The sequence below is a fragment of the Streptomyces sp. UG1 genome, assembly GCF_049974585.1.
Classification (GTDB): domain Bacteria; phylum Actinomycetota; class Actinomycetes; order Streptomycetales; family Streptomycetaceae; genus Streptomyces.
Genome location: NZ_JBNGGG010000024.1, coordinates 108,937 through 164,210, shown reverse-complemented (window position 1 = coordinate 164,210; position 55,274 = coordinate 108,937). Strand labels below are relative to the sequence as shown.

The following is a 55,274-nucleotide window of genomic DNA, read 5'->3' as shown; positions in this document are numbered from 1 at the left end:
AAGTGCGGGAGGCGATCGACGCGCGTCGACCCGTGGTGGCCCTGGAGTCCACGATCATCGCGCACGGGCTGCCGCGCCCGCGCAATCTCCAGGTGGCGCTGGAGCTGGAGGAGGTCGTACGGCGGGAGGGTGCCGTTCCGGCGACGATCGCCGTGCTGGACGGGCGGCCCCGGGTCGGCCTGGACAAGGAGCAGCTGGAGCGGATCGCCAACGAGGACGGGATCCGCAAGCTGGGGCACCGGGATCTGCCGCTCGCGGTGGCCTCGGGGGCGAGCGGGGCGACGACGGTGTCGGCGACGGCTCTGCTGGCGGCGCTCGCGGGCGTACGGGTGTTCGCGACGGGTGGGCTCGGCGGTGTGCACCGGGAGTGGACGGTGACCCAGGACGAGTCGGCCGACCTGGGGCTGCTGGCGCGTACCCGGATCACGGTGGTGTGCGCCGGAGTGAAGTCGATCCTGGACGTCCCGGCGACCCTGCAGCGGCTGGAGACGCTGGGCGTCGCGGTGGCCGGCTACCGCACGGAGCGCTTCCCCGGCTTCTACCTCTCCGACTCGGGGCATCCGGTGGACTGGACACTCCGGTCGCCGGAGGAGGTCGCCGAGGTGATGCGGGCTCAGGAGGCGCTCGACGGGCCCGAGTCGGCGTTGATCGTCGCCAATCCGGTACCGGAGGCGGAGCAGTTGGATCCAGAGCTGCACGCGCGCGTGCTCGCCGAAGCGCTGCGCGCGTGCGAGGAGCAGGGCGTCACCGGGCAGGCGGTCACGCCGTTCCTGCTGGACTACCTCGTGCGGCACACGGACGGCGCCTCACTGAGCGCCAACCTGGCGGCGGTGCGCGGCAATGTACGGCTGGCGGGGCGCATCGCGGCGGCCTGGGCCGGGGCGTGAGCGGGACGGTGTCCGACGGCCCGGGAAGCGGAGGGGACCTCTTGGGCGTCCGCGACGGTGCGCTGCTGGTCGTCGGGGACGTGGTGACGGACGTCATCGCGCGGCATCAGGGGCCGCTCGCCTCCGGGACGGACACGGTCGCGGCCGTCCGGACGGTGCCGGGCGGCGCGGGTGCCAATGTGGCCTGCTGGGCCGCGCATCGGGGCTGTGCCGAGGTGCGGCTGCTGGGGCGGGTGGGCGAGGAGGCCGCCGCGTGGCACGAGCGGGAGCTGACCGCGAGCGGGGTGCGGCCCTGCCTGGTGGTCGATCCGCAGGCGCCGACCGGGACGGTGATCTGCCTGGTCGACACGGGTGCCGCGGCCGAGCGGACGTTCCTCACCGACAGCGGGGCGTCGTTGCTGCTCGATCCGGGCGACTGGTCGGACGCGCTCCTCGACGGTGTCGCGTGGCTGCACCTGTCGGGCTACTTGCTGTTCTCCGAGCCGAGTCGCGCCCTGGTGAGGGTGGCTCTCGAGTCCGCCCGCGCGCGTGGGGTGCCGGTGAGCCTGGATCCGGCGTCGGCGGGGTTCCTGGTGGAGTTGGGCGTCGACCGTTTCCTGGCGTCGGTGGAGGGCGTGGACGTCCTGCTGCCGAGCCGTGACGAGGCGTGCCTGCTCACGGGGTTGCCGGATGCGGAGGACGCGGCGGCCAAGCTGAGCCGCCATGTCCCGCTGGTGGTCGCCAAGCAGGGTTCGGACGGCGCGCTGCTGGCCCGGTCCGGCGCGGTCAGCGCACGTGTCCCAGCCGTGCCGGCCACGCCGAGGGACACGACCGGGGCGGGCGACGCCTTCACGGGCGCCTTCCTCGCGGCTCTGCTCACCGGCGCCGGACCGGAGGAGGCGGCTCGGGAGGGGTGCCGGGCGGGGGCGTCGGCAGTGGAACGGGTAGGGGGAAGGCCTCCGACGCCGGGGTGACGGTCGCGGGCGGGGTGGCGGGGCGCCGTTGCATCGCGTGCGGGCGGGGCGGAAGGGCACCGTTGTATGGCGTGGGGGCGGAGCGGCGGAACGCCGTTACATCACACGCGAGCAAAACGACGGGACGCCCTGCATCGCATGCGGGCCAAGCCGCGAAACGCCGATGCATCACACGCGAGCAAAACGACGGGACGCCCTGCATCGCATGCGGGCGAAGCCGCGGGGTCCGACTGGCCGTCGCGGGCTCAGGGCGGGCAACTCCCCTTTCCCGTCCAGGCCTTGCGCCCCGCCGACTACGCCCTGCGCCCCCACGCCGAGATCAGCGGGGCCGTGGCCAGGTCCATCGTGCCGGAGGCGACGTTCGCGAGGTGGCGGTCGATGTCCTGGTCCGTGGCGATGCCCTGCGCGACGAGTTGGTCGCGGATCTGTCGGATGGTGGCGGACTCCAGGGCAGCGCAGGCGGGCGAGGTGACCGGGAAGTACGCGTCGGCCGTCACCTGGCGCAGACCGGCCTCGCGGAGCAGGCGCGGGAGCCTGCGGCCGTAGGAGAGGTCGGCGCCGCGGTCGGCGAGGAGTTCGCGGAAGCCGTGGCGCAGCCGGTTGGCCAACTGCTGCTCGGGGCCGTGCTCGTCGGGGCAGATCAGGGGCTGGAGGGCGGGGTCGGCGTCCTCGATCAGGAGCCGCCCGCCGGGGCGCAGGGACTCGATCATCGAGCGCAACGCCCTTTCGCGGTCCGGCACATGGACGAGGACGAGCCGGGCGTGCACCAGGTCGAACCCCTCTCCCGGCGGTTCGTCGGCGCTCACGTCGTGGACGCGGACCTCCACCGGCGGCCGGGCGGCGGAGGTGAGTTGCGAGGTGTCGATGTCGGTCGCGACCACCTGCCCGGTCGGGCCGACCTTCTTGGCCATCCAGGCCACCACGGACGGGCCGCCGGCGCCGACCTCCCAGCAGCGCCAGCCGGATCCGATGCCGAATCCTTCGATGTGTCGGAAGGTCGTGGGGTCGAAGAGGGTGGCGAACGCTTCGAAACGCTCGCCCGCCTCGGTCTGCCGGTTGTCGAGGAGATACCCGTCGTTTCGCGTCATGGCGCGATCATTCCAGTTGCCCCGCTCGTCCGAAGCGGGCGACGCGGCGCCTACGACGAGATGGCGGACGTCCGGCGCGGATTGCGTCCGGCCGGGGATGCGTCTTACCTGGGCGGGTCGGTTGTCCACAGGCGGGAACAAGGCGGAATTCCCTGTTCCCACAGGCTTACCCGCCGCTCACCCGGGGCTGGCAAACTGGCTGGCCAGGCGCAGAGATGCGGCGCGAGGGAGCCACGCGAGGAGATCCAGATGTCCATGGCAGGGAATCTGCGAAAGGTCACCGGCCTCAGCAAGGTCGGTGGCCTGCGCAAGGTGGCGCGGCTGGCTCGACGGCGCCCCCGCGTCGACCTCAGCCACCCCGCCAGGTCCCCGCTGGGCTCCTCGGTGGTGAACTGCGTGACCTACCGGGAGGGTGTGCGGGTCCCGGAGACCGGTGAGCTGGTCGATGTCGTGCAGAGAGTACGCAAGCGCGGTGGCGGCGGTTTCGTCTGGCTCGGTCTCCATGAGCCGACGGACCATGAGTTCGCGGGCATCGCCGAGCTGTTCGACCTGCATCCGCTGGCGGTGGAGGACGCGATCGAGGCGCATCAGCGGCCGAAGCTGGAGCGGTACGACGAGACGTTGTTCGCCGTGTTCAAGACCGTCTGCTACGTCGAGCACGAGAAGCTCACGGCGACTAGCGAGGTGGTGAACACCGGCGAGATCATGGTGTTCGTCGGCCAGGACTTCGTGATCACGGTGCGCCATGGGAGGCACGGCTCACTGGGCCCGCTGCGCGAGGGGCTGGAGGCGGACCCCGAGCAACTCGCCAAGGGGCCGGCGGCGGTGCTGCACGCCATCGCGGACCACGTGGTGGACGACTATCTGAGCGTCACCGACTCGGTGCAGGAGGACATCGACGAGGTCGAGACGGATGTGTTCGCGGAGAACGGGGCGCGGGTCGACCCGGGGCGGATCTACCAGCTCAAGCGGGAGCTGCTGGAGCTGAAGCGGGCCGTGGTGCCGCTGAGCCGCCCGCTGGAGGAGCTGGCCACCCGTCCCATCCGGGTGGTCGAGCCGGAGATACAGGCCTACTTCCGCGATGTCTCCGACCATCTGCTGCGGTCCAAGGAACAGATATCCGCCTTCGACGAGTTGCTCAACTCGATCCTCCAGGCGCATCTGGCACAGGTCACCGTCGCGCAGAACGAGGACATGCGGAAGATCACGGCCTGGGCCGCGATCATCGCCATACCGACGATGGTGTGCGGGGTCTACGGCATGAACTTCAAGTACATGCCGGAGCTGCGCTGGACGTTCGGTTATCCGCTGGTCATAGGCGTGATATCCGTCGCGTGTGTGCTGCTGCACCGCGGCTTCCGGCGCAACGGATGGCTCTGACGCTCCGGCGGACGCCGACGCGTCTTCGTCCGGCACGGCCGGCCGGACGAAGACGGTGGTGAGCGGTGTCGAGTGCCCCGAAGGTTCAGCGGGTCTTGGGTGCCCCGCTGATGGCGTAGACGCTCTCGGCCCAGTGGCCGACCTCGGTCTCCGAGAGGCTCCGGGCCAGATCGGCCTCGCTGATCATGCCGACCAGGCGCTTGTTCTCGATGACGGGAAGCCGGCGGATCTGGTGCTCCTTCATCTCCCGGAGCACTTCGCTGATGTCGGCACGCGCATCGATCCAGCGCGGGGTGCCCTGAGCCATCTCGCCGGCGGTGACCTTGCTCGGGTCGTGGCCCATGGCCACGCAGCCGACGACGATGTCACGGTCGGTGAGGATGCCGCAGAGCCGTTCGTTCGGGTCGCTGATGGGCAGGGCTCCGACTCCCAGCTCGCGCATGAGCTGGGCGGCGCGGTCCAGGGTCTCGTGGGACGGGATCCACTGGGCGCCTCGGTGCATGATGTCTCCGGCAGTGGTCATGGACTACCTCCCGATGCCGGACGGCCGGCGCGGCGCAGTACGCACCGCTAGTCCCGGCGCCCTTCATTCTCGCCGTGGCATCCGGCCCCTGCACCCGGAAGCGAGCGGTGGCGGCCACGGGCGGCGAGCGGCGGCTGTCAGGCCGAGAAGCGCACGACCTTCCGCGGGACGACGCGGATGATCACTCGGGTCTCGTCGTCCTTCTCGGCGGGCGGGTCGATGCCGAGGTACTTGTGCGAGAGCTCGAACGGGAGCCGCTTTGCCTCGTCCGGGACGAGCTCGGCGGTGCCACGGATCTCGACGGAGGAGTAGGGGTTGGCGAGGTCGTAGACCGAGACGCTGATGCGGGGGTCGCGGCGGAGGTTGCGCACCTTCTGGCGGTTGTCGACGGAGGAGAAGAGCACGGTGTCGCCCTCGCGCTTGATCCAGACCACCGAGTTCTGGGGAGCGCCGTCGGGGCCGAGGGTGGCCACGCTGGCGAAGTTCCTGCCGTCCAGCAGGGAGCGGACGGAGTCGTCGAAGGAGATCGGATCACTCGTGGAGGTCGTCATGGGCACCAGCATTTTTAAATGCGTGTGCATGTAGAGGGGTTTGGTGGATCACGTCTCAGCCGCTCCACGCCGGGTGCCGCGGATCGTCGGCGCGCACCAGGACGTCGACGGCGCCGGCGGGGTCGGTCTCCTGGTCGTAGCGCTCGAAAGCGGGGAGGGTCCAGTGCTCGGCCTCGGGGGTGCGGCGGCGCAGGGCGCCGGGTGACAGGAGGACATGGACGGTCAGGTCGAAGGGGAACCAGTGACGCAACAGGAGAGGGCCGTGCAGCAACAGCAGGCCACCGGGCGGGAGTTGGACGTAGGGGCTGCGGGTGGCGCGGTCGGTGACCGGGTCCCAGAGGTCGGGCAGGACACGGCCGTCGCCGCCGGGTTCGAGCGGGCCGAAGACCTCGCGCCACAGGGCACGGGTGTCGAACCAGCCGTCGTAGTAGGCGTCGACGTCCCGGTGGCCGTACTCCAGACGGACGGAGGCGGGGCGCATGAAGCCCTCCACGCCCACGGTGAGCGAGGGTCGCCCGCGTATGCGCAGCGCCTCCCCGACCCGTTCGGCGAGGTCTCCCGGCCGGGCGGCCGGGGCGCCGTCGAAGGCGATGCGCGGCCAAGGGCTGCCGTCGGCCGGCTTCAGGTCGAGCAGCCGCTCGGCCAGCAGATCGCCGAGCCGGTCCCAGGTGATCGCCTCCAGTCGCATACGGCCCATGATGCGACAAGGGGCGGGTGGGTTGCGGATGCGGCTACGGCTGCGGTTCGGGGTGAGGGTCATGTGGTGGGGCCGGGGGCGGGTTGCGTAGGTGTCGGGGTCGGGGATGCGTGCCGTGGGTGGAGCGGGGGGGTCGGGCCGAGGCGGGATGTGATCAGCCCCCGGGAGCCGATCGGACGGTTGTCGCGCCCGGCGACCGTGGGCGGGCCGGGACGTACCGCGCGAGCCAGGGCGATGGCCCGACCACGGTCGCCCGGCCCGTCCGGCGAGTTCTCCAGTCCCGCCCCGAGGGAAATGAACCCTGTATGGCGCACCTCGCAACTCCCCCGTCCCGTACCGGCCTTCTCGTCATCCAGCCTCTCAAGCGGCGGCACTGTGCGGAGTGCCATGCGGGGCCGTTGCGGATGCTCGTGCTGGAGGACGGTGCGCCTCGGTGTCTCGACTGTGCCGATCTCGGGCATCTGGTGTTCCTGCCGCGCGGCGACACGGCATTGACGCGTCGGTCGCGGGAGGAGAGCGCGCTGTCGGCGGTGGTCGTACGGTTCAACCGGCGCAAGAGCCGATACGAACGGCAGGGCGTTCTCGTCGAGGAGGCAGGGCTCGCCCGGGCCGAGGAGCGGTGCCTGGCGGACGCGGAGGCCCGACGACGGCGCCGGATGCGGGACGCGCAGCGCCGGGCGCGGGAGGACGTGCGGTTCGCGGAGGCGTTCGCGGCGGAGATACGGCGGCTGTTCCCGGGGTGTCCGGCGGACCGGGCGCGGGACATCGCCGCGCACGCGTCGGTGCGGGGCAGCGGACGGGTGGGGCGCAGTGCCGCCGGGCGGGCGTTGTCCGAGGTGGCGGTGGTGTCGGCGGTCGTGGCGTCCGTGCGGCACATGGACACGCCGTACGACCGGTTGCTGATGGGCGGGGTGCCGCGGCACGAGGCTCGGCGGCGGATCGCGGCGGTGGTGGAGACGACGTTGCGGGCGTGGCGGGCGGAGGTGTCCGAGGTCGGCTGACGGAGGGCCCGGGAGGCGAAACATGGACGCAGCGCGACATCTTTGACGTGCCACCCTCGGAGCACACGACCCTCAGAGCACACGGCCTTCGGAGCACACGGCCCTCGAGCACACCGCACTCAGAGCGCCCCACGCTCCCGACGCGGCGCCAACGCCGGCCCGCCGCCCGCCGCCCGCCGCCCGCCGCCCGCCGCCCGCTGGAGGCTCACGTATGCCCTCGCGGCGCTCAGCCATGGTCACTGTTCTCGTACAGGATTTCACTTGAGGTGACGGACGGGGCCGGGAGGATCCCGGCGGGATGCGGGAGTTGACGTTGACATGATCGATGGGCCGTACTTCGTACTGATCGTGATCGGTGTGGTCGGGACCGGCCTCGTGGCCGGGGTCTTCTGCGCGTTCTCGACCTTCGTGATGCGTGGGCTCGCCTCGCTGCCGCCCGCGCAGGGCGTCGCCGCGATGAAGGCGATCAATGTGACCGCGCTGATGCCGGCGTTCATGCTGGTGTTCATCGGGTCGGCGGTGATGTGCGCGGTGATCGCCGTGGTGACGTTCGTGCTGTGGCCGGACGAGGGGACGGCGGCGCTGCTGCTGGGCAGCGCGCTGTATCTGTTCGGCTCGTTCGGGGTGACCATGGTGGCGAACGTGCCCCGCAACGACGCGCTGCTCAAGCTGGAGCCGGGCACCCAGGAGGCGGCCGCCTACTGGCCGACGTATGTGCGCGAGTGGACGGCGTGGAACCACGTCCGGACGGTCGCCTCGGCCGCCGCGACGGTGTCGTACGTACTGGCCCTCAGCTAAGGGGCGAGACCGATGAGAAAGCGCTGTCCCTCCTCTCTGCGCAAGTGGCCGGTGAGTCGTATGGTGGCGGGAAGAGTGCCGCCCGACGACGCACGGCTCCGACACGTCACCCGTGCATGTGCACACAAGGAAGACGGCCATGGCCGATCCCAAGGGTTTTATGACCACCCCCCGCCAGGAGTGGCCGCGCCGGCCCGTCGAGGAGCGGGTCGGGGACTGGGACGAGGTGTACGTCCCGGGGGCGTTGCTGCCCATCATCAGCAAGCAGGCCGACCGCTGCATGGACTGCGGCATCCCGTTCTGCCACGAGGCCTGTCCGCTGGGCAATCTGATCCCCGAGTGGAACGACCTGGTGTCCAGGGAGGACTGGCGGGCGGCGGCGGACCGGCTGCACGCGACGAACAACTTCCCGGAGTTCACGGGACGGTTGTGCCCGGCGCCGTGCGAGGCGGGGTGCGTGCTGGCGATCAATCAGCCGGCCGTCACCATCAAGAACGTCGAGTGTGCCATCGCCGACCGGGCCTGGGAGGAGGGGTTCGCCCCGCCACGGCCGCCGGACCGGCTGTCGGGGCGGACCGTCGCGGTGATCGGCTCGGGGCCCACGGGGCTCGCGGCGGCGCAGCAACTGACGCGGGCGGGGCACACGGTCGCGGTGTACGAGAAGGACGACCGGATCGGCGGGCTGATGCGGTACGGCATCCCCGAGTTCAAGATGGAGAAGCGCCATCTGGAGCGGCGGATCGAGCAGATGCGGGCCGAGGGGACGAAGTTCCGTACGTCGACGGCGGTCGGGCGGGACGTCGGGGCGGCGGAGCTGCGGTCGCGCTACGACGCCGTGGTCGTCGCCACCGGGGCCACCGCCTGGCGTGAACTTCCGGTTCCCGGGCGGGAGTTGAGCGGCATCGAGCAGGCGATGGCATATCTGCCGCTGGCCAACCGGGTGTGCGAGGGGGATCTGGAGACGTCCCCCCTGTCCGCCGCCGGGAAGCATGTCGTCATCGTCGGCGGCGGGGACACGGGGGCCGACTGCCTGGGCACCGCCGTACGGGAGGGCGCCGCGTCCGTGACCCAGTTGGACATCTACGCCCAGCCGGGCACCGAGCGGGACGAGGACGCCGAGCCCTGGCCGACGTACCCGAAGATCTACCGGCTGTCGGCCGCGCACGAGGAGGCGCGCGATCTTCGGACGGCGCCCGCGGCGGACGCGGACGCCCGGCTGTTCGCAGCGTCCACGCTCCGCTTCACGGGCGACGCCGACGGGCACGTACGGTCGCTGCACCTGGTGGAGGTGGACGCCGAGCGCCGCCCGCTGCCGGACACCGGGCGGACGCTGCCGGCCGACCTCGTACTGCTCGCCCTCGGATTCTCCGGGCCCGACCGGACCGACGGGCTGATCGAGCAGTTGGGGCTGGAGCTGGCGCCGCGCGGCACGATCACGCGGGACGCGGGGTTCGCGACGAATGTGCCGGGCGTGTTCGCGGCGGGGGACGCCGCCCGGGGGCAGTCGCTCATCGTGTGGGCGATCGCGGAGGGGCGGGCGGTGGCAGCGGCCGTCGACGGCTATCTGACGGGGAGTTCGCGGCTGCCGGCGCCCATATCGCCGTACGACCGGCCGATGACGGTGTAGCAAGCCGGACAGCGGCGGACAGCGGCACGGAACTAGCGCCGCTCGTCCGTCCCCGCCACCTTCCCCGTGGCCAGCGCCACCCTGTTCCAGGTGTTGATCGTCATGATCAGGGCGAGGAGGTGGGCGAGTTCCTCGTCGTCGAAGTGGGCCGCCGCCTGTGCGTAGACCTCGTCGGGGACTCCTCCGTCGGCCACCAGGGTGACCGCCTCCGTCAGGGCCAGGGCGGCCTGTTCCTTCTCGGTGAAGAAGTGACGGGCCTCGCGCCAGACGGCGACCATGTGCAGCCGGTCCTCGCTCTCGCCGGCCTTGCGGGCGTCGTTGGTGTGCATGTGGAGGCAGTAGGCGCAGTGGTTGAGGTGCGAGGCGCGGATCTGGATCAGTTCGACGAGGGCGGGGTCGAGCCCGGCGCGGGCGGCCGCGTCGAAGCCGACGATGGCGCGGAAGACCTTCGGGGCGGACTTCGCGAAGTCCAGACGAGTGCGGGCCACTTCGGCCTCGGTGATGGTCTCGGCCAAGTTGATGTCGATGGTGTTCGTCGTCATGCAGACCAACCTATGGGCCGGAAAGACCGGCTGTAGGGTGCATTTCCATGGCGGAATCATGGGTCAATTCGGCGGAGCGGATCGGTGCCGACCTGCACCTGGACCTCTCGGAGTCGTCCGGGCCCGGCGGCCGGCGGGCCGCGCTGATCCGTGCCCTGCGCGAAGCCGTGCGCGGTGGGCGGCTCGCGCCCGGCACCCGGCTGCCGCCGTACCGCTCGCTCGCCGCCGACCTCGGCGTCGCCCGCAACACGGTGGCCGACGCCTACGCGGAACTGGTCGCGGAGGGCTGGCTCACCGCCCGGCAGGGTTCGGGCACGAGGGTCGCCGAGCGAGCCGAGCCCCTGCGGCGCGCCCGGCCGGTGACCCGCAAGACGCCGTCACGCGCGCGTGGGCCTCGCCACGACCTGCGGCAGGGCACCCCGGACGCGTCGGCGTTCCCGCGCACGGACTGGCTGGCCTCCTACCGGCGGGCACTGCAGCAGGCGCCGAACGAGGTCTTCGGGCCCGGCGACCCCGCCGGACGCCTAGAACTGCGCGAGGCGCTCACCGAGTACCTGGCACGCGCGCGTGGAGTGCGCACCGAGCCGGGCCGGATCGTGATCTGCTCCGGCTTCGCACACGCCCTGCGGCTGCTCTTCGGAGAGGGAGTGCTGCGCGGCCCGCTGGCCGTGGAGGCGTACGGGCTGGGCTTCCACCGGGAACTCCTCGCCGCCGAGGGCGTACGGACCGTACCGCTCCCCCTCGACGACGACGGCGCACGCGTCGACCGGCTGGCGCGCGAGCGTGCCGTACTGCTCACGCCCGCGCACCAGTTCCCGACCGGCGGCCCGCTGCACCGCGAGCGCCGCGCCGCCGTCGTCGACTGGGCACGCGCGCGTGGCGGCGTGATCCTGGAGGACGACTACGACGGGGAGTTCCGCTACGACCGCAAGCCCGTCGGCGCCGTCCAGGGCCTCGACCCCGAACGCGTGATCTTCATCGGCTCGGTCAGCAAGAGCCTGTCGCCGGCGGTGCGGCTGGGGTGGATGGTGCTGCCCGAGCGGTACGTCGACGACGTCCTCGCGGCCAAGGGCGAGCGCGAGGCATGGGCGAGCGTGCTCGATCAGCTCAGCCTCGCCGACTTCATCGCCTCCGGGGCGTACGACCGTCATGTGCGACGCATGCGGCAGCGGTACCGGAGCCGCCGCGACCGCCTCGTGGCCGCGCTCGCCGAGCACGCGCCCCACATCGAGGTCACCGGTGTCTCCGCCGGACTCCACGCGGTGCTGCGGCTGCCGCCCGGCACCGAGCGGTCCACGGTCAAGGCGGCCACCTGGCAGGGCATCGCCCTGGACGGCCTCGCCGCGTTCCGGCACCCGGAGGCCACGGAGCCGGACATGCCGGTGCGCGACGGCATCGTCGTCGGCTGTGCCACGCCCTCGGAGCACGCGTACGAGGCGGCGCTGGAGGCGCTGTGCCGGGCGCTGCCGCCGGGCGAGGAGGCTCCTGCCCGCGGATGAGCCGCCGCGCCACCACGTCCTGCCCACGAAGGAGGGGACGACGGCGAGTTCTGCTGTCGAAGGACGAGTTCCGCCGGTCCGGCATACTGCCGCATTCTGATTTGTTCTCCTATCTGTCCGAAATATGACTTCTGGGCTACATGTATCCGAACAGGAGTGGGATCATCGGGGCAGGAGGCGTGTCGTAGTCGCACCCCGCCGGGGCGGTGGCGGCTCGCCCCCATCCTTCGTTCCGCCGTCAGGCGCAGGGCCACCCCCGCGCGTCCCCCCTGTTGGCGGTCGGTCCTGGAGGGTGTGCGATGACGACGCTCGATGAACGTCATGGAGAAGGTGCCCGCGACGGGGAAGAGCACCGGGGCGACGTCGCCCTCGGCCAGGTCGACCAGCACGGCCCGGCCATAGTCCCGCTCGACCAGCCCGGCACCGCACTCCCCCGTCTCATGGGGTCCAAGGCCGCGAACCTCGCCCGCGCGGCCCGCGCCGGACTGCCCGTACTCCCCGGATTCGTGATCCCGCACCGCGGAAACGGCGACATTGTCGCCCTGCGGCGCGCCTGGGACGAGCTCTCCGACGGCGGCACCCGCCCGCTCGTCGTACGGTCCTCCTCTCCGCAGGAGGACAACGAGGAGTCGTCCCTGGCGGGCCAGTTCGACTCGGTGCTCGATGTGCGCGGCTGGCGGGACTTCCTCACGGCCGTGCGGACCGTGCTCGACTCGGCGCACCGGTCCGACGGGTCCACGGCGCCGATGGCGGTGCTGGTGCAGCCCATGCTCGTCGCGCGGGTCGGCGGGGTGATGTTCGGCGCCGACCCGGTGGCGGGGCGGGCCGACCGGTTGCTGGTCAGCGCGGTGCGCGGCGGGCCGGACAGCCTGGTCGACGGCACCCGGACCGGCACCGGCTACTGGCTGAGCAGGCACGGACGACTGCTACGGACCGAGCCCGCCGAGGACGAGGCGGCCGGGCCCGCCCACGACAGGCGGAGCGCGTCCGCCGACGGCGACTCGTGGACGGACTCCCCTGCCGGCCAGCGAGCCGAGCCGGCAGGGGCCAGGACCCGTGCGGAGGCCGGGGCCGAGGTCGGGACCAGGGCCGGGGCTGGGGCCGAGGCCAGGCCCAGGGCCGGGGCCGAGGCCAGGACCGGGACCAGGACCGGGACCAGCGCCGGGGACGACGCCAGGACCAGGGCCGGGACTAGGACCGGGGCCGAGGCCAGGACCGAGGCCGGGACCAGGGCCGGGACCAGGGCCGGGACCAGGGCCGGGGCCAGGACCGGGGTCAGGGCCGATGCCGACGTCGGCTCATTGCTCACCCGCGGTGAGTTGTTCCGGCTGGCGCGGCTCGCTCGGCGGGTCCGGCGGGTCTTCGGCGGGCCGCAGGACGTCGAGTTCGGGTTCGACGCGGACGGGCGGCTGTGGCTGTTCCAGAGCAGGCCGATCACCGCGATGGCGGCCCGGCCGGCGCGCGGGGCGCGGCTGCTCGGGCCCGGCCCGGTGGCCGAGACGCTGCCCGAGCAGCTCGCGCCGCTGGAGGAGGACCTGTGGGTGGCGCCGATGGCCCGTGGGCTCGCCGCCGCGCTCGACATCGGGGGCACCGCGCCGCGCCGGCTGCTGAGGTCGGTGCCGGTGGTCACCACGGTCGGCGGGCGCGCAGCCGCCGATCTGCGCCTCCTCGGCGCGGTTCCGCCGCGCCACCGCTGGCTGGCGCTGCTCAACCCGGCACCCGGAGCGCGCCGGCTCAGCGCGGCCTGGCGGGTGGGCCGCCTCGCCGCGTCCCTGCCCGGCCTCGCGACCGACCTCGTCGCCGACGTCGACCGCCGCCTCGCCGAGTTCCCGTCCCCCGCGACGCTCCCCGGCACCGCCCTGGCCGCGGAGCTGCGCTGGACCCGCCGGGTCCTGGTCTCCCTGCACGCCCAGGAAGCCCTCGCCGGCGCCCTTCTCCATGAGCCGCCGAAGAGCCCCACAGCGGCCGGCACGGCCCTCGCCGCGCTGGCCGACGCCCGCGCGCGGGGCGTGCCCGACGACCAGGTGGTCGCCACGGACCCGGTCGTCCTGGCCCTCACCGCCCCGAGCCTGCGTGACCGGGGACGACTGCCGGACGCCACGGTCGAGCCCGGGCCGGTCACGAGCGGCCCCGGGCAGGCACTCGGGAAGGAAACGCATGGACAGCCGCGGCACACGACATCCGCAGCACCGGCGATCCCGAACGACCTGACCAGCGCGGCCCTGGCCATCTACGCCACCCCCTTCACGAAAGCAGCCCCGTTCACGAAAGCAGTCCCGTTCACGAAAGCAGCCCTCTTCACGGGAGCAGCCAAAGCCCCGACCCCCACCAAACGCCCCCTGACCACCGCCCTCCCGCCCCGCGAAGCCCTCCGCCTCCGCGTCCGCTGGGTGCAGGAGCTCCAGGTGCGGATGGTCCGTGAGGTGGCCCGGCGGCTGGGGATGGACGCCGAGCGCGTGGGGCTGTTGCGCTGGGCGGAGCTGGCCGACCTGCTGAACGGGGCCCGGCTGCCCGACGACCTCCACGAGCGGGTGCCGCGGCCCGCGTCGCCCCCGCTGCCGGACGAGTTCCGGCTCGCGGGCGGTCAGGTCGTCGCCGCCGAGCGCGGCGCCCGCCGGGGCGGCGGTGTGCGGGGCGTGTCCGCGGGGCGGGTCGTCGGGACCGTATGGGACGGGACGGGGCCTCGGCCGGCGGACGCCGTGCTGGTGGTGCGGTCCCTCGACCCCGCGCTCGCCCCGCTGCTGCCCGGCCTCACCGGCCTGGTCGCGCAGACCGGCAGCCCGTTGTCGCATCTGGCCGTCCTGGCGAGGGAGTTCGGGCTCCCCGCGGTGGTCGGGGCCGAGGACGCCGTGCGCCGCTTCCGGCCCGGCTCGCGCCTCGCGGTCGACGGGACCGCCGGCGACGTACGGCTGACCGAGGGGGCCGCCGGTGACCTACGACTGGGGGACGCGTCATGAGAAGGATCGCGTACGTCTTCGGCGCCCTGGCCGCGGCCGGCGCGGGCACCTACCTGATCGTCTATCTGTACCGGTGGCAGTGGCAGCGGGCGTTGATCTGCGGGGTGCTGCTGCTGGTCGTCGAGGTGATGCTGTTCGGTCTGGTGACGCTGGGGCGGCTGAGCCGGATCGAGGAGCGGCTGCGCGACACCGACCGGCGCCAGCGGGAGCTGGACGCCCGCCAGGAGGACGTGCTGACGCGGCTGCGGGAGCCGGCCGTGGCCGAGGAGGAGAAGCGGTTCCGGTGGCTGGAGGATCCGGCGGAGCGGTCGTATGTCTTCGTGCCGGTCCTGATGGTCGCCGGAGTGGTGCTGTCCGGACTCGCCTGGGTGGTGCAGAAGGTCGCGGCGACCACGGCCCGGCCCGCCGAGCGGCGCCTGGCCGGGCGGCTGGCGGTCCTCTCCGCGCCCGACCCGGCCGCGCCCGGCGACCTGGAGGACCTGCCGGCCCCGGGCAACGGGTCCCGACGCCGTACCGTGCGCCTGACCGCCGTCTCGGTCGTCTCCGCCGCGCTGCTCGCCGCACTGGTCACGGGACTGGCCGACGTCACCCAGACACGGGCCGAGGAGGCCAACGAGCACGAGGCGACCTCGGTGCTCGTCCGGGTCGATCTGCGGGGCACGGACATGTCGGCCGACCGCAAGGCGCTGGCCGCCCGGCAGATCTGGGAGGGCTGTCGGGACTCCACGGCCATGACGCTGCGGCACGCGCCCCTCGGCAACCTGGGGGACGGCATGTTCGCCGGGGTCGTACGGCCCGCGCTCACCGACCACGACCTCCTGCGGCTGCGCGGCTGCCTGGAGGACACGACCCTGGAGCGCGCCCATCTCACGGTGATCGCTGTCAGTGACGTGGAGTCGGGCGACGACTCACGGCGACCGAGAGACAAGTGAGACCTATCGCACAAAAACGGACGTAGTACACATTGATCATATTCCCCGGGGTACTCTTCCTCTGCGCCCACGTCCCCTAGTCCCCCGGGTCGCCCATGGCTGTTCTCTCTGCCACCCTGCCCCGCCCTGCCTTCGGCAGGCGCCCTCTCTCGCGGCGCGCGCTGCGCATCCTCCTCGGCCTGGTGATCGGTTACCTCGCCCTGTGGATAGCAGGCGCCGGCACCATCCTGGGCCTGTCCCTCCTGGCCCGCGAAGCCACCGCCGCGCCCGCCGGCACACGCGCCGTCCAGGGTGTGAACCACTTCCAGCCCGTGGACTCCGACGGCAAACTGTGGCGCGGCTCCGCGCCCTCCGAGGCCGGTTACCGGGCACTGGCGGGCATGGGCATCGCCACCGTCGTCGACCTGCGCGCCGAGCGCATGAGCGCGGCCGAGCTGGCCGAACCGGGCGAGGCGGGGCTGAATGTCGTACGCCTGCCGATCCGTGACGGTCAGACGCCGTCGCCGAACCAGGTGCAGCGCTTCCTCGACGTCGTCTCCTCGGCGTCCGGCCCGGTGTTCGTGCACTGCGGCGCGGGGGTGGGCCGTACCGGCGCGATGGTCGCGGCGTACCTCGTGAAGACCGGTGAGGAGTCGCCGTCGCAGGCGGTCCGGCGCAACCTCGCGGTCGGACCGCCCTCGATCGAGCAGATCTACTACGGGCTGAACGTCAGCCCGGCCAAGGCGGAGCAGCCCCCGCTGCCGGTGGTGATCGTCAGCCGCCTGGTGGACGCGCCGCGACGCATGCTGTCGTACCTGTAGATCAGAAGGCCATCAGGCCCTGAGCCCTTGCGTGAGCCCTACGGCGTGCGTCCCGCCCTGAGCCCTACGGCTTGCGTCCCACCGCCCCGTACCCGGGAATGACCCCGTCGTCCTGTCCGGGTACGGGCTCTCCCAGGTCGGGGTGCCACTGGTGCGGCACCTGGACGCCCGGCGGGACGAGTTCGAGGCCTTCGAAGAAGCGGGTGAAGTCCTCGCGGGAGCGCAGGGCCAGCGTGACGCCGGCCGCCTTGAGCTTCTCGGTCGCCGCCTTCGACTCCTCGGGAGTGAAGTCGGCGGTCGCGTGCGTGATCACCAGGTAACTGCCGGAGGGGAGTTCGGCCATCAGCCGGCGCACCAGTTCGCGCGCGCCGTCCTCGTCGGAGACGAAGTGCAGCAGCGCGATGAGGGAGAGGGCCACCGGACGGCTGAAGTCCAGGACCTTCCTGGCCCCTTCGACGATGGCGCCGGGGTCGCGCACATCGGCCTGCAGATACTCGGTGGCGCCCTCCTGCGTGCCGCGCAGCAGGGCCGCCGCGTGGGCCAGCACGATGGGGTCGTTGTCGCAGTAGACGACGCGCGCGTCGGGGGCGATGCGCTGGGCGACCTGGTGCAGGTTCGGCTCGGTGGGGATGCCGGTGCCGATGTCCAGGAACTGGCGTACGCCCTGCTGGGCGAGCCAGCGGGTGCTGCGGTGCATGAAGGCGCGGTTGACCCGCGCCATCACCGGGACGCGCGGGTCCAGGGCGAGCATCTGCTTCCCCATGGCTTCGTCGACGGGATGGTTGTCCTTCCCGCCGAGATACCAGTCGTACATCCTCGCGGGATGCGGCTTGCCGGCGTCGATCTCGGTCACGGGGCACTCCGTAATACGCAATGGATTATCAAGTAAGCACCAAGTCAAGGAAGTTGTGCGAGCAATAGGCAAGTGGCCGCGGCCCGAGCGGCCGAAGCGGGTCAGGAAAGGAGGAAGTCCGCCTCCCCCGCCTTCGCGCCCTCGATGAACGCCGTCATCTCGTCCGTGGTGTAGATCAGCGCCGGCCCGTCCGGGTCGGTCGACTGACGGACGGCGATCCGGCCGTCGGCGAGCTTCATCGCCTCCAGGCAGTTGCCGCCGTTGCCGCCGCTCCACGGCTTGAGCCAGCCCTCGCTGCCCAAGTCCCGTGCGGGCATGCCGTTGTAGACGCGTATACGCGGCCTGATGCGGTTCATTCACAGCTCCTTGCGGAGATCCCGAAGGATCTCCTTCGTGCGATGTGCCGTAGCGGCGTGCGCCGCCATGCGGTCCATGACCTCGAGATGGGTGGCCACCTCGGCACGCGCGTCGAGATAGACGGCGCCGGTCAGGTACTCGCTGTAGACCATGTCCGGAAGTTCCGGCACGGCGAATCGGAACAGCACGAAGGGCCCGTACGTGCCGGGGTGCGGCCCCTTGGCGAAGGGCGCGACCTGCAACGTGACGTTGGGCAGCTTCGTGGCCTCGAGCAGCCTGTCGATCTGGGCACGCATCACCTCCGGGCCGCCCACGTGGCGGCGCAGCACGGTCTCGTCCATCACGACCCACAGCCGGGGCGCGTCCTCACGGGTGAGCAGTTGCTGGCGTTGCAGGCGCAGGGCGACATGGCGCTCTATGTCGTCGGGGCTGGTCTGGGCGATGGCGCCGGACCTGAGCACTCCGCGCGCGTAGTCCCCGGTCTGCAGCAGACCGGGCACGAAATGCGGTTCGTACGAGCGGATGAGGCTGGCGGCGCCCTCCAGGCTGACGTACATGGAGAACCAGCCGGGCAGGATGTCGTGGAACCGCTGCCACCAGCCGGGTTTGTTGGCCTCCTCGGCCAGCAGCACAAAGGCTTCGGCCTCCTCGTCGGAGATGCCGTAGGCCTTCAGGAGCAACTGGAGATACGGGATCTTGAGGGCGACCTCGGCCATCTCCATACGGCGGACCGTGGCGGGGGCGACACGCAGGACGCGGGCGGCCTCCTCACGCTTGAGCCCGGCGCGTTCGCGCAGGTCCAGCAGGCGCCGACCCAGGACGACCTGGCCGACCGTCGGCGCGGACCGCGGCTCGCTCACGCTCCACCTCCACGAACGTATCCCTAAATCTCTACGTATGAATCCCTACGTATCCCTACGTACCCCTGTGCATCCCTGCAGACCGACTGAATAGTGCCAGACGGACCCAATCACGGCAGACCAACCGAACGCTGACAGGCCGACGGCGCCATTCGAGGACCGGTTCGAAGATCGCGGTGGATCTTCGGTGATCCCAACTGGCGCCGTTCGACATGCTGTTGCGAGCAGTGTGCCACGGCCTTCCAGAGAGTCACACAGCACTCTGCATTTTTCAGAGTGACACTTGCCAAGTGTTCACGGCGGGGCGATAGTGGCAAGCGTGATTCCGTCCCCGCCGTTAGGAACAGACGCCACCGCGGTCCCCCACAGCCTCGGTGCCACCACGGGAGTCGGCCCTCAGCGGGGTGCGGCTGCCGGGCGCCGGTTCCGTTTCGAACTGGCCGCACATCCGGGTTCGCCCGCGCAGGCCAGACGTCTGACCCGGGCGCGCCTGAACGGGTGGTCGGTGTGCGAGGACACCTGCGACACGGCGGCTCTGGTCGTGTCCGAGCTGGTCACCAACGCGATCGTGCACACCGCCAGTGAGCACATAGTGTGCGAGCTGCACGACGGGGCCGAGCTGGTGCGCATAGCCGTGCGTGACGAGGGCTGCGCTCCGGGTGAGCCCCACCCGGCGGCGGCGCGTCCCGAGGACGAGCACGGGAGGGGGCTGCTCCTCATCGACGCCCTCTGCCACGCATGGGGAGCCCGGGAGCACGGGTCCGGGCTGATGGTCTGGGCGGATCTGCCGCGCACGGCCGCGTTCGGGGACGTTCCCGGGTTCGACCGCGGGCCGTACAACGACCTCGGCTGGGGCTCCCGCCCCAAGCCCGGTCCGCCCGGTGGCCCGGGCGACGGGGACGCATCCGAGGCGCGACACGGCACGGGGACGGGATCCACATGGCTGTGAGCGGCGCTCCGGGCAGCGGTCGGGCGCTGAGCCTGGACACGCTGGTCCGTCTTCGCCGCCGTATCCCCACGACCGCCGCCCCGCGCCGCCTGCCCGTTCCGGAGGGGATGACAGCTCCCCTGGGCTGCGACGCGGTGGCGGTCCCCGCCCGCTTCGGACCCCTGCTCCTGCCCCGGCTGCCGCGGGTGGGGTGCGTGTACGCCGACGACGCGCACTGGTGGTGGATCGTCCCGTCCGACTCCGACTACGCGCTTCAGTGGCCGGAGTCGGTGCGCTACACGACCGGGGCGGTCGTCCTGGACAGCCCACGCCTGATCCACCGCCCGGACGGGACGGTGCCTTATACGCCGCCGATTCCCCTGTATCTGGCGCTCTGCAGGATCACGGGGACCACGCCCACCTGGTCCGACCAGCTCAGCGCATAGGTTCGCCGCCTCTGCCGAGGCTCACGCGGCCGCGTCCGCCGTGGCGTCGCCGCGGACGATCACCAGGAACGCGTCCGTCGCGAGGTCCATCACGACCTCGGCGGGCAGACCCTCCATGCGCCGCGCGTGTGCGAACTCCTCCGCCGGCCACGACCCTCGCGGCCCGCCCGCGGGAAAGCGTTCGAGCACTGTTCGCCCGTTCACCATCCTGACCTCCAGAAAGCGTCGTACTTGTAGGAGTTAACGCCAGCCGGAGGCCAATAGCCTCGCTCAGTGACAGTACTGAGACGTAGTTGACACTCGTTCACCGCGCTGTGTGAGCACTCGCTCACTCTCGACGATCAACCGCTACACCTCGTGTCACTGCTCGTACTCATCGTGATAGCGGATGCGCTCACTGCCCGCAGGCGCCCCAAGAGCCGACGCGCGCCCCTTGGGTTCCTCCCACTCCTCCTGCCGGCCCAGCGCGGTGAGGTCCAGGAAGCCGGTGGTCGAGCCGAGCCCGTCGAGGCCGCGCTCATAGGTCGAGTAGGTGTGGAAGACACGGTCCCGGTCCCGCAGGAAGCAGCTGACGCCGGGCCGCTCCACCGGCTCGCCCTCGTGCTCCAGGGTCACCTCGAAGTCGCGGTTGAAGCCGGTGCCGTACGACGAGTACCAGGGCACCGTCCAGCCCATCCGCGCCTTGAACGGAAGGATCTTCGTGAACGGCGCCCGGGAGACGGCGACAAGGCTCGTCCCGCGTGCGTTCAGATGCGCCAGGTGCCCGATCTGGTCCAGGAACGCGGAGCAGCTCCGGCACCCGGCGTCCCATTCGGGGGCGAACATGAAGTGGTGGACGACGAGTTGCCGGCGCCCCTCGAAGAGGTCGAGCAGGGTGGCCTTGCCGTCGCCGCCCTCGAAGACGTACTCCTCCTCGACCTCGACCATGGGCAGTCTGCGCCGCTCGGCGTTGAGCGCGTCACGCGCGCGCGTGGCCGCCTTCTCCTTGACCAGCAGTTCCTCACGCGCCGCGCGCCACTGCGCACGCGAGACGATCTCCGGAAGCGACATGGGCGCCCCTCCTGTGCAACGGTCCGTTCGGGGTGGTGACCGGTGGGAGGGGCGGAACTCATCGGCGGGCCGGAGAAATTCACCGGATTCACTGTTTTCAGGTGTCGTACTCCTGGATCCGCTTGCCGTGGCTGCGGTCCAGCAGCGCCGGCATCCGTTCGTCCATCTCCCGTACGACGGCGGGCACATCGATGGTCAGCAGCTCCCGGTCCCGCATCAGGATCCGGCCGTCCACGATCGTCGTGCGCACATCGGAGGAGCGGGCGCTGTGCACGAGGGTGGCGGCGAGGTCGTGGATCGGTTGGGTGTGCGGGCCGGTGAGGTCGACCAGGATGATGTCGGCGCGGCGGCCAGGGGCGAGGGTGCCGAGGGTGTCGCCGAGGCCGATCGCGCGGGCGCTCTGGAGGGTGGCGTGGTGCAGGGCTTGACGGGAGGTCAGCCAGCGTGGGTCGCCGGTGGTCGACTTCTGGATGAGGGCGGTGAGGGCCATCGACTCCCAGACGTCGAGGGAGTTGTTGGAGGCGGCGCCGTCCGTGGCGAGGCCGACGGGGATGCCGAGGTCGTGCAGGGCGCGGACGGGTGTGGTCGTGGGCCAGGCGAACTTGAGGTAGCCGCGAGGGGCGGTGGCGACGGCGACGCGGCCCGTGGCGTCCCGGAGCACGGGCAGGTCGCGGTCGAGGATCCCCGTGCCGTGGGCGATGAGGACGTCGGTGTCGAGGATTCCGGTACGTCGGAGGACCTCGATCGGGGTGACGCCGTGGCGGGCGAGACCGGCTTCGGCCTGGTCGCGGTTCTCGGAGGCGTGCAGGTGGACGGGGAGGCCGTGCTCGCGGGCGAGTTCGGCGGTGGCGGTGAGGTCGGCGTCGTCGACCGTGTAGGGGGCGTGCGGGGCGAGGGCGGTGGTGATACGGCCGCCGGCGCCGCCGCGGTGCCGCAGCGCGAACTCCGCTGACCGCTCCCGCCCTTCGGGCCCCTGCGAGGAGAAGAAGGCCTCGCCGAGGTGGGCCCGCATCCCGCACTCGTCGACGACGGCGGCGACGGCGTCCATCGAGAAGTAGTGGTCGGCGAAGCAGGTGACCCCGCCCCGGATCATCTCGGCGCAGGCCAGCCGCGCCCCCAACGCCACGTCCTTCTCGGTGAGGTTGGACTCGATCGGCCAGACGACGTCGTTGAACCACTCCTCGGTGGGCAGGTCCTCGGCGACCCCGCGCAGGGCGACCATCGGGGCGTGGGTGTGGCAGTTGACCAGGCCGGGGAGGGCGACCTGACCGGCCGCGTCGACGCGCTCGACGGCGGCCCGGTCGCGTACGGCGTCGGCGGTCGTGACGGACTCGACGGCTCCGCCCCGTACGACGATCGCGGCGTTCTCCTCGAACCCGATCCGCTCTTGGTCGTCGTGCACGAGGACGGCGCATCCAGTGATGATGAGGTCGGCGGCAGCTTCTGCGGGAGAAGGCGTCATCACGCCAACGTACGACGCGGTCCTCGGGTCGCGTGAGGTGAACCGCGCATCCGGTCACGGGTCTGTCGCAGGGCCCCGCCCCACGGGCACCCTGGCCTCACCACGGTCGGCGCGACGGGCCTCGACACCCACGGCTCTTCCGAAAGGAGCCCGGCATGCTCCTCGGCACCTGGAACCTGGAGAACCTCTACCGGCCCGGCGGCGAGTTCGGCCCCAGGGACAAGGCGGCGTACGAGACGAAGCTCGCGGCACTGGCGGCGGTCGTCACCGACCTCGACCCGGCGCTGCTCGGCGTACAGGAGGTCGGGGACCCGGAGGCCCTGCGGGACCTGGTCGGGCTGCTGGGCGGCGACTGGCACGCGGCACTCTCCGAGCACCCGGACGGCCGGGGCATACGGGTCGGCTTCCTCAGCCGCACCGCGCTCCGGGTCCTGCACGACGTGTCCGCCTTCCCGCAGAAGCTGGTCCCGGTGCAGAAGGACGACGAGGGCGGCACGGTGTCGCAGTCCGGCCGGGGCTTCCTCGCGGTGGAGACGGAGCCGAGGTCGGGCGCCGCCGGGCCGCTGCGGGTGGCGGTCGCCCACCTCAAGTCGAAGCTGCTGTCGTACCCCGGCGACCGCTTCCAGCCGCGTGACGAGGGCGAACGGGCCCGCTACGGCGCGTACGCCCTCTACCGGCGTGCGGCCGAGGCGACGACGCTGCGCGCACTGGCCGACGTACTGCTGGCCGGTGACGGACGCGAGCATGACGTGGCGGTCCTGGGCGACCTGAACGACGAGGTGCAGGCCGCGACCACCCAGATCCTGCTGGGCCCGCCCGGCTCGGAGATCGGCACACCCGGCTTCAAGGTCAAGGACAAGGGCGACGCGGGCCGCCTGTGGAACGTGGCGCCGCTGATCCCCGCCGAACAGCGGTTCTCCCGGATCAACTCCGGCCGGCGTGAGCTGATCGACCACATACTGTGCAGCCACCGCCTGATCCACCGGGCGACGGCGGCGGGGACGGGAGTGCCGGGGGCCGTTGCGCCGAAACTGCCGTCGGTCGGGGCGGATCCGCAGGTACGGCGGGGCGAGGCGGGGTCGGACCATGCGCCGGTGTGGGTGCGGGTCGGGGGCTAGGCCCTGTCGTGCGCGCGGAGAAGGGCGGCCGCGGCCTCACCCGGCAAGGGGGACCTCGGGGATCCGTAGCCCGACCCGGTCACGTTCCTCCGCGAGTTCCTCCAGCAGGTCGTTGAGCCGGCCGATGTGCCAGGGCGTGAGCCGACCCGAGTCGTCGAGGTGGACGGCGCACGCGGTCGTCGTGTCGACCAGCCGTTCGAGGGTGGCGACGACCTCGTCCGCGCCCTCCGCGTGCCGGGCGAGCGCGGGGAGTTCGGCGGCGGCGAGGGCGATGGCGGTACGGGCCTCGGCGAGCGCACGGTAGGCCTCGCGGCGGAGGGTCCAGCGGCGGGCACGGGCGTCGGGGGCGCTCGCGAGGCCGCGGGGGTCGTGAACGTCTGCGTGAAGGGGACGAGGGGCCCGAGAGTTGTGCCTACCGCTGCGGGCACCGGCCTCACGAACCGCGGGCCCATCACTCCCACGGGTTGCAGGCCCATCGCCCCCACGAGCCGCAGGCCCATCACCTCCACGTGCCACAGACCCGCCGTCGCCGCAGGCCACAGACCGGTCGCCCCCGCGGTCCACAGACCCGCCGTCCCCGCAGTCCACAGACCGGTCGCCCCCGCGGTCCGCAGACGGGTCACCCCCACGAGCCGCAGCCCCGTCGACCTCACGCACCGCAGCCCCACCAGCCTCACGCACCGCAGCCCCATCAACCTCACCCAGAACATGCCCGAGGTACGCATACGCGGCGCGCCCCGCCGCGCCGAGCCGCGCCCGCACTCCCCCGCCCCGCTGCCCCGGCATCGGCAGATGTCCGACGACGAGCACGATCGCGCAGGCCAGCAGGGTCTCCCCGATCCGGCTCAGGGAGGCCTGTGGTTCGCCGCCCACCATGACCAGGGCGAGCACGAGGACGGTCACGACGGCGGTCTGCGCGGCGAAGTGCCGGGTGGCGACGGGAATCAGGGCGCCGCTGAGAGCGACGAGCGCGATGAGCCCTTCCGGCCGGGGCAGCACGGCCGCGAACCCGGCGAAGAGCAGGGCTCCCAGCACGGTGCCGGCGGCCCGGCACAGCACCCGGGACACGAGCGGCCCGAGGTCGGGCTTGACGAGGAAGACGGCGGTGGCCGGCAGCCAGTACCAGTGCTCGTGCTGCCCGTACCACTGGGCGTGGTGCAGGGCCTGGGCGATGCCGGCGCCGGCCCCGAAGCAGAGGGCGACGCGCAGCCCGTACTCCCTGCCGCCGGCCCCGAAGACGGACCGGACGAGGTCCCGCACCGTACGGCGCCGGGTGTGCAGGTCCCGGTTCTCCCGGCCCCGGTCGAAGGCCTCGGCGGCGTGCAGCAGTGCGTCGTCGAGGGCGCGCAGGGCGGGCGCGGACCGGGAGGGCGCGGGGAGGGGCCCGGTGTGGGTGTTGCCGCGCACGGCGGCGGCGAGCCGCCGGGGCCCCTCGGAGGCCCGTGCGGGCACGGGATCGCCGGCCCAGGCGAGCGCGGTGGCGGCCTCGCCGAGCGGCAGGGCGGCGGCGTACTGCGCGTGCAGCCGCCGCTCGGCGGACGAGGAGGCGTAGCGCCGCAGCCGGGGCCCGGTGAGGGCGTCCTGGGCATGGTCGAGCGCGGCGGTGAGCGCGGCGCGGCGTGCGGTGGCCCGCGGGGTGCCCGCGGCGTCGAGGAGTTCGGCGACGGCGTCGTACACATCGGCGACGGCCGCCCGCTCCCCGTCGAACCGGAAGTCCCCGACGAGGGACCCGGGCGTGGGAAGCGCGAGCCGGAGCAGGAGCAACCACACGGCACCGCCGAGATAGGCGGCGGCCCGCTCCCACCCGCTGTCGGGCAACGGCATCCCGGCCCCGATGGCGGCGGCGACGAGCAACTGCGTACCGGCCGCGGAGGCCACCGGTCCGACGGCGCTGATGCCGCCGGCGACCAGCCCGAGGCAGGTCAGCAGGAGCATGAGCGGCACGGCCCCGAGGTGGTCCCCGGCATACGTCCCGACGAACAGCCCGCCCGCCCCCACCGCCGCAGGCACCCCGAGCCGCTTGACGGATGCCCGGCGGCTACCGGGACGGTCGTTGATCCCGGCGAGCATGGCGGCGACGGCGGCGACGACGCCGAGGGAGGTGCGGCCGACGAGATCCGCGGCGAGGAGCAACGGCCCGGCGGCCAACGCCCCCCGCGTGATCGCGCTCCAGGGAACCGGGCCGCGCTGGGCGCGCAGGGCATGGGCGAGCCAGGGCGGAAGGGCCAGAACCGGACGTGCGGGGCAGGACACGGGGCTCCTGTCGGGCGAGGGCGGGGTCGGATGCCTTCGGGCGACAGTGGCCGGGCGGCGGGTGCGAGGTCCACGGTAGGGCGGGGTCTTGGAGGGGATGGGACGGTCGTATTTCGAGGATGTGACGATGCTTGGAAAGGCCACGTTCTTTATGAACGCAACTACGTGTGCGGCTCCAGGCCGAGGGCGATGGCGAGGCGGGTGAGTTCCGCCGTGGTGTTGACGTGGAGCTTGGCTCGGATGCGGCGGAGGTAGGTGTCGACGGTGTGCTGGGAGAGCCCCATGTGGCGTGCCGTTTGGAAGTAGGTGCAGCCTGAGGCGATGTGGCGCAGAGTCTCCAGCTCGCGGGGAGTGAGCGTGGGGGCTTCGGTGGAATTCATCGGGGGGTGTTCTCCGGGCGGGGCGGGGCTGGGCTGGGCGGGGTCGGCTCGGCCGTTTCTGCTCACACCCTTGGAAGCAGAAGACAAATGTCCGAATTATTCGCTTTGGCTAGTTATAAAGAGACTGTCTGGACGACGTCATAGCCATGTCCGCCCGATGTCACAGCCGTGTCACAGGCGGCCCGGTACGGCTTCCGGTTGGTGGTCGGCGCGCCCCGGGATCATGCTGGTCAAGGGGGGTGGTGCGGGTACGTGAACCGCGAGAGGAGCGGTGATGGCGCAAGCTTCCTCCCAGTTCGGTGCACCGCAGGCGGCGTGCACGGCCACGGTGGATGAGCGGGGCATTGTGACGGGGTGGAGCGAGGGGGCTGGGCGGCTCCTGGGTTACAGGCCGGCCGAAGTGGTGGGGCATCCGGCGGCGCGACTGCTGGCCGAGGACGCCGGGGAGCGGGCGAAGCGGGTTGCGGCCGGGAGTCGGTCGTGGAGCGGCACGGCGGTGTTGCTGCACCGGGACGGCCGACGTCTGCAACGGCGGCTACTGGCGCGTCGGCGCACTGCCGGTGGCGTCGCGGCCGACTGGCTGGTGGTGGCGGGAGCGGCTGAGCGGCTGTCGTCGCCGCTGCCGGCGCAGGTTCTGGCCGGAGGTGAGGCGTTGGGGGATTGGGCTTTTCGCCAACTGCCCTGCATCGCCGGTGTCTTTGGCGCGGATCTGCGGCTGGTGGGGGCGAATGCCGGGTTGGAGGACGCGCTGTCACTGAATGAGGAGGAGATGCGTGGATGGCGCCTCGCGGAGCTTGCGCCGCATCCGCTGAGTGATCGGGCCGAGGCGGGCATGCTGCGGGTGCTGGAGGGGAGCGGGATGCAGTATGTCGCGGACTTGATCGGTCCGGGGGGTGTGGGTGCGGAGGGCGGCCGGCCGACGTCGCTGGCTCCGCTGAGGGACGCGGACGGCCAGGTGTGTGCGGTGTGTCTGGTGGCGCACCGGATGGCGGAGGGCTCCCCGGCCCGACAGCGGATGCTGCTTCAGGGCCAGGCCCGAATCGGCGGCGCCGAGGACGCCGAGGGCGCCGCGCAGGAGCTGGCGGAGGTTGTGGTGCCCGCTGTGGCGGACTTCGCCGCTGTAGAGGTGCTGGATTCCTTCTGGCGCGGCGGAGCGGCGGACCTTGTCGGGTCGGCCGAGTCGGCGGAGCGGGTGAACTGGGGCCGTATCGCGGTGCGGTCCGTCCTCGGCGACGGCGGCGCCCTTGCCGCGGCGGGGCAGTCGGTGCGCCACCCGGCCGTCTCGCCGGTGACCCGGTGCCTGCTCGAGGGGCAGCCGGCCGTGTACGAGGCGAGCGGGCCGGCCATCGCCCGGTGGGCGGACGAGGATCCCCAGGCCACCTGGATCGGCCGGGCAGGGGTGCGTTCGGTGATGGTGGTGCCGTTGCGCGCGCGGGGCGGCGTGCTGGGTGCGGTGCTCCTGGGCCGTCACCGGCGCCGGGAGCCCTTCGAGGCGGACGATGTATGGCTGGCCGAGCAGCTTGCGGGCGCGGCGGCCGAGGGCATCCACCAGACCCGGCATCGCGGACGGGAGCACACCACCACCGTGACCCTGCAGCGCAGCCTGCTGCCGCAGACACTGCCCGATCAGCAGGCCTTGGACGTCGCCACCCGTTACCTGCCGGCCGGTGGCCGGACGGGAGTGGGCGGCGACTGGTTCGATGTGATCCCGCTGTCGGGCACCCGGGTCGCCCTGGTGGTGGGCGATGTCGTCGGTCACGGCATTCGTGCGTCGGCGACCATGGGCAGGGTACGGACCGCGGTACGCACCCTGGCCGATGTCGATCTGCCGCCCGATGAACTGCTGACCCACCTCGACGATCTCGTGGTGCACCTGTCCGCCGAAGAGGCCGGGCCACAGGAGGCCACGGAAGGTGCCGCGGGCATCGGCACCACCTGCCTGTACGCGGTCTACGACCCCATCTCCCGCCACCTGACGCTGGCCCGGGCCGGCCACCCCCCACCCGCCGTGGTCGCCCCCGACGGCGCGGTGCACTTCCTCGATGTCCCGCCCGGCCCGCCCCTGGGCCTCGGCGGCCTGCCGTTCGAGACCGTCGAGACCGAACTGGCCGAGGGCAGCCTGATCACCCTGTACACCGACGGTCTGCTCGAAGCGCGCGACCACGACATCGACGAGGCCCTGGACAAGATGTTCGCCGCCCTCGCCCGCCCCGCCTCGGCGCCGGACGCGGTCTGCGACAGCCTCCTCGCCGCCATGCTGACCCACCCGCCGGACGACGACATCGCCCTGCTCGTCGCCCGCACGCGCAGCCTCGGCGCCGACCGGGTCGCCACCTGGGAGATTGCTTTCGATCTCTCGGTCGTCGCCGAGGCACGCCGGCTGGCCGCCGACCAGCTGACCGCCTGGCATCTGGAAGAGGCCACGTTCATCACCGAACTCATCGTCAGCGAACTCGTCACCAACGCCCTGCGCTACGGCCGCCGGCCGGTCCGACTACGCCTGATCCACGAGGGCCGGACCCTCATCTGCGAGGTCTACGACTCCAGCAGCACCGCCCCGCACCTGCGCCGCGCCCGGGTCTTCGACGAGGGAGGACGGGGCCTGCTGCTGGTCGGCCGGCTCGCCCAGCGCTGGGGCACCCGGCACACGGCCACCGGCAAGACCGTCTGGGCCGAACAGTTCCTCGACCAGGGCTGAAAGCCCCTGACCGGACTGAGGCCTGTCAAGCCCGAGCGCCGGGATCTTCTCGGCACGCCGCCCGCCCCCCTGCTCAGGCGCCAGATGTTCGGCCGCGCCGGGTTCGAACTGAGGCCCGAGCCGTGCGGCAGCCGGCGAGAGGCGAGTGCCGCCTGGGGTGGTGCGGTGCCCGAGGCGGTGGCTACGCAGACCGCACGGGGGGCGATCGAGCGAGGGTGGGCTATCTGCGCGAGGCAACGCTGCCAGAGCCGAGTGGACATGAGCGCAGGGTCCTTTCGCAGCAGGAGATCCAAACACGAGGTCCAAAGGGTGACGGGGTGAAGACCGCTACGCCTTCACCCCGTCGCAGTGCGGTGGGCATCACCACCGCCTGCCACGCGCGCCTCCCGAGCCCTACAGTCCCGGTGCCTCCTCGGGCTCCGGCTGGTCGACCGGGGCTTCGTCGGCCGGGGCCTCCTCGGCGGGGGCCTCCTCAGCGGGGGCTTCCTCGGCCGGGGCTTCCGGCTTGGCCTCGCCATCCGGTTCGGCCTTGTCATCCGGCTTGGCCTCGTCACCCGGCTCGGCCTTGTCGTCCGGCTGGGCTTCACCGCCCGGCTTGGCCTCACCGTCCGGCTTGTTTTCGTCCTCGTGCTTGGACTCGTCGTGCTTGGACTCGTCCTTGTGCCTGTCCTTGACCTCGTCCTCGCTCTTCCAGTGGTCCTTGTCCTCCCAGAAGTGATCGTCGTGGTGCTTGTTCTTCCAGTAGTGATCGTTGTGGTGCTTCTCCCAGTAGAAGTAGTCCCTATAGCTGTCCCAGAGGAACAGCTTGTGGTGCTTTATCACTACGTAGTAGATCTCGTAGTGGTCGTCCCAGTAGAACTTGTGGCCGCCCGCCCAGCAGAAGTACTTCTTGCCGTGCTTGCCATGCTTGCCGTGGTGCTTGTGGTGCTTGTGATGCTTCTTGTGGTGCTTGCTCCAGCAGTGGTTCTTCTTGTGCTTGTCCTTGTGCTGGGGCGCCACGGTCACCGCCGATGTGGGGGACATCGGGGCCGCCGTCGCGGCGGTGGCCGGCAGGATGACGCCTCCGGCGACCACCACCGCCGATGCCGCCGCCGTGGCCAGGCTCAGTCGGCGCTTGCGACGGGCGTCCTCGCGGGTGCGGGTCATAGCGTTCACGTTTCCTCCTGAAGTGAAAGGCACTTGTCCGTGCCCCGGTGCACTTCCAGTAGGCCCGCCTCGTCCGGCCTGGTCATGTTCCGAGGGCTCGGGACTTGACGGATCCAAAGCCGTCGGGTATCGGCGGGGGGGAGGTGAAGCCGCACCTCTGGCCCGCGGCGGGGACATGGAGTACACGCCCCGCCAATTCGTCGAGGTTTGCACCGCGTTGGGAGTACGGCACTCGATGGAAGCGGTCGGTGCCTGCCGCTTGACGCGCCGTCAGACGGCATCCTCTCGAGCGGACGGGCGAGCAAAGACCGGCCGGGCCCACCGGGGTGGATCAGGGAGCGGCCCGGCAGCCCGGTCCACCTGGGTCGGCGGATGCGCAGCCCGATCGGCGCCCTGGGTCGTCGCGCGCAACGCGGCCACGAATTCCAGGCAGGATCCGTAACGATCCTCGGGGACCTTGGCCAGGCCCCGGGCCACCACCTCGTCCATCGCCGGCGGAGTACCCGGCCGCCTCTCGCTCAGGGCGGGCGGCTGATCGTACTGGTGGGCCCAGAGCAGTTCCATGCTGTCGTCCCGCTGGAAAGGCGGCCCGCCCGCGAGGGTTTCGTAGACGACGCAGGCGAAGCTGTACAGATCGCACCTGCCGTCCACCGGGCGGCCCGCGATCTGCTCCGGTGCCACATAGTCGAGCGTGCCGACGAACTCGCCCACGGACGTGAACCCGGTCAACGACAGCGCCTTCTTCGTCAGCCCGAAATCGGTGAGATAGACATGCTCGGGGTGGTCGCTGTCCGTCCCTCGGGCCACCAGCACATTGCCGGGTTTGACATCCCGGTGCACCAGATCATGTTCATGGGCCGTGTCCAGGGCGGAAGCCACCTGTGCGGCGATACGCAACGCGGCCTCGGTCGGCAGGGGGCCGTCCCGGTCGAGCAGCGCCCGCAGATCCAGCCCCGGGACGTACCGCATGGCGATGTACAGGACACCGTTCGTCTCGCCGGCCTCGTAGATCGGCACGATGTGCGGATGATCGAGCGCCGCGGCCACCCGTTGCTCATGCGCGAAACGGCGGCGGAAGGTGTCGTTGCGGGCCATGTCCGGGGTCAGCAGCTTCAGCGCCACCGTACGCTCCAGCCGTAGATCCCGTGCCCGGTACACCACGGCCATTCCCCCACGGCCGATCTCGCACTCCACCCGGTAGCCCGCGATCTGCGCCCCGGTCAGCCCCGCACCCATCGCACAGCCCCCATCCGCACATCACTGGCCACCACGCCGCCGACACTCTGCAGTCGCATGACCCAACCAGCAAACCTCCCATTCCCACACAAATTATCCGGCGATCTCACTCGACCGGCTACATCCGGCAGTGCCCGAGAACCACCTGTGTCCGCTTCCTGCCCCCTTGTGTTCGCTTTTGCGCGGCTCCGACACTCATGAGCAGTGGGGCGGCACGGGAACCGTGAGTCCGGTCCCGGCATCTGCGGAACAGGTTCCCGAACACCGTGGTGGCCGTCGACAGCTGTGCCGGTCCTGACCCACGGGATGGCCCCGCGTCGCCGCAGTGGGGGCGGGGACCTCCTGGAGTACCGCAGCGTGACGACGCTCCAGGACTGGGCCACTGTGATCGGCCCATGGCCGTGCGAGAGCATGACTGGCAGCAGCAAAGCCCGTACCCGCTTCCGCCGAACTGATCCACTTCACCCCGGCGAGGCCCCGGACAAGACAGGGGATGCCCTTCAGCCCCTCCGCAGATGTGCGAAGAGCCGCTCCGCATCCTGCACGGCCTGGCGCAATGCGCTCGGTTCCGCGCGCAACTGGGCAAGGATGCCGTCCACGCCCCGCAGCCCCGCCCGCTCCAACAACCGCTTCTCGTTGGTCACCCACTCCCCTCGCCCGGCCAGCACCGCATGCCCGGTCTGCGCGGCGGCCGTGGCGAGTGCGCCCGCGACCTCGGTGAGACGGCCGGCGGGAGCGTGGTTGGCCTTCGCGTACGCGAGGGTGGCCTGGGCGGTGCCGTACCAGCGCTCGCTGGCCGCGCGGCGCAGCTTCCGCGGATAACCGGCCGGACGCGGCAGCGCGCCCCTCAGCACCTGATTGATCGCCAGTTCCGCGACCACCAGATAGCTCGGAATCCCCGCGAGATGGAACAGCAACGGCTCCACCCGGAACCGCCCCTCCTCCGCCTGCGCCAACTCCCGCTCCACCACCTCGAGGTCACGGTAGTGAACGTCGACCCGCCGCCCCTCGATCGTCAGCCACGCTCCCCCGTTGAAGACACCCCCGCCCCAGCCCCCGACCTCGGACACCTCACCCTCCCATCCGAGGGCGCGGAGATCGGCCGGGTCGAAGGCGCCGCGGTAATAGACGGCGAGGTCCCAATCGCTGTCGGGCCGGTGCGTGCCCTGGGCCCGTGACCCGCCCAGGGCGACGGCCCGGACGGTGGGGAGCGCGGCCAGGCGGTCGGCGGTGGCGTCGAGGAAGGCGGTGTCGTCAGGGGTGGGCATACGTGCAGGCTACGGAGCTGTCGGACCTGCCACTACGCAATTACGTCCCTGGCTGCGCACCGAGGATGGACGCCCGCGCTGGTACGGCAACTGCTCGGTGAACCCGACCTGTTGCGCTCGCGCCGCTTCGGCGGTTGCCGCGCGACGGTCCGCCGCTGCGCGGACTGCGGCTGAGCGCCGACTGCGTGAGTGAGCAGGCGTGAAATTCGGATGCGCGTGCCCGTTCGGGCGCGGATGATCGGCAAGTTGTACGCCCTACGACCAGCCTTGGCCGACCGCCTTCACACACCCCGCCCCGTCCACCCCCACCCGTCAGGAGCCCCCATGATCCGACGCGTCACCACCCCCGCCCTCTTCCCTCCCCCCACCTACTCCCACGCCTCCGTCGTCGAGGCCGGTACCAAGCTCGCGTTCCTCGCCGGTTCCGTGCCGCTCGACGGAGAGGGGAATCTCGTCGGGGAGGGGGATCCCGTACGGCAGGCCGAGCAGGTGATCGGCAATCTTCAGGAGCAGCTTCGGGCGGTCGGCAGCGACTTGGGCCATGTCCTGTCGACCGACGTGTATGTCGTGAGCAGCGACACCGCCGTGCTGTCCGCCGTCTGGGAGGTCGTCGAGGCGTCGGGGCTGAGTGTCGGGCCGCATTCGTCGACGCTGCTGGGGGTGGCGTGTCTCGGGTACACGGGGCAGTTGGTGGAGATCACGGCCACCTCCGTCGTTCCCGAGGAGCACGAGGCGACGCGGCCGTGACGGCCGTCGCCCTGCGGCGCGCCCTGCCCACCGACGCCGGCGCCGCCGCCGACGTATGGCTGCGGTCGTTCGCCGCCGCGCTGCCGAGCGTCACTCGGCCGCGCTCCGACGACGAGGTGCGCACGTACTTCCGGGAGGTGGTGGTGCTGTTGCGGGAGACCTGGGTCGCCGAGGCCGCCGACCGCCTCGTCGGTCTCATGGTCCTCGACGGCGACCTGCTCTCCCAGCTCTATCTCGATCCCGACTGGCGTGGGCGCGGCGTCGGGGACCGGTTCGTCGCACTCGCCAAGCAGCGCCGCCCGGACGGGCTGAGCCTTTGGACCTTCCAGGTCAACGGGCCCGCCCAGCGCTTCTACGAGCGCCATGGCTTTGTCGCCGTCGAGCACACGGACGGGAGCGGGAACGAGGAGCGGGAGCCGGACGTACGGTACGTCTGGCGTCCGGGTCGGACAGCCACCGACACCGGCGACCCGGACCACCGGGCGGTGGGGTCACCGGGCGACAGGACCGCCGGAGCACGAGGCCACCGCACCACCGAGCCACCAGACCACAGGGCCACCGCACCGCCAGGCCACCGCACCACCGAGCCACCGAGCGGCCGGATCGCCAGGCAGCCGGGCCACCGGACCACCAAGCCGCCGGACCACCAAGCCGCCGGCACCAGACCACCGAGCAACCGGCCACCAGGCCACCGACCCACTAGGCCCCCACGACGATCACCCCCACCTCACTCCCCCACCCGCCCCCACACCCGCCGCTTCGGCAACGGCCTCGCGTACCCCCCGGCCCGGCTCGTCCGCAACCCCAGTTCCACCAGGGACTCGGCGAGTTTGACGGCCGCCCCGACGCCGTCGACCACCGGAACCCCCAGCTTCTCCGCCACGAGCCGCTGCAGGCCGGTCATCCCGGCGCACCCCAGCACCAGGACCTCGGCACCGGCGTCCCGCGCCCGTTCGGCAGCCGTCAGGAAGGCGGCTTCCGTGCGTTCGCCGTCCTCCAGCTCCAGCACTCCGAGCCCGGTACCGATCACGGCGACACAGTTCCGCCCGACCCCGGCCAGCTCCAGGCTGTCCTCGATCTGCCCGCACGACCGCTCCAGCGTGGTCACCACCCCGTAGCGCCGCCCGAGCAGACAGGCCAGGTGCGCGGCGGCCTCCGTGATGTCGACGACGGGGACGTCCACCAGCTCCCGGACGCCCTCGCGGCCGTGCTCGCCGAAGCCGGCCATGACGACCGCGTCGTACGCGGGGCCCTCGTACGTCCGCAGCGCGTCCATCACCGCCGCCGCCGACAGGTAGCTGTCCAGCCAGCCCTCCGCCGACTCCGGGCCCCACTCGGGGGTCAGTCCGAGCACGGTGGTGCCCGGGCCTGCGGCGGCCCGGGCACCACGTACGATCTCCTCGGTCATCTCCTGCGTGGTGTTGCAGTTGGTGACGACGATCCGCACGTCCTTCAGACCTCCCGCACCGTAGCCGCAGCCGCGGCCGCAGACCCGGCGGCCCGCTCGTCGCGGCACAGCACCAGATACAGCCCCGCCCCGAGCGCCGTACCGATGAACCAGGAGTACGGCGCCACCGCGCTGAACGTCGTCACCAGCGCCAGCACCGCCGAGACACCCGCCGCCGGCAGGAACGCCCACAGCGCCTTGGGGTTGACGCCCTTGCGGTAGTAGTAGCGCGAGCCGGGCTCGGCGGAGAACAGCTCGTTCGTGTCCACGCGGCCGTGCTTGATCAGGTAGTAGTCGACCATGATCACGCCGAACAGCGGGCCCAGGAAGGCGCCGAGGCCGCCCAGGAAGTAGTTGACGACCGTCGGGTTCGAGAAGAGGTTCCACGGCGTCACCACGAGCGCGGCCACCGTGCTGATCATGCCGCCGACCTTGAAGGTGATCTTCTGCGGCCAGACGTTGGCCAGGTCGTACGCCGGTGAGACGAAGTTGGCGACGATGTTGACGCCCATGGTGGCGATCGCGAAGGTCAGAGCGCCGAGGACGAGGACCCAGGTGTTGCCGATCTCGGCGACGAGGTAGGCCGGCTCGGTGATGGCCTTGCCGAACACCTCGATCGAGCCCGCCGTGACGATCACCGAAACGACGACGAACGCCGTCGAGTTGATCGGCAGGCCCCAGAAGTTGCCGCGCTTGACCGTCTTGTAGTCGGGGGCGAAGCGCGAGAAGTCACAGAAGTTGAGCATCAGCGTGCCGTACGTGGCGAGGATCAGCCCGATCGCGCCGAACCACTGCCGCCACTGCTCGCCGACGGAGACGGGGTTGGGGGTGGACGTGAGCGAGATCGTCCAGCCTGCCTTGGCCAGGATCCAGACCGCGAGGGCGATCATCACCACCCAGATCGCCGGGCCGCAGAAGTCCTGGAACTTGCGTACCGACTCCATGCCCTGGCTGATGATCGCCGCCTGGATCAGCCACAGGGCGATGAAGGTGCACCAGCCGAGCTGGTGCAGGCCCAGGAAGGAGTTGTGCGTCCAGGACTCCAGGCCCGGCCAGGCGGCCAGCAGCATCACGTTCACGGCGACGGAGGCCAGGTAGGTCTGGATGCCGTACCACATGATGGCGATGACGGCCCTGATCAGCGCCGGGATGTTGGCACCCCAGACGCCGAAGCTGATGCGGCTGACGACCGGGAACGGGACGCCGTGGAGCTGGCCGATCTTCCCCATCCAGTTCATCCCGATGTAGATCAGCACGAAGCCGACGAGCAGGGAGGTGAAGACCTGCCACACGTTCATGCCGAGGACCAGGAGTCCGGCCGCGAACGTGTAATTGCCGAGGTTGTGGACGTCGGACATCCACATGGCGAAGAGGTCGAAGACCTTCCAGTTGCGCTTCTTCGCGGGAGCGAGGTCTTCGTTGGTGAGCCGGGGATCGGGGACGAATGCTGGTGTGCCGGTGGCTTCGGCACGGTCGGCGAGGGACACGAGGCCTCCAGGAGCCGGGGGACGGAGAGACTACATGCGGAGGGCGTTTGGTATACCAAACTGCGGACATGGTCCTCCCGTCAACAGTTCCGACCGATGTCGCTCCTGTTAACGCTCGGTAAAAGAGGCCCGGAGTCGGCGAAGATGGCCTCATGAGCTCCACGACGAAGATCGAACCCCTGGGCGCGGTACGGGAACGCGTCCTGGCGACCCTGCGGCAGGACATCATCGCCGGGCGCCTGCGGCCAGGCGACCGGCTCGTGGAGCGGGAGCTCGCCGAGCGCCTCGGTGTCTCGCGCGTGCCGGTCCGCGAGGCGATCCGGGCCCTGGTCGCCGAGGGCTTCGTCCACTTCGAGTCGGCACGCCGTACGGTCGTGCGCCGGCTGACCCCGGCCGACGTCAAGGAGCTTTTCGAGCTGCGGGAGGCCCTGGAGGTGTACGCGGCCGGACTCGCCGCCGCCCGGGCCACACCGAAGGACCTGGCCGAGGTGGAACAGCTTCTTGACCAGGCGGCCACCGCGACCGAGGCGGGGGACGCGGAGGCGATCACGGACATCAACAGCCGGCTGCACGACCGCATCGTGGCCATGGCGGACAACAACCTGCTGATCGAGGCCCTGGAACCGGTCGCCGGCCGGCTGCGCTGGATGACCCGGCGCAACGAGGAGTGGCCCCAGCTCCTCGTCGAGCACCGCGAGCTGTACGAGGCGATCGCCTCCGGCGACCCGGCCCGGGCGCGTGCGCACGCGCTGGCCCACGTGCGGACCAACTACCGCTCGACGGTACGGCAGTTGTTCGGGGAGGAGCCCGGTTAGCGCCCCGCGTACCTGTCCGTCGCCGCCACCAGCGCGTCCGCCATGTCCGGCGCCCCGGCGTTGTGCCCCACGTCGTCGATGACGATCAGCTCACTGCCGGGCCAGGCGTGGTGGAGGCGCCAGACGACCCCGAGGAGGTTGCCGGGGTCGAGGCTGCCCTGGACGAGGGTGCCCGGGATGTCCTTCAGCAGGGGTGCGCCCCGCAGGACGACACCCTCCTCGTTGCCCTCGCCGAGGAAGTGGTCGTTGCCCCAGTAGTGCGTCACGGTCCGGGCGAAGCCCATGCGGAACACCGGATCCTCGTAGCGCGGGACGGAACGCGGCGGGGCGGCGGCGATGGCCGTCTCCCAGTCGGTCCAGGCCCGCGCCGCCCGCGCCCGCACCCGCGGATCGGGCGACTCGATCAGCCGGTTGTACGCGGCCGCGAGATTCCCCGCCCGCGCGGCCTCCGGCAGCTCGGCGAGGAACCGCTCGAAGGCCTCCGGGAACAACTGTCCCAGCCCCTTGGTCATCAGGGCGACTTCGGCGTTGGAACCGGTGGCCACCCCCGTGAGGACCAGCTCGGACACGACACCGGGATGGGTCTGGGCGTACCGCAGCCCGAGCACAGAGCCCCACGAGACGCCCCACACCAGCCACCGCTCGATCCCGAGGTGCCGCCGCAGCAGCTCCAGATCGGCCATCAGATGTGCTGTCGTGTTGACGCTCATGTCCGTGTCGTACGCGCTCGCGGGCGGCGTCGAACGCCCGCAGCCGCGCTGATCGAGCAGCACGACGCGGTACGCGGCAGGATCGAACAGCCGCCGGAACCAAGGGTTGCTGCGGGAGCCCGGCCCACCGTGCAGCACGAGCGCGGGCTTGCCCCGCGGATTTCCGCAGGTCTCCCAGTACACGCGGTTGCCGTCACCGACGTCCAGCATGCCGTGGTCGTACGGTTCGATCTCCGGGTAAAGGGCCATCCGGGGACCTTAGCCGTCGTACGGCGCTTCGCGCAGGCCCGCCGCATCAGCCGCCGTACGCAGCACCTCGCGCAGCATCACGGGCGTGAGCCGTCCGGTGAAGGTGTTGCGCTGGCTGACGTGGAAGCACCCGAAGAGCTCGAGCCCGTCCACCGAAACCCGCGCCCCGTGCGCGAACGCGGGCCGCGGCCGAGGCACGCTCCACCCCGCCTCCGTCAGCGCGGGCAGCGTCGCCTGCCAGCCGAAGGCGCCGAGGGCCACGACCGCGCGCAGGGTCGGCCGCAGCAGCCGCAGCTCCTGCACCAGCCAGGGCCGGCAGGTCTCCCGCTCCTCGGGGGTGGGCTTGTTGGCGGGCGGCGCGCAGTGCACGGGGGCCGTGACGCGGACGCCGTACAGCTCCAGGCCGTCGTCGGAGGCGACCGACGTGGGCTGCGAGGCGAGGCCCACGTCGTGCAGCGCCTGGTACAGCACGTCACCGGAGCGGTCCCCGGTGAACATCCGGCCGGTGCGGTTGCCGCCATGGGCCGCCGGGGCGAGCCCGACGATCAGCAGCCGGGCGTCCGGCGGGCCGAAACCGGGCACCGGGCGGCCCCAGTACGTCTGGTCGGCGAAGGCGGCGCGCCTGGTGCGGGCCACCTCCTCACGCCAGTCGACCAGCCGCGGACAGGCACGGCAGCCCGTGATCCGCAGGTCGAGATCGGCGAGGGCGTCCACAGCTCCACGGTAAAGCGCTCCCGCCGTTGATACGGCGACCGGTCTCCCGGCGAGGACTGAGGACTAAGGTCGAGGCATGGCTTGCGAGGATGACGAGGCGAAGACGGGCGGCGCGGCCGAGGGACCGCGGCCGGACGCGGCGAGCGGCGAGCAGGCCGTCGACCCGAAGACCGCAGCCGCCGTGGCCGCCGCCGAGGCCGCCGGTGCGCACAGCGGCGAGTCCGTGCGGATCGACAGTTGGATCTGGGCCGTACGCCTGGTGAAGACCCGCTCCCTGGGCGCCACCGCCTGCAAGGGCGGGCATGTGCGCGTGAACGGCCAGAGCGTGAAGCCCTCCCACTCCCTGCGCATCGGCGACGAGGTCCGGCTGCGGCAGGAGAACCGGGAGCGGATCGTCGTCGTCAAGCGGCTCATCCGCAAGCGGGTCGGCGCCCCCGTGGCGGTCCAGTGCTACGTCGACAACTCGCCCCCTCCCCCGCCGCGCGAGGCCGTCGCCCCGGCCGGCGTCCGCGACCGCGGCACCGGCCGCCCGACCAAGCGGGACCGCCGTGAGATGGAACGCCTGCGCGGCCTCATGGGCGGCGGAGCGGGACGACCACGCGAGCACTGACACAAGGCACGGCGCGCATGCCATACGGCGATGGCGTCCGGCGGACCGGGAAGGCCCGAGCCGGACGCCATCGCCGCCATCGCCGCCATCGCCGCCATCGCCGCCATCGCCGTCGTCGCCGCCATCGCCGTCGTCGACGTCGTCGCCGCTCACGCGCGTCGTCGCACCAGCCGCAGCAGATCCGCGTTGGAACTGCGCCGCGCCCAGGCGATCAGGGCGAGCGGCACGATCAGGATCAGCGGCGTCGCCGCCATCTCGCCGTCGAAGGCGGTGATCGCGACGACGAACGCGCCCACCATCAGCGCGCTCAGCGCCAACGCCGCCACCGACTGCAGCACCGGGATCAACAGCGCGACGGCACCGGCCAGTTCGAGGGCACCGATGGTGTACATCCCCGCGCTGCCCCAGCCCAGCTCGTCGAAGCCCTCGGCGGCCGACGGGTGCGCGATGAGCTTGGGCAGCGCGCTCGCGATGCCGTAGAAGAGGGCGAGCAGGATCTGAAGGCCGCGCAGGGCGATCCGGGCGCGGCGGCCACGCGGCGTCGCGGACTCGGCGATGACGGGGCGGGACGTGGCGGTGGTGACGGAAGCGGTGCTCTCGGACATGGGGATCTCCTGTGTTCAGCGGTCCGTGGTGCTGTCAGAGAGGTAGACCGGCACTCGCCCTCGAACTCATCGCCGTACGAACGGAGTTTCAGCCCTTCTTGTCGAACGGCAGCCACCCGTGCCCGACGTACCAGTGACCGCCCGCCCGCAGATGGTCCCCGACGGCCCGCTCCACGGCCGTGCCGCGCGGCAGGCTCTCGATCGGCAACTCGGGGTCCCCGAAGACGAATCCGACCGGCTCGGTGTCGGCCTGTTCCCGGTCCTCGCGGGCGAGGTGGAAACGCTCCTGGAACCGGACGATGTTGGAGTCGCCGGGCAGGTAGTCCTTGAGCTGCGCGTCCAGCAGCCAGGAGTGGCAGGTCACCACCCGGTACCGCTCCCGCGGAAAGTGCAGCGGGAAGAACTCCCGGGCCATCGCCAGGGATCGCTCGACGGCGACCGGGGACATCGGTCCATGGAAGTCCGGTATGTGCAGATTGAGGCAGAGTGAGTCCGGCCCCACACCGAGCCCCGTGAGCGCGAGCCTGGTCCCCGTACGCTGCCCGAGCCGCGCCCGCTCGAACTGCAGCCGGCCCAACTGGTACAGCTCACCGCGGAAGTGGTGGATGAGCCACCACGGGGCCAGCAGTCCCGACCTGCCGTGCCGTCTGCGGTGCGCGGCCATGTTCCGCCCGAGGTCGGCGAGAGTGCGCCGGGAGACGTCGGCCGGGACGCCGCGCTCGCGGTGGTAGGCGCGCGTGTACGGCAGTGCCGCGACGAACACGTAGACGGGAAAGCAGCGCTGCAAGGGACCCGAGGCCCAGTCGAGGTCGGGCAGGTCGACCGCGCCGCCGATCTCGCCCATCCCCCGGACCAGCTCGTCGACGGACCGCTCCAGGAACTGCCGCAGCTCGGGGTCGTCCGTCACCCGCCGGCCCATCCGCACGAGGTCGTTGACGTCCTCGTGGGGTACGGAGAGATCGAGCAGCACTTCGGCCAGTTCATCGGTGTCCGGCAGCACGAGGCCCCCTGCTGGGAGAACGAGGAGTACGTTTCAAGGAGGAGCGGTGGTTTCCGATGCGTACGGGCAGTGAGCCGGTGACGGCGCGCAGTGCACTGCGGGTCCGCTTCTGGCTGTGCGTGTGGGGTCTGCTGTGGGCGGTCTTCGGCACCGCCGCGTTCGCGCTCGCGGGCCGCCCGGGGTGGGCGGTGGCCTGCGGGGTGCTGTGGCTGGTGATCACGATCGACATGGTCATGGTTCTCAGGCACATCCGCCAGGGCCCGCACTACCAGCCGGGCCGCGACATACCGCCGTACTCCCCGCCCGACGACCGTCCCTACCGCCCGCAGGGGCCGGCCTCCGAGTACCGCCCGCCCCGGCCACCACCGGGGAACCGCACCCCCTAGGCGTGCCGCGAGCCGTCACCCCGAGTCGCCGCTCACGCGTCGAACCGCGCCGCCTTCAGAAACCGGGGGTTCGGATCGAGTGCGGCGGCCAGCCGGAAGTGGCGCTTGGCCTGGTCGTGCCGACCCTGCCGCTCGTAGGTGCGGGCGAGCGCGAAGTGCGCGAACGCGTTGTCCGGCTCGCGCTCCAGGACGATGGTGAACTCCAGCTCGGCGGGCCGCAGTTGCGCCGCGGCGAAGAAGGCACGCGCGCGCAGCAGCCGGGCCGCGGTGTTCTCCGGGTGCGCGGCGATGACCCCGTCCAGCAGCTTCACCGCGCCCCGCGGATCCCGTGCGGCCAGCAGTTGCTCGGCGGCACGGAAGTCGATGACATGCGTCTCCGGGGTACGTCCGGTGGAACCGCTGGTCTCGGGCACGGCAGAGTCCTTCCCTCACTGGGGGGATTCAACGCGCGAACGGAGCACGGCTATTCCTGTGGCTGTTCCTGTGCCGACGGGGACCGCCGCCCCTGGTGTGCCGCGTTGGCTCTGCGCACCAGCTCGTCCCATACGTCCTTCACGCGCCGCTGGAGCTCTTCCAGCGGTACGTCGTTGTCGATGACGATGTCCGCGATCTCCAGGCGGCTGTCCCGCGACGCCTGCGCGGCCATGCGCGCGCGAGCGTCCTCCTCGGTCATGCCGCGCAGCCGGACGAGGCGGTCGAGCTGGGTCTCGGCACTGGCGTCGACGACGACCACGACGTCGTACAGCGGCGCCAGGCCGTTCTCCGTGAGGAGCGGGACGTCATGGATGACCACGGCGTCCTCGGCGGCGGCCTCCTCCAGCTCGCGGGAGCGGGCGCCGACCAGGGGGTGCACGATCGAGTTCAGCACGGCGAGCCGGTCCGCGTCGGCGAAGACGATCGAGCCCAGCTTGGGCCGGTCCAGGCTGCCGTCCGCGGCGAGCACCTCCTCGCCGAACGCCTCGACGACGGCGGCGAGCCCGGGCGTGCCCGGCGCGACGACCTCCCGCGCGATCCGGTCCGCGTCGATCAACACGGCCCCGTGCTCCACGAGCAGCCGCGACACCTCGCTCTTACCGGCACCGATACCGCCGGTCAGGCCTACCCTCAGCATGCGTCGAGCTTAGGCCCCGCCACTGACAGCGCCTCCGGCGGGACCGGTGTCCCTCAGCCGTCGCCCTCCCGCTCCGCCAGGAACCGCTCGAACTCGCGGCCGATCTCGTCCGCCGACGGGATGTCCACCGGCTCGGCCAGCATGTTGCCCCGGGCCTCGGCGCCGGCGATGGCGTCGTACTGGTGCTCCAGGCCCTCGACGAGGTTGGTGAGCTCCTCGTCGCCCTCGCGGATCTGGCGGTCGATCTCGTTCTGCGTGCGGTGGGCGTCGGTGCGCAGGGAGTGCGCGATGCCGGGCAGGACCAGGCCGGTCGCCGCCGTGACGGCCTCCAGGACGGTCAGGGCCGCGTCCGGGTACGGGGAGCGGGCGATGTAGTGCGGGACGTGCGCGGCGACGCCCAGGACGTCGTGCCCGGCCTGCATCAGCCGGTACTCGATGAGGGACTCGGCGCTGCCGGGCACCTGCGCCTCGTCGAAGGGGCTGCTGTGGCCCGGGACGAGCTCGGTGCGGTTGCCGTGCGGGGTGAGGCCGACCGGGCGGGTGTGCGGGACGCCCATGGGGATGCCGTGGAAGTTCACCGACAGCCGTACCCCGAGCCGCTCCACGATCTCCTTGACGGCCGCGGCGAAGCGCTCCCACTCCACGTCCGGCTCGGGCCCGGACAGCAGCAGGAAGGGCGCACCCGTGGCATCCTGCACGAGCCGCACCTCGATGGCGGGGTCCTCGTAGCCGGCCCAGCGGTCGCGCTTGAACGTCAGCAGCGGTCGGCGGGCGCGGTAGTCCACCAGCCGGTCGTGGTCGAAGCGGGCGACGACCTGGTGGGGCAGCGAGCCCAGGAGGCCGTCGACGATCTGGTCGCCGGTCTCGCCCGCGTCGATGTATCCGTCGAAGTGGTAGAGCATGACAAGACCGGCCGACTCCTGGGCGAGTGCCATGTCGACGACGGCGAGGCCCTTCGGCTCCCATGCGTACAAACCCTGCGGATCAAGCACTGTGACCGCTCCTCCTTGTGTCCGTACGTGACAACGCCCTTACGGGCACGGGCATTCCCGGTGGAGGAGGCCATGATCTTGAGAACGGACGGGCAACGCCGCAAAAGGGGCGCGGGGAACTGCGCGACAAGCCCCCACCGGCCGTCAGCCGAAAAACAACCCACAAAACACCGAGGGACCGCACCTCGAAAGGTACGGCCCCTCAGTCAAGAGCTACTGCTCAGTGGGCGTCAGCTCTGCCCACCCGCCAGCTTCTCCCGCAGCGCGGCAAGCGCCTCGTCCGAAGCCAGCGCACCGGACTGGTCGCCGCCCTCGGAGGAGTACGAGCCACCGGACGCGGCCGGAGCCGCACCCGCCGCGTCGCCGCCCTCGGCGGCAGCCGCCGCGTCGGCCTCGCGGGACTTGATGACCTGCTGCTGGTGCTGCTCGAAGCGCTGCTGCGCCTCGGCGTACTGGCGCTCCCACTCCTCGCGCTGCTTCTCGTAGCCCTCGAGCCAGTCGTTGGTCTCGGGGTCGAAGCCCTCGGGGTAGATGTAGTTGCCCTGGTCGTCGTAGGACGCGGCCATGCCGTACAGGGTCGGGTCGAACTCGACCGAGGCCGGGTCGGCACCGAAGGACTCGTTGGCCTGCTTCAGCGAGAGGCTGATGCGACGGCGCTCGAGGTCGATGTCGATGACCTTGACGAAGATCTCGTCGTTGACCTGGACGACCTGCTCCGGGATCTCCACGTGGCGCTCGGCCAGCTCGGAGATGTGGACCAGACCCTCGATGCCCTCGTCGACGCGGACGAACGCACCGAACGGAACCAGCTTCGTGACCTTGCCGGGCACGACCTGGCCGATCTGGTGGGTGCGGGCGAACTGCTGCCACGGGTCTTCCTGGGTCGCCTTCAGCGACAGGGAGACACGCTCGCGGTCCATGTCGACGTCGAGGACCTCGACGGTGACCTCCTGGCCGACCTCGACGACCTCGGAGGGGTGGTCGATGTGCTTCCAGGACAGCTCGGAGACGTGGACCAGACCGTCGACGCCACCCAGGTCCACGAAGGCACCGAAGTTGACGATCGAGGAGACGACGCCGGAACGGACCTGACCCTTCTGGAGGGTCGTGAGGAACGTCTGGCGGACCTCGGACTGGGTCTGCTCCAGCCAGGCACGGCGGGACAGGACCACGTTGTTGCGGTTCTTGTCCAGCTCGATGATCTTGGCCTCGAGCTCCTTGCCCACGTAGGGCTGAAGGTCGCGGACGCGGCGCATCTCCACCAGCGAGGCGGGGAGGAAGCCACGGAGGCCGATGTCGAGGATGAGACCACCCTTGACGACCTCGATGACGGTACCGGTGACGATGCCGTCCTCTTCCTTGATCTTCTCGATGGTGCCCCAGGCACGCTCGTACTGGGCGCGCTTCTTCGAGAGGATCAGGCGGCCTTCCTTGTCCTCCTTCTGGAGGACAAGGGCCTCGATCTCGTCGCCGACGGCGACGACCTCGTTCGGGTCGACGTCGTGCTTGATCGAGAGCTCGCGGCTCGGGATGACACCTTCGGTCTTGTAACCGATGTCGAGCAGGACCTCGTCCCGGTCGACCTTCACGATGACGCCGTCGACGATGTCGCCGTCGTTGAAGTACTTGATCGTCTCGTCGATCGCTGCGAGGAAGGCTTCCTCGTTACCGATGTCGTTGACCGCTACCTGCGGGGTGGTGGCGGTGGTCTCGGTGCTGCTCGTCATGTGGGAAAGGGCTCCGGTACGGACATTGAAGTCGTAGGTACTGCTTACGCCGGGAGCCCGTTTCGCTCTGATGAAGCCGGACAGCCAAGGAAGCGCCGCACAACAGCGTGGGCGCCTCGACAACCGAGGGGACATACAACAGATGCGAGCGCAGCCTGCTACGTCTGAGGTGCGCAGGCCCGCAGCGCAACTTGTAGCATACGGGGGCAGCCGGACATGGTCAATGCGCGAAGCCGCACACCCGGGGCGGATCGCCCCATACCCGGCACAAGACGTGTCTCTTGAGGCCACGCAGGCCTAGGGACGCCCCTTTCGTGACACCACCGACGGGGGCCGCGCCATTCAGGTGACGGAAGAGTACGACGAGGGAGCCGATCATCCAAGAGCCCGTATCGCCCGAGACCGTGTCCGACGCGTCCGAGCCGGAGGCCACGCGGCGTGCGGCCGGAGCCGCCGAGAGTTCCCGGGCCAACCGGGGGTGGTGGGACCGCAACGCCGACGAGTACCAGGTCGAGCACGGCACGTTCCTCGGCGACGACCGCTTCGTATGGGGCCCCGAGGGCCTGGACGAGGTGGAGGCCGAGCTGCTCGGCCCGCCGGAGGACCTCAAGGGCAAGGAGGTCCTGGAGATCGGCGCGGGTGCCGCCCAGTGCTCGCGCTGGCTGGCCGCGCAGGGCGCCCGCCCGGTCGCCCTGGACCTCTCCCACCGCCAGCTCCAGCACGCGTTGCGTATCGGGGGCGCGTTCCCTCTGGTGTGCGCCGACGCAGGGGCGCTGCCCTTCGCCGACGCCTCGTTCGACCTGGCGTGCTCGGCTTACGGCGCGCTGCCGTTCGTGGCCGACCCGGTGCAGGTGCTGCGCGAGGTGCGACGGGTGCTGCGGCCCGGCGGACGCTTCGTCTTCTCGGTCACCCACCCCATCCGCTGGGCCTTCCCGGACGAGCCGGGCCCCGAGGGGCTGTCCGTGGCCGCCTCCTACTTCGACCGCACGCCGTACGTGGAGCAGGACGAGCACGGCGACGCGGTGTACGTCGAGCACCACCGCACGGTGGGCGACCGGGTGCGGGACGTCGTGGCGGCGGGCTTCCGGCTGGTGGACCTGGTCGAGCCGGAGTGGCCGGCTTGGAACACCTCCGAGTGGGGCGGCTGGTCGCCGCTGCGCGGGAACCTGATCCCGGGGACGGCGATCTTCGTGTGCGAGCGAAGCGAGATGGGGGCACCCCCGGCCGGAGGCTGGGGGAGAGACTGAGCGCGTGATCCGTTACGACGCCCTGGACGCACTGCCCGTACGCGCCGCCCTGCCCGGCCTGACCGGCGCCCTTCAGGCGCACGGCACCGCGGTGCTCGTCGCGCCGCCCGGCACGGGCAAGACGACGCTGGTGCCGCTCGCGCTGGCGGGGCTGCTCGGCGAGGCACACGCGCCCGCGCGGCGGGTCGTCGTCGCCGAGCCCCGGCGGATCGCGGCACGGGCGGCGGCACGCCGGATGGCGTGGCTGCTGGGCGAGAAGGTCGGCGAGAACGTCGGCTACACCGTGCGCGGGGAGCGGGTCGTCGGGCGCCACGCGCGCGTGGAGGTCGTCACGACCGGTGTGCTGCTCCAGCGCCTGCAGCGCGACCAGGAGCTCGCGGGCGTGGACGCGGTGGTCCTCGACGAGTGCCACGAGCGTCATCTGGACGCGGACACGGTGACGGCGTTCCTGTGGGACGTACGGCAGACGCTGCGGCCGGAGCTGCGCCTGGTGGCCGCGTCGGCGACGACGGACGCCCAGGGGTGGGCACGGCTGCTGGGTGACGCGCCGGTGGTCGAGGCGGAGGGCGTCGCGCATCCCGTGGAGGTGGTGTGGGCCCCGCCGACGCGCCCGGTACGCCCACCGCACGGCATGCGGGTCGACCCGGCGCTGCTGACGCACGTGGCGTCGGTGGTACGGCGGGCGCTGACCGAGCGGGCGGGGGACGTGCTGTGCTTCCTGCCCGGCGTGGGCGAGATCGCGCGGGTGGCCGGGCGGCTGGGGGATCTCGGGGACGTCGAGGTGCTCCAGGTGCACGGGCGGGCGCCGGCGGCCGTGCAGGACGCCGTGCTGGCCGGTGGGGCGCGGCGCCGGGTGGTGCTGGCGACGTCCGTGGCGGAGTCGTCGCTGACGGTTCCCGGCGTGCGGGTGGTCGTCGACTCCGGCCTCGCGCGCGAGCCTCGCGTCGACCACGCGCGCGGGCTGAGCGCGCTGACGACGGTGCGGGCCTCGCGGGCGGCCGGGCGGCAGCGGGCGGGGCGGGCCGGGCGTGAGGCGCCGGGCGCGGTCTACCGCTGCTGGACTCAGGCCGAGGACGCCCGTCTGCCGCGCTTCCCGTCGCCGGAGATCAAGGTGGCCGACCTGACGGCGTTCGCGTTGCAGGCGTCCTGCTGGGGCGATCCGGAGGCCACCGGCCTCGCGTTGTTGGATCCGCCGCCGGGCGGGGCGATGGCGGCGGCGCGGGACGCTCTCGCCGGCGTCGGCGCAGTGGACTCGGCCGGGCGGGCGACCGGGCGAGGGGTGCGGTTGGCTCGGCTGGGGTTGCACCCTCGGCTGGGACGGGCCCTGATGGACGCGGCTGCGTCGGTCGGGGTGGACCCGGCCGCGGAGGTCGTCGCACTGCTGAGTGAGGAAGCGCCGCGGGAGTACGGGGATGATCTCGCCGGTGCGTTGCGGGCCGCCCGGCGTGCGGGTGACGCCTACGCGGGGCGGTGGCGGGCGGAAGTGCGGCGGCTGCGGGCCGTCGCCGCGGAGTTCGCCCACCTGCCCACCCGTGACCCTCATTCCGCAGAGGTGAACGTCGAGGCCTCGCCGGGTGCCGTGGGTGGCGGTGCGGGTGGGGCGGACGCCGGGGAGGACGGCCGCGTCGGGCTCGTCGCGGCCCTCGCCTTCCCCGAGCGGGTCGCCAAGGCCGACGGCGGGTCCTACCTCATGGCCTCCGGAACGCGCGCCGAACTCCCCGACGGCTCCGCCCTGCGCGGAGCTCCCTGGATCGCCGTGGCCGTCGCGGACCGCCCCGTCGGCAAGGGGCACGCGCGCGTGCAGCTCGCCGCCGCGGTGGACGAGGACATGGCCCGCTCGGCGGCGGCCACGCTGTATTCCGAGCGCCAGGAGGTCCACTGGGCCGACGGGGACGTCGTCGCCCGGCGGGTCGAGCGGCTCGGGGCGATCGAGCTCGCGGCGCGTCCCCTGGCGGACGCCGACCCCGTACTCGTACGCGACGCGCTCCTGGAAGGTCTACGGCAGGAAGGGCTCGGCCTGCTGCGCTGGTCCGCCGACGCGGGCGTACTGAGGCAACGGCTCGCGTTCCTCCACCTGCACCGCGGCGCCCCCTGGCCCGATGTGTCCGACGACGCGCTCCACGCGCGCGTGGACGAATGGCTGGAGCCCGAGCTGAGCCGCGCGCGGCGGCGGGCCGACCTGGCGCGGATCGACGCCGGGCAGGCGCTGGGCCGGCTGCTGCCGTGGGCCTCGGGGGAAGCCGGGCGGCTGGACGAGCTCGCCCCGGAGCGCATCGCCGTACCGAGCGGGTCCAGGATCCGGATCGACTACGGCAACCCCGAACAACCGGTTCTCGCCGTGAAGTTGCAGGAGATGTTCGGCCTGCACGAGTCGCCGTCCGTCGCCGGGGTGCCGCTCCTGGTCCATCTGCTCTCCCCCGCCGGGCGGCCCGCGGCCGTCACCGCCGACCTCGCGTCCTTCTGGAAGGACGGCTACAAGGGCGTACGGGCGGAGTTGCGCGGCCGCTATCCCAAGCACCCGTGGCCCGAGGATCCGGCCACCGCCGAGCCGACCCGGCACACCAACGCCCGGCTCAGGCGCTGACCGGCTCGGGTTCGGCGTCCTTCGCCGGCGCCGGGTCGCCGGGGCGGCGGCTGCGGGCCTCCAGGTAGAGGGAGAGGGCCAGGAGCAGGGCGCCCAGGGTCAGGAAGCCCCAGGGCAGGTACGACGTCATCAGCAGGACCAGGGTGCGGTTGGACTTGACCAGGTTCACGGTGTGGTCGATGTAGTCCTCGCGCATCTTCACGTGGCCCGCGAACGCCGTCACCTTGTCGCGGTCGCCGAGCAGGGTGCCGCCGCGCAGTTCCTCCTTGTGGATCTCCTCGCCGTAGACGGGGGCGCCGGTGAGGGGTTCGACCCAGAACTTGCGCACGGTGGTGTACCAGCGGGTCGTGCCGGTCTTGGCGACCGACTCCGGGGTGATGCCCTCGACCGGCATCGTCTTGGGGAACTTGACCTTGGTCCAGGGGATGGTCTGCTCGAAGTAGTAGACGTCGACGCCGCGGAAGTTCTGGGTGCCCTTGAAGTGTATGGGGGCCGTGACGCGCGCCTGGGCGTCGAAGTACTCGTAGTCCCGTTTCTCCGTCAGGAACGGCCACTTGAACTCGATGCCGGTGCGCTTCACCGGGTCGCCGTCGACCATCTCGCCGGTGGCGTGGACGGGTTCCTGGGTGTGGGCGTCGAAGATGTAGCGCTCGGGGATCCTGGAGACCATCTTGCCGTCGGGGCCGACGACGTAGGACAGGCCGTCCCAGACGACCACGTCCTTGCCGGCCGTCTTCTCGATCTTCTCCGACTCCTCGACGTTGCCCTTCAGGGTCTGCACGATGGTGACCTTGGGGACCTTGCGGGCCTGCATCGTGCCGTAGTCGAGGAGGGTGGCGTCCTTCGCCTCCAGGACCATGTCCTGGTACTGGCCGGCCGGGATCTTGGCCAGGCGCGGGAAGGCGTACCAGCGCAGCAGCGGGGACAGGGCCGCGAAGAACACGGCGAGGGCGAGCAGGATCAGGCTTGCCTTGCGGCGCATCTCGGCCTCCCTCCCGGACGGGGCGGTTACGGGTGTGCGGGCACCGTCGTCAGCAGCGGCTTGGGGGATGTCTCACCCGCCGGTGAGCCCATCGCGGTGAGCGCGAGGACCAGGGCGAGCGCGACGGCGAGTCCGGTCGCGGCGGCGATCAGGGCGCGCATACGGCCTCCCGACGGACTGGAACTGATAGGTCGTCAGCTCCGGCACCGTAGCAACGGGTGGGCGAGATGAGAACACGTCGCACACGACGGCGGCGCCCCTCAAGAGGAGGGGCGCCGCCACGGTCGTAGGAACGATTACGCGCTGGGGCTCGCCGACGGGCTCGCCGACTCCGTCGGCTCGGCCGCCGCCACGGTCAGCTCGACGGTCAGGGTCGCGCCGCCCGCGGTCTCGATGCGGAGCAGGAACGTACCGGTGGTGTCGTCCGCGTAGAGCTTCGGCAGCTTCAGCAGGCCGTCCGCGTCCGTCTCCAGGTCCTTCAGGGTGCGTACGGCCTTGCCGTCGGCGTCCTTGAAGTAGGGGCCCTTGTCGTTCTCGGTCGGGTCGTCCGCCGACTTGACGAGGGTGGCGGTGGCCGCGACCTTGTCGGCCACGGAACCCTGGTAGGTCGCCTTCACCTCGACCTGGTCGGCGAACTCGCCGCCCGGCGTGCAGGTGAGTTCGGCGTCGCCGGTGCGGGCCAGGGTGTCGGCGGCGCGCTCGGTGACGGTGGCCTTGTAGTCGAGGCCGGTGATCGTACGGCCGACGACGGTGGCCCGGACGACGAACGTCCCGGTGTTCTCGCCCGCCTTGAGCGCGGGCGCCACCGCCTCGCCGGCGAGGTCGGTGAGCGTCGTGGCGTACTTCTCGCCGTTGCCGAAGGCGGCGTCGGTGGCGCCGACGATCGTGAAGCGGACGCGGACCTTGGCGACGCCCTCGCCGGCCTTGGTCTCGGCGCGGGTGCCGATCCGCTCGGCGAAGGTGTCGCCGGCCATCGCGGTGAGCTGGGCGGTGCCCCGGTCCTCCAAGTGGTGGACCGTGTCGGTGGGGGTGGGGGGTGTCGTGCTCGGCGGAGTCGTGCTCGGCGGAGTCGTGCTGGGCGGAGTCGGCTTGGGGCTCGTGGAGCCGCCGCCGCTGCCGCCGCCGGGCTTGGTGGGGTTGGTGGGCGTCTTCGACGGCGTGGGTGTCTTCGACGGGGTGGGCGACGGCGAGGGGCCGGCCCCCGCGTGGTCGTCGCTGCGGTCGGACGGGAGGGTGCCGGTGCCGTCCGGGATCTCGTGGGTGCCCTTGCGGTAGTACTCCAGCCACCTCAGGACCAGGTTCAGGTAGTCCCGCGAGTTGTTGTAGCTGAGGATCGCGCGGTCGAGGTCGCCCTGGGTGGACAGGTCCCAGCCGTAGCGGCACAGATAGTGGGCGGCGGCGAGCGCGGCGTCGTAGATGTTGTTGGGGTTCTTCTGGCCGTCGCCGTTGCCGTCGCGGCCGGCCCACTCCCAGGTGGACGGGATGAACTGCATGGGGCCGACGGCACGGTCGTAGGAGCTGTCCCCGTCGTAGGCGCCGCCGTCGGTGTCGCTGATGCTGGCGAAGCCGTTGCCGTTGAGCTGGGGGCCGAGGATCGGGGAGAGCGTGTTGCCGTTCGCGTCGACACGGCCGCCGCGGGCCTGGCCGGACTCGACCTTGCCGATGGCGGCGAGGAGCTGCCACGGGAGGTTGCAGTTGGGCTTGGCCTGACGGAGCGCGGCCTCGGCCTTCTTGTAGGCGTCGAGGACGGTCGCGGGGATGCCCGCCTCGCTGTCGCCCGTGGCGACGGGGGTGTCGTCGTCGGCGCTGGGCGAGGGGCTGGGGCTGTTCAGCGGCGGCAGGTCCGTGTAGTACGGCGAGTTGCCGGTGGCGCTGTTCTCGGCGGGCGTGTCCGGCGAGGGCTGGGTTCCGGTGGTGACTCTTCGGCCGGCGTCGTCGGTCGTCACTCCCGGAGCCTGGGACGCGGCCAGTGCCGCGACCACGACCGCGGCGACCGTGGTGTTCACCGCGCCCTTGCGGAGCCTGCCGAATTGCGCCGCCATGAAATGGACCCCTCCCCTGGACGCCTGGGCGCCCGCCGCTGTCCGGCGGGCTCGCCGTGGTGACCCAGGCGACCCTACGACAACTTCCTTTGCACGGGCACCCGTTGATGTCCGATTTTTACCAGTTGGCCATATGCGGTCCACCTGTCAAATGTCGCGCATACTGGCTTCACCGAGCCCGGACCCGAACGGTCTCGTCAATCGACCGCACAAGGAGCCCCGTTGCCGTTCACGCTCAGCCATGCGGCGGCCGTACTGCCCGCCGTACGCACCGACGGAAGCGGCCGGGCCACGCTCGTGCCGGCCGTGCTGGTGGCGGGGTCCTTTGCTCCCGACATGACCTACTACGCGGCGAGTGTCCTGCCGGGGGCGATGGAGTTCGGCGATGTCACGCACTCGTTCGCTGGCGTGCTCACGGTCGATGTCGTCGTCGCCTGGGCGCTGGTGGGCCTGTGGCTCCTGCTGCGCGAACCGCTGGTGGCCCTGCTGCCGGTGCGGCGGCAGGCGCGGGTGGCCACGCTGCTGCGCTGCGGGGCGCCACGCGCGCGTGTCCGGCCGTCGCTGGCGGCGAGTTGGTACGCCTCGGCCGTACTGGGCTCGCTGACGCACGTCGTGTGGGACGCGTTCACCCATCTCGACCGCTGGGGGATGCGGCTGTTCCCGGTCCTGGGCGAGGAGATCGCGGGGTCGCCGCTGTACTGGTATCTGCAGTACGCCGGTTCGGCGGTGGCGGCGCTCGTCATCGTCGGGTTCGTGGTCGTGGCGCTACGGCGGTCCCCTGCCGTTTCGCCGGTCGGGGTGCCGGTGCTTTCGGTGCGGGACCGGTGGCTGGCCTGCGCGGTGATCGGCGGGTTGGCCGGGGTGGCGGCGGTGCAGCGGGCGTCTCGATGGTGGGCCTACTGGGGGGCCACCGCGAAGTACTGGGAGCTGATCCCGACGCTGTGCTTCGGGGCGGGCGCGGGGCTCGTCCTGGGGCTGGTGCTGTACGCCGCGGGGGTCAGGGTGTGGCGTCCGGCTGAGGGCTCTGGCGGTACGGGTTCGGGTGCGGATGCCGACGGTGCCGGGAGGGAGCCGAGTCGTAGCGGTCGGGCGGCGCGTCCCTCCGGGGGTTGAGCCGGGTTCCTGCTCGTCTGCCGGGTTGTTGTCGGATTGGGCGTGCGGGTAGTTCTTGGCTGGTCGCGCAGTTCCCCGCGCCCCTTTGGGGCGCGGGTGCCGGGCATCCACCCCGGAGGCTAATGCGCTGCCGACTCCCAGTCCGGGCCCGCGCCCACCGAGACGCCCAGGGGGACGCTGAGGTGGACGGCGTTGGACATTTCCTGGCGGACCAGGGACTCCGCGGCCTCGCGCTCGCCGGGGGCGATCTCCAGGACGATTTCGTCGTGGACCTGGAGGAGCATGCGGGAGGAGAGGTTCGCCTCGCGCAGGGCCCGGTCCACATTGAGCATGGCGATCTTGACGATGTCCGCCGCCGTGCCCTGGATGGGCGCGTTGAGCGCCATGCGCTCGGCGGCCTCGCGGCGCTGGCGGTTGTCGCTGTTGAGGTCGGGGAGGTAGCGGCGGCGGCCGAAGAGCGTCGCCGTGTAGCCGGTCGCCCGTGCCTCGTCGACCGCGCGGCGCAGATAGTCCCGCACGCCGCCGAAGCGCTCGAAGTAGGCGTCCATCAGCGCCCGTGCCTCGCCCGCGTCGATGTTGAGCTGCTGGGAGAGGCCGAAGGCCGACAGGCCGTACGCCAGGCCGTACGACATCGCCTTGATCTTGCGGCGCATCTCCGCGTCCACCGCGGCCGGCTCCACGGCGAACACCTGTGAGGCGGCCGTGGTGTGCAGGTCCTCGCCCGAGGTGAACGCCTCGATCAGGCCCTCGTCCTCGGACAGGTGGGCCATCACGCGCAGCTCGATCTGGCTGTAGTCCGCGGTCATCAGGGACTCGAAGCCCTCGCCGACCACGAAGCCGCGGCGGATCGCCCGGCCCTCGTCGGTGCGGACCGGGATGTTCTGGAGGTTCGGGTCGGTCGAGGAGAGGCGGCCGGTCGCCGCGACCGTCTGGTTGAAGGTGGTGTGGATCCGGCCGTCCGTCGCGATCGTCTTGATCAGGCCCTCGACGGTGACCCGGAGCTTGGCCTGCTCGCGGTGGCGGAGCATGATGACCGGCAGCTCGTTGTCGGTCTGGGTGGCCAGCCAGGCCAGGGCGTCGGCGTCGGTCGTGTAGCCGGTCTTGGTCTTCTTCGTCTTGGGCAGGGCCAGTTCGCCGAAGAGAACCTCCTGGAGCTGCTTGGGCGAGCCCAGGTTGAACTCGCGCCCGGCCGCCGCGTGCGCCTCCTTCACCGCCTGCTGGACGGCGCCCGCGAACATCTGCTCCATGGCCTCCAGGTGGGCCCGGTCGGCCGCGATGCCGTGCCGCTCCATGCGGGCCAGCAGGGCCGAGGTCGGCAGCTCCATGTCACGGAGCAGGTCCGCGGCGCCGACCTCCTGAAGGCGGCTCTCGAAGGCCTCACCCAGGTCGAGGACCGCGCGGGCCTGGATCATCAGCGCCTCGGCCTCGGCGCCGTCGTCGGTGCCGAAGGCGAGCTGGCCGTCGGCCGCCGCGGCGGGGGCCAGCTCGCGGTGCAGGTACTCCAGGGACAGCGCGTCCAGGTCGAAGGAGCGGCGGCCCGGCTTGACCAGGTAGGCGGCGAGCGCGGTGTCCATGCGCACGCCCTCGATGCTCCAGCCGTGCTCGGCGAAGACCCGCATCGCGCCCTTGGCGTTGTGGAAGACCTTCGGCCTGGCGGCGTCGGCCAGCCAGGCCGCGAACGCCGTCTCGTCGGCCTCGTCCAGCTCCGACGGGTCGAACCAGGCGGCCGCGCCGCCGCCCGCCGCGAGCGCGACCTCGGTGACCGAGCCGGTGCCCAGCGCCCAGGCGTCGACGGTGGCCACGCCGAGCGGCTCACCGCCGTGCTCCGCCAGCCACGGGGCCAGCTCGCCGGTGCCGAGCACCGCGCCGTCCAGCTCCACGCCGTCGGTCGCGATCGGGGTGGTCTGCGCCTCCTCGGCCCCCGGGTCCACGCCGAACAGGCGCTCGCGCAGGGACGGGTTCCTGATCTCCAGGGTGTCCAGGACCATCGAGACGGCCTTGCGGTCGTACGCCTCGCGCGCGAGGTCGGAGACGGTCTTGGGCAGCTCGACGCCCCGCTCCAGCTCGGTCAGCCGGCGGTTGAGCTTGACCGCCTCCAGGTGGTCGCGGAGGTTCTGGCCGGCCTTGCCCTTGACCTCCTCGACGCGCTCGACCAGCTCCGCGAACGAGCCGAACTGGTTGATCCACTTCGCGGCGGTCTTCTCGCCGACGCCCGGGATGCCCGGCAGGTTGTCGGAGGGGTCGCCGCGCAGGGCCGCGAAGTCGGGATACTGGGCGGGCGTCAAGCCGTACTTCTCGAAGACCTTCTCCGGGGTGAAGCGGGTCAGCTCGGAGACGCCCTTGGTCGGGTACAGCACCGTGGTGTGCTCGCTGACGAGCTGGAAGGAGTCGCGGTCGCCGGTGACGATCAGCACCT

51 protein-coding genes and 1 pseudogene (2 of these 52 only partly in view) are annotated in these 55,274 nt (G+C 71.7%); 22 read left to right on the top strand and 30 right to left on the bottom strand.

Annotation, left to right across the window (positions count from 1 at the left end; genetic code table 11):
- On the top strand, nt 1-887 hold the 3' portion of the coding sequence (locus ACP4J3_RS26520) for a pseudouridine-5'-phosphate glycosidase (RefSeq protein ID WP_426538547.1). Its footprint begins 22 nt before the window's first position; only the last 887 of its 909 coding nucleotides appear in the window; the start codon falls outside the window, past its left edge; it ends in the stop codon at nt 885-887.
- Between the two features lie 41 nt (nt 888-928).
- Complete coding sequence (locus ACP4J3_RS26515) at nt 929-1,840, top strand: carbohydrate kinase family protein (RefSeq protein WP_426538546.1); 912 nt, start codon at nt 929-931, stop codon at nt 1,838-1,840.
- Nucleotides 1,841-2,133: 293 nt separating this feature from the next.
- On the opposite strand, the gene ACP4J3_RS26510 is transcribed toward ACP4J3_RS26515, so the two are convergent.
- Complete coding sequence (locus tag ACP4J3_RS26510; protein ID WP_426538545.1) at nt 2,134-2,928, bottom strand: methyltransferase domain-containing protein; 795 nt, start codon at nt 2,926-2,928, stop codon at nt 2,134-2,136.
- Nucleotides 2,929-3,177: 249 nt separating this feature from the next.
- Here ACP4J3_RS26510 and ACP4J3_RS26505 point away from each other — a divergent pair, with 249 nt between their 5' ends.
- Complete coding sequence (locus ACP4J3_RS26505) at nt 3,178-4,308, top strand: magnesium and cobalt transport protein CorA (RefSeq protein WP_426538544.1); 1,131 nt, start codon at nt 3,178-3,180, stop codon at nt 4,306-4,308.
- 85 nt (nt 4,309-4,393) lie between these two features.
- Here ACP4J3_RS26505 and ACP4J3_RS26500 read toward each other — a convergent pair whose 3' ends face one another.
- The 3 genes from ACP4J3_RS26500 to ACP4J3_RS26490 all read right to left on the bottom strand — a co-directional run bounded on the left by ACP4J3_RS26500 (nt 4,394) and on the right by ACP4J3_RS26490 (nt 6,070).
- On the bottom strand, nt 4,394-4,831 hold the full coding sequence (locus ACP4J3_RS26500; RefSeq protein ID WP_426538543.1) for a CBS domain-containing protein: 438 nt from the start codon (nt 4,829-4,831) through the stop codon (nt 4,394-4,396).
- Between the two features lie 137 nt (nt 4,832-4,968).
- Nucleotides 4,969-5,382, bottom strand: a complete 414-nt coding sequence (locus ACP4J3_RS26495) for a PPOX class F420-dependent oxidoreductase (RefSeq protein ID WP_426538542.1) — start codon at nt 5,380-5,382, stop codon at nt 4,969-4,971.
- Nucleotides 5,383-5,437: 55 nt separating this feature from the next.
- Nucleotides 5,438-6,070 (bottom strand): uridine kinase, encoded by a 633-nt coding sequence (locus ACP4J3_RS26490; protein ID WP_426538541.1) that lies wholly within the window; start codon nt 6,068-6,070, stop codon nt 5,438-5,440.
- A 314-nt stretch (nt 6,071-6,384) separates the two neighbouring features.
- Between ACP4J3_RS26490 and ACP4J3_RS26485 the strand changes: the two genes are divergently transcribed.
- The 3 genes from ACP4J3_RS26485 to ACP4J3_RS26475 all read left to right on the top strand — a co-directional run bounded on the left by ACP4J3_RS26485 (nt 6,385) and on the right by ACP4J3_RS26475 (nt 9,505).
- Nucleotides 6,385-7,080 carry a DUF2293 domain-containing protein gene (locus ACP4J3_RS26485; protein ID WP_426538540.1) on the top strand — a complete coding sequence of 232 codons (696 nt, stop codon included), beginning with the start codon at nt 6,385-6,387 and terminating at the stop codon, nt 7,078-7,080.
- Nucleotides 7,081-7,398: 318 nt separating this feature from the next.
- Nucleotides 7,399-7,878: a DUF1772 domain-containing protein gene (locus ACP4J3_RS26480; RefSeq protein WP_426538539.1), complete on the top strand. Its 480-nt coding sequence runs from the start codon at nt 7,399-7,401 to the stop codon at nt 7,876-7,878.
- Between the two features lie 139 nt (nt 7,879-8,017).
- Nucleotides 8,018-9,505 carry a glutamate synthase subunit beta gene (locus ACP4J3_RS26475; RefSeq protein WP_426538538.1) on the top strand — a complete coding sequence of 496 codons (1,488 nt, stop codon included), beginning with the start codon at nt 8,018-8,020 and terminating at the stop codon, nt 9,503-9,505.
- 32 nt (nt 9,506-9,537) lie between these two features.
- Here ACP4J3_RS26475 and ACP4J3_RS26470 read toward each other — a convergent pair whose 3' ends face one another.
- Nucleotides 9,538-10,047, bottom strand: a complete 510-nt coding sequence (locus ACP4J3_RS26470) for a carboxymuconolactone decarboxylase family protein (protein ID WP_426538537.1) — start codon at nt 10,045-10,047, stop codon at nt 9,538-9,540.
- Nucleotides 10,048-10,094: 47 nt separating this feature from the next.
- Between ACP4J3_RS26470 and ACP4J3_RS26465 the strand changes: the two genes are divergently transcribed.
- The 4 genes from ACP4J3_RS26465 (at nt 10,095) to ACP4J3_RS26450 (ending at nt 16,235) form a co-directional block, all read left to right on the top strand.
- Nucleotides 10,095-11,546, top strand: coding sequence for a PLP-dependent aminotransferase family protein (locus ACP4J3_RS26465; RefSeq protein ID WP_426538536.1), 1,452 nt, complete (start codon nt 10,095-10,097; stop codon nt 11,544-11,546).
- A 299-nt stretch (nt 11,547-11,845) separates the two neighbouring features.
- Nucleotides 11,846-14,503 (top strand): PEP/pyruvate-binding domain-containing protein, encoded by a 2,658-nt coding sequence (locus tag ACP4J3_RS26460; RefSeq protein ID WP_426538535.1) that lies wholly within the window; start codon nt 11,846-11,848, stop codon nt 14,501-14,503.
- Nucleotides 14,500-15,435, top strand: a complete 936-nt coding sequence (locus ACP4J3_RS26455) for a hypothetical protein (protein ID WP_426538534.1) — start codon at nt 14,500-14,502, stop codon at nt 15,433-15,435. Before ACP4J3_RS26460 ends, ACP4J3_RS26455 begins: the two co-directional genes overlap by 4 nt.
- Before the next feature lie 95 nt (nt 15,436-15,530).
- Nucleotides 15,531-16,235, top strand: coding sequence for a fused DSP-PTPase phosphatase/NAD kinase-like protein (locus ACP4J3_RS26450; protein WP_426538533.1), 705 nt, complete (start codon nt 15,531-15,533; stop codon nt 16,233-16,235).
- Nucleotides 16,236-16,299: 64 nt separating this feature from the next.
- Here ACP4J3_RS26450 and ACP4J3_RS26445 read toward each other — a convergent pair whose 3' ends face one another.
- The 3 genes from ACP4J3_RS26445 to ACP4J3_RS26435 form a co-directional block, all read right to left on the bottom strand.
- The gene (locus ACP4J3_RS26445; protein ID WP_426538532.1) at nt 16,300-17,088 is read right to left on the bottom strand and encodes an SAM-dependent methyltransferase; all 789 of its coding nucleotides are present in this window, start codon (nt 17,086-17,088) and stop codon (nt 16,300-16,302) included.
- 101 nt (nt 17,089-17,189) lie between these two features.
- Nucleotides 17,190-17,444 carry a DUF397 domain-containing protein gene (locus ACP4J3_RS26440; protein ID WP_426538531.1) on the bottom strand — a complete coding sequence of 85 codons (255 nt, stop codon included), beginning with the start codon at nt 17,442-17,444 and terminating at the stop codon, nt 17,190-17,192.
- Nucleotides 17,445-18,305 (bottom strand): helix-turn-helix domain-containing protein, encoded by an 861-nt coding sequence (locus tag ACP4J3_RS26435; RefSeq protein ID WP_426538530.1) that lies wholly within the window; start codon nt 18,303-18,305, stop codon nt 17,445-17,447.
- Nucleotides 18,306-18,615: 310 nt separating this feature from the next.
- Between ACP4J3_RS26435 and ACP4J3_RS26430 the strand changes: the two genes are divergently transcribed.
- Complete coding sequence (locus ACP4J3_RS26430; protein WP_426538529.1) at nt 18,616-19,254, top strand: ATP-binding protein; 639 nt, start codon at nt 18,616-18,618, stop codon at nt 19,252-19,254.
- Nucleotides 19,245-19,679 carry a hypothetical protein gene (locus ACP4J3_RS26425; protein WP_426538528.1) on the top strand — a complete coding sequence of 145 codons (435 nt, stop codon included), beginning with the start codon at nt 19,245-19,247 and terminating at the stop codon, nt 19,677-19,679. Before ACP4J3_RS26430 ends, ACP4J3_RS26425 begins: the two co-directional genes overlap by 10 nt.
- A gap of 21 nt (nt 19,680-19,700) precedes the next feature.
- Here ACP4J3_RS26425 and ACP4J3_RS26420 read toward each other — a convergent pair whose 3' ends face one another.
- From ACP4J3_RS26420 to ACP4J3_RS26410, 3 genes are all read right to left on the bottom strand, one after another.
- Nucleotides 19,701-19,886 carry a hypothetical protein gene (locus ACP4J3_RS26420; RefSeq protein ID WP_194047434.1) on the bottom strand — a complete coding sequence of 62 codons (186 nt, stop codon included), beginning with the start codon at nt 19,884-19,886 and terminating at the stop codon, nt 19,701-19,703.
- A gap of 153 nt (nt 19,887-20,039) precedes the next feature.
- Nucleotides 20,040-20,729: a DUF899 domain-containing protein gene (locus tag ACP4J3_RS26415; protein ID WP_426538527.1), complete on the bottom strand. Its 690-nt coding sequence runs from the start codon at nt 20,727-20,729 to the stop codon at nt 20,040-20,042.
- A gap of 97 nt (nt 20,730-20,826) precedes the next feature.
- Complete coding sequence (locus ACP4J3_RS26410; RefSeq protein WP_426538526.1) at nt 20,827-22,191, bottom strand: amidohydrolase; 1,365 nt, start codon at nt 22,189-22,191, stop codon at nt 20,827-20,829.
- Between the two features lie 155 nt (nt 22,192-22,346).
- On the opposite strand from ACP4J3_RS26410, the gene ACP4J3_RS26405 reads away from it, so the two are divergent.
- Entirely contained in the window at nt 22,347-23,309 is a 963-nt protein-coding gene (locus tag ACP4J3_RS26405; RefSeq protein ID WP_426538525.1) for an endonuclease/exonuclease/phosphatase family protein, read from the top strand.
- Between the two features lie 36 nt (nt 23,310-23,345).
- On the opposite strand, the gene ACP4J3_RS26400 is transcribed toward ACP4J3_RS26405, so the two are convergent.
- Both ACP4J3_RS26400 and ACP4J3_RS26395 read right to left on the bottom strand, forming a co-directional pair.
- Entirely contained in the window at nt 23,346-25,562 is a 2,217-nt protein-coding gene (locus tag ACP4J3_RS26400; RefSeq protein WP_426538524.1) for an FUSC family protein, read from the bottom strand.
- A 161-nt stretch (nt 25,563-25,723) separates the two neighbouring features.
- Nucleotides 25,724-25,942: a response regulator transcription factor gene (locus tag ACP4J3_RS26395; RefSeq protein WP_426538523.1), complete on the bottom strand. Its 219-nt coding sequence runs from the start codon at nt 25,940-25,942 to the stop codon at nt 25,724-25,726.
- A gap of 274 nt (nt 25,943-26,216) precedes the next feature.
- Between ACP4J3_RS26395 and ACP4J3_RS26390 the strand changes: the two genes are divergently transcribed.
- Complete coding sequence (locus ACP4J3_RS26390; protein WP_426538522.1) at nt 26,217-28,640, top strand: SpoIIE family protein phosphatase; 2,424 nt, start codon at nt 26,217-26,219, stop codon at nt 28,638-28,640.
- A 393-nt stretch (nt 28,641-29,033) separates the two neighbouring features.
- Here the strand turns inward: ACP4J3_RS26390 and ACP4J3_RS26385 are convergent, their stop codons facing one another.
- From ACP4J3_RS26385 to ACP4J3_RS26375, 3 genes are all read right to left on the bottom strand, one after another.
- Nucleotides 29,034-29,795 (bottom strand): hypothetical protein, encoded by a 762-nt coding sequence (locus tag ACP4J3_RS26385; protein WP_426538521.1) that lies wholly within the window; start codon nt 29,793-29,795, stop codon nt 29,034-29,036.
- A gap of 261 nt (nt 29,796-30,056) precedes the next feature.
- Complete coding sequence (locus ACP4J3_RS26380) at nt 30,057-31,022, bottom strand: serine/threonine-protein kinase (RefSeq protein ID WP_426538520.1); 966 nt, start codon at nt 31,020-31,022, stop codon at nt 30,057-30,059.
- A 500-nt stretch (nt 31,023-31,522) separates the two neighbouring features.
- Complete coding sequence (locus ACP4J3_RS26375) at nt 31,523-32,290, bottom strand: nucleotidyltransferase domain-containing protein (protein WP_426538519.1); 768 nt, start codon at nt 32,288-32,290, stop codon at nt 31,523-31,525.
- A gap of 324 nt (nt 32,291-32,614) precedes the next feature.
- Here ACP4J3_RS26375 and ACP4J3_RS26370 point away from each other — a divergent pair, with 324 nt between their 5' ends.
- Nucleotides 32,615-33,037, top strand: coding sequence for a RidA family protein (locus ACP4J3_RS26370; protein WP_426538518.1), 423 nt, complete (start codon nt 32,615-32,617; stop codon nt 33,035-33,037).
- Nucleotides 33,034-33,480: pseudogene (locus ACP4J3_RS26365) on the top strand (N-acetyltransferase family protein); the annotation flags it as partial. The gene ACP4J3_RS26370 and the pseudogene ACP4J3_RS26365, both read left to right, overlap by 4 nt.
- 284 nt (nt 33,481-33,764) lie before the next feature.
- On the opposite strand, the gene ACP4J3_RS26360 reads toward ACP4J3_RS26365, so the two are convergent.
- The gene (locus ACP4J3_RS26360) at nt 33,765-34,484 is read right to left on the bottom strand and encodes an aspartate/glutamate racemase family protein (RefSeq protein WP_426538517.1); all 720 of its coding nucleotides are present in this window, start codon (nt 34,482-34,484) and stop codon (nt 33,765-33,767) included.
- Between the two features lie 5 nt (nt 34,485-34,489).
- The gene (locus ACP4J3_RS26355) at nt 34,490-35,971 is read right to left on the bottom strand and encodes an NCS1 family nucleobase:cation symporter-1 (RefSeq protein ID WP_426538516.1); all 1,482 of its coding nucleotides are present in this window, start codon (nt 35,969-35,971) and stop codon (nt 34,490-34,492) included.
- Between the two features lie 152 nt (nt 35,972-36,123).
- Here ACP4J3_RS26355 and ACP4J3_RS26350 point away from each other — a divergent pair, with 152 nt between their 5' ends.
- Nucleotides 36,124-36,786 carry a GntR family transcriptional regulator gene (locus tag ACP4J3_RS26350; protein ID WP_426538515.1) on the top strand — a complete coding sequence of 221 codons (663 nt, stop codon included), beginning with the start codon at nt 36,124-36,126 and terminating at the stop codon, nt 36,784-36,786.
- Here ACP4J3_RS26350 and pip read toward each other — a convergent pair.
- The gene (gene pip / locus ACP4J3_RS26345; protein ID WP_426538514.1) at nt 36,783-37,745 is read right to left on the bottom strand and encodes a prolyl aminopeptidase; all 963 of its coding nucleotides are present in this window, start codon (nt 37,743-37,745) and stop codon (nt 36,783-36,785) included. The genes ACP4J3_RS26350 and pip overlap by 4 nt on opposite strands.
- Before the next feature lie 9 nt (nt 37,746-37,754).
- Entirely contained in the window at nt 37,755-38,459 is a 705-nt protein-coding gene (locus tag ACP4J3_RS26340; protein ID WP_426538513.1) for a uracil-DNA glycosylase, read from the bottom strand.
- A gap of 76 nt (nt 38,460-38,535) precedes the next feature.
- On the opposite strand from ACP4J3_RS26340, the gene ACP4J3_RS26335 reads away from it, so the two are divergent.
- Nucleotides 38,536-39,069 (top strand): RNA-binding S4 domain-containing protein, encoded by a 534-nt coding sequence (locus ACP4J3_RS26335; RefSeq protein ID WP_426538512.1) that lies wholly within the window; start codon nt 38,536-38,538, stop codon nt 39,067-39,069.
- A gap of 149 nt (nt 39,070-39,218) precedes the next feature.
- Here ACP4J3_RS26335 and ACP4J3_RS26330 read toward each other — a convergent pair whose 3' ends face one another.
- Both ACP4J3_RS26330 and ACP4J3_RS26325 read right to left on the bottom strand, forming a co-directional pair.
- Nucleotides 39,219-39,674, bottom strand: a complete 456-nt coding sequence (locus ACP4J3_RS26330) for a DoxX family protein (RefSeq protein WP_426538511.1) — start codon at nt 39,672-39,674, stop codon at nt 39,219-39,221.
- 88 nt (nt 39,675-39,762) lie between these two features.
- Nucleotides 39,763-40,674 (bottom strand): acyltransferase domain-containing protein, encoded by a 912-nt coding sequence (locus ACP4J3_RS26325; protein WP_426538510.1) that lies wholly within the window; start codon nt 40,672-40,674, stop codon nt 39,763-39,765.
- A 56-nt stretch (nt 40,675-40,730) separates the two neighbouring features.
- Between ACP4J3_RS26325 and ACP4J3_RS26320 the strand changes: the two genes are divergently transcribed.
- Nucleotides 40,731-41,060: a DUF6343 family protein gene (locus tag ACP4J3_RS26320; protein WP_426538509.1), complete on the top strand. Its 330-nt coding sequence runs from the start codon at nt 40,731-40,733 to the stop codon at nt 41,058-41,060.
- 32 nt (nt 41,061-41,092) lie between these two features.
- Here ACP4J3_RS26320 and ACP4J3_RS26315 read toward each other — a convergent pair whose 3' ends face one another.
- The 4 genes from ACP4J3_RS26315 to rpsA form a co-directional block, all read right to left on the bottom strand.
- On the bottom strand, nt 41,093-41,473 hold the full coding sequence (locus ACP4J3_RS26315) for a tetratricopeptide repeat protein (RefSeq protein ID WP_194047401.1): 381 nt from the start codon (nt 41,471-41,473) through the stop codon (nt 41,093-41,095).
- Nucleotides 41,474-41,523: 50 nt separating this feature from the next.
- The gene (gene coaE, locus ACP4J3_RS26310; protein ID WP_426538508.1) at nt 41,524-42,171 is read right to left on the bottom strand and encodes a dephospho-CoA kinase; all 648 of its coding nucleotides are present in this window, start codon (nt 42,169-42,171) and stop codon (nt 41,524-41,526) included.
- 53 nt (nt 42,172-42,224) lie between these two features.
- Nucleotides 42,225-43,163 carry a PAC2 family protein gene (locus ACP4J3_RS26305; RefSeq protein WP_426538507.1) on the bottom strand — a complete coding sequence of 313 codons (939 nt, stop codon included), beginning with the start codon at nt 43,161-43,163 and terminating at the stop codon, nt 42,225-42,227.
- Between the two features lie 230 nt (nt 43,164-43,393).
- Entirely contained in the window at nt 43,394-44,890 is a 1,497-nt protein-coding gene (gene rpsA / locus ACP4J3_RS26300; protein WP_426538506.1) for a 30S ribosomal protein S1, read from the bottom strand.
- 404 nt (nt 44,891-45,294) lie between these two features.
- Here rpsA and ACP4J3_RS26295 point away from each other — a divergent pair, with 404 nt between their 5' ends.
- Complete coding sequence (locus ACP4J3_RS26295) at nt 45,295-46,137, top strand: class I SAM-dependent methyltransferase (protein ID WP_426538505.1); 843 nt, start codon at nt 45,295-45,297, stop codon at nt 46,135-46,137.
- A 4-nt stretch (nt 46,138-46,141) separates the two neighbouring features.
- Nucleotides 46,142-48,721 (top strand): ATP-dependent helicase HrpB, encoded by a 2,580-nt coding sequence (hrpB, locus tag ACP4J3_RS26290; RefSeq protein ID WP_426538504.1) that lies wholly within the window; start codon nt 46,142-46,144, stop codon nt 48,719-48,721.
- Here hrpB and ACP4J3_RS26285 read toward each other — a convergent pair.
- From ACP4J3_RS26285 to ACP4J3_RS26275, 3 genes are all read right to left on the bottom strand, one after another.
- Nucleotides 48,711-49,703 carry a DUF3068 domain-containing protein gene (locus ACP4J3_RS26285; RefSeq protein ID WP_426538503.1) on the bottom strand — a complete coding sequence of 331 codons (993 nt, stop codon included), beginning with the start codon at nt 49,701-49,703 and terminating at the stop codon, nt 48,711-48,713. The genes hrpB and ACP4J3_RS26285 overlap by 11 nt on opposite strands.
- A 26-nt stretch (nt 49,704-49,729) precedes the next feature.
- Entirely contained in the window at nt 49,730-49,864 is a 135-nt protein-coding gene (locus ACP4J3_RS26280) for an SPW_0924 family protein (RefSeq protein ID WP_107438846.1), read from the bottom strand.
- 135 nt (nt 49,865-49,999) lie between these two features.
- Nucleotides 50,000-51,745, bottom strand: coding sequence for a lytic transglycosylase domain-containing protein (locus ACP4J3_RS26275; RefSeq protein WP_426538502.1), 1,746 nt, complete (start codon nt 51,743-51,745; stop codon nt 50,000-50,002).
- A gap of 222 nt (nt 51,746-51,967) precedes the next feature.
- On the opposite strand from ACP4J3_RS26275, the gene ACP4J3_RS26270 reads away from it, so the two are divergent.
- Nucleotides 51,968-52,858, top strand: a complete 891-nt coding sequence (locus ACP4J3_RS26270; protein ID WP_426538501.1) for a DUF4184 family protein — start codon at nt 51,968-51,970, stop codon at nt 52,856-52,858.
- 119 nt (nt 52,859-52,977) lie between these two features.
- Here ACP4J3_RS26270 and polA read toward each other — a convergent pair whose 3' ends face one another.
- A protein-coding gene (gene polA / locus ACP4J3_RS26265) for a DNA polymerase I (protein WP_426538500.1) crosses the window boundary here: on the bottom strand, nt 52,978-55,274 show its 3' portion. The gene runs 430 nt beyond the window's last position; only the last 2,297 of its 2,727 coding nucleotides appear in the window; its start codon lies off the right edge, out of view; the stop codon is at nt 52,978-52,980.

What these genes read in the sequence shown, in the direction of transcription:
- ACP4J3_RS26510 (WP_426538545.1), bottom strand. Translation starts at nt 2,928, where the DNA reads ATGACGCGAAACGACGGGTATCTCCTCGACAACCGGCAGACCGAGGCG.
- ACP4J3_RS26505 (WP_426538544.1), top strand. Translation starts at nt 3,178, where the DNA reads ATGTCCATGGCAGGGAATCTGCGAAAGGTCACCGGCCTCAGCAAGGTC.
- ACP4J3_RS26500 (WP_426538543.1), bottom strand. Translation starts at nt 4,831, where the DNA reads ATGACCACTGCCGGAGACATCATGCACCGAGGCGCCCAGTGGATCCCG.
- ACP4J3_RS26495 (WP_426538542.1), bottom strand. Translation starts at nt 5,382, where the DNA reads ATGACGACCTCCACGAGTGATCCGATCTCCTTCGACGACTCCGTCCGC.
- ACP4J3_RS26490 (WP_426538541.1), bottom strand. Translation starts at nt 6,070, where the DNA reads ATGCGACTGGAGGCGATCACCTGGGACCGGCTCGGCGATCTGCTGGCC.
- ACP4J3_RS26485 (WP_426538540.1), top strand. Translation starts at nt 6,385, where the DNA reads ATGGCGCACCTCGCAACTCCCCCGTCCCGTACCGGCCTTCTCGTCATC.
- ACP4J3_RS26480 (WP_426538539.1), top strand. Translation starts at nt 7,399, where the DNA reads ATGATCGATGGGCCGTACTTCGTACTGATCGTGATCGGTGTGGTCGGG.
- ACP4J3_RS26475 (WP_426538538.1), top strand. Translation starts at nt 8,018, where the DNA reads ATGGCCGATCCCAAGGGTTTTATGACCACCCCCCGCCAGGAGTGGCCG.
- ACP4J3_RS26470 (WP_426538537.1), bottom strand. Translation starts at nt 10,047, where the DNA reads ATGACGACGAACACCATCGACATCAACTTGGCCGAGACCATCACCGAG.
- ACP4J3_RS26465 (WP_426538536.1), top strand. Translation starts at nt 10,095, where the DNA reads ATGGCGGAATCATGGGTCAATTCGGCGGAGCGGATCGGTGCCGACCTG.
- ACP4J3_RS26460 (WP_426538535.1), top strand. Translation starts at nt 11,846, where the DNA reads ATGACGACGCTCGATGAACGTCATGGAGAAGGTGCCCGCGACGGGGAA.
- ACP4J3_RS26455 (WP_426538534.1), top strand. Translation starts at nt 14,500, where the DNA reads ATGAGAAGGATCGCGTACGTCTTCGGCGCCCTGGCCGCGGCCGGCGCG.
- ACP4J3_RS26450 (WP_426538533.1), top strand. Translation starts at nt 15,531, where the DNA reads ATGGCTGTTCTCTCTGCCACCCTGCCCCGCCCTGCCTTCGGCAGGCGC.
- ACP4J3_RS26440 (WP_426538531.1), bottom strand. Translation starts at nt 17,444, where the DNA reads ATGAACCGCATCAGGCCGCGTATACGCGTCTACAACGGCATGCCCGCA.
- ACP4J3_RS26425 (WP_426538528.1), top strand. Translation starts at nt 19,245, where the DNA reads ATGGCTGTGAGCGGCGCTCCGGGCAGCGGTCGGGCGCTGAGCCTGGAC.
- ACP4J3_RS26420 (WP_194047434.1), bottom strand. Translation starts at nt 19,886, where the DNA reads ATGGTGAACGGGCGAACAGTGCTCGAACGCTTTCCCGCGGGCGGGCCG.
- ACP4J3_RS26415 (WP_426538527.1), bottom strand. Translation starts at nt 20,729, where the DNA reads ATGTCGCTTCCGGAGATCGTCTCGCGTGCGCAGTGGCGCGCGGCGCGT.
- ACP4J3_RS26410 (WP_426538526.1), bottom strand. Translation starts at nt 22,191, where the DNA reads ATGACGCCTTCTCCCGCAGAAGCTGCCGCCGACCTCATCATCACTGGA.
- ACP4J3_RS26405 (WP_426538525.1), top strand. Translation starts at nt 22,347, where the DNA reads ATGCTCCTCGGCACCTGGAACCTGGAGAACCTCTACCGGCCCGGCGGC.
- ACP4J3_RS26395 (WP_426538523.1), bottom strand. Translation starts at nt 25,942, where the DNA reads ATGAATTCCACCGAAGCCCCCACGCTCACTCCCCGCGAGCTGGAGACT.
- ACP4J3_RS26390 (WP_426538522.1), top strand. Translation starts at nt 26,217, where the DNA reads ATGGCGCAAGCTTCCTCCCAGTTCGGTGCACCGCAGGCGGCGTGCACG.
- ACP4J3_RS26380 (WP_426538520.1), bottom strand. Translation starts at nt 31,022, where the DNA reads ATGGGTGCGGGGCTGACCGGGGCGCAGATCGCGGGCTACCGGGTGGAG.
- ACP4J3_RS26375 (WP_426538519.1), bottom strand. Translation starts at nt 32,290, where the DNA reads ATGCCCACCCCTGACGACACCGCCTTCCTCGACGCCACCGCCGACCGC.
- ACP4J3_RS26370 (WP_426538518.1), top strand. Translation starts at nt 32,615, where the DNA reads ATGATCCGACGCGTCACCACCCCCGCCCTCTTCCCTCCCCCCACCTAC.
- ACP4J3_RS26350 (WP_426538515.1), top strand. Translation starts at nt 36,124, where the DNA reads ATGAGCTCCACGACGAAGATCGAACCCCTGGGCGCGGTACGGGAACGC.
- pip (WP_426538514.1), bottom strand. Translation starts at nt 37,745, where the DNA reads ATGGCCCTTTACCCGGAGATCGAACCGTACGACCACGGCATGCTGGAC.
- ACP4J3_RS26335 (WP_426538512.1), top strand. Translation starts at nt 38,536, where the DNA reads ATGGCTTGCGAGGATGACGAGGCGAAGACGGGCGGCGCGGCCGAGGGA.
- ACP4J3_RS26330 (WP_426538511.1), bottom strand. Translation starts at nt 39,674, where the DNA reads ATGTCCGAGAGCACCGCTTCCGTCACCACCGCCACGTCCCGCCCCGTC.
- ACP4J3_RS26320 (WP_426538509.1), top strand. Translation starts at nt 40,731, where the DNA reads ATGCGTACGGGCAGTGAGCCGGTGACGGCGCGCAGTGCACTGCGGGTC.
- coaE (WP_426538508.1), bottom strand. Translation starts at nt 42,171, where the DNA reads ATGCTGAGGGTAGGCCTGACCGGCGGTATCGGTGCCGGTAAGAGCGAG.
- rpsA (WP_426538506.1), bottom strand. Translation starts at nt 44,890, where the DNA reads ATGACGAGCAGCACCGAGACCACCGCCACCACCCCGCAGGTAGCGGTC.
- ACP4J3_RS26285 (WP_426538503.1), bottom strand. Translation starts at nt 49,703, where the DNA reads ATGCGCCGCAAGGCAAGCCTGATCCTGCTCGCCCTCGCCGTGTTCTTC.
- ACP4J3_RS26280 (WP_107438846.1), bottom strand. Translation starts at nt 49,864, where the DNA reads ATGCGCGCCCTGATCGCCGCCGCGACCGGACTCGCCGTCGCGCTCGCC.
- ACP4J3_RS26275 (WP_426538502.1), bottom strand. Translation starts at nt 51,745, where the DNA reads ATGGCGGCGCAATTCGGCAGGCTCCGCAAGGGCGCGGTGAACACCACG.